Genomic DNA, 57,464 nt, shown 5'->3' on the forward strand with positions numbered 1-57,464 from the left:
GTCGTGCAGTTGAATAAACCGCGTTTCGTGAACTACATCAATGAAGCCGAAAACGGCTTTATTCGTCGCGTACCGCGTATGGAACTGGGCAGTACCAGTCAACTTCAAGACTACTTCGGCACGTTGGCCCAACGTTACAACGACATTGTGACTGCCAAGTTGCCTGCAACCAGCGCACAAGCAGTAGCCCGCGTAAAGGGCTTGCCCGTCGAGCAACAGGTGTCGAGCTTGATGCAGCATATTCATGACCAATACCGCTACTTGGGCGATTGGCGAGCGAGTGATCGTGGGTACGTGCCCTTTACCCTGTCGGAGATCGAAGAGCGTGGTTATGGCGACTGTAAGGACTTGGCGGTACTGCTAACAGCCATGCTCAACGCTAGCGCAATTAAAGCCCAAATTTCCTGGGTGAGTCGCGGCACAACGGCCCTGGACTTGATGCTTGCGGGTACCAACGCACCCAATCATGCCATCGTGCGTGCCGAGGTTAATGGCAAAGTTTGGTGGCTCGATCCCACTAACCCAGTGTTCTTCCCGGGGCGTTCACTGCCTGATATTCAGGATCGCTGGGCGCTGGTGATCGACCCGCAGGGCAAGGTTCATCAAGACCACATCCCGCAAGAACCGCCCACGCTTAGCATGGCGCTCAAGAAATTCGAACATTTCAACGCACAAGGTGAGGCTCAAACCACAGCCAGCATTGAGATGAGCCAAATGACCCTGATGCAGCTCAGTGTGGCAGACACACAGTCAGGCATTTCGGGGACCAATCAGAGCCTGTGCAATAACTTCGGCAAGGAGATTTCAAACTGCAACATCACGCGTGACGAAACTGGCTTCGTGGTGCCTGAGCGCTACAAGGTGCAGGCCGTGCTCACTAACGTGCGCCCACTTGAAAACCTCTCCGGGCAGCACGTGTATCAACCAGCCTTCATGGCCGGGCGCTGGGGTGGCCTAATGAACTACCGTCGCACAGGGCAATTGGCTGACTTGTATCTGGCTGATCCCGAGACAGTTAATTACGAGATCACCCTCTCTGGCGCCAAGGTTGGTAACGACATCAACGCCTGTAAAGTGCGCTCGCCCTGGTTTGATATGAACTTGAGTGCCAAGCAGGTCAAAAACGAGTATCGCTACCAGTACACGCTCACACAAAAGCACGCATGGTTAAGCCACGACGAGATCATGAGCGCACCTTTTGAAGCGATGCTGAATGAAGCGCGGCGCTGTAATGACCAGATGCAGCAAGTGGTGCAACTGAGCACCAAGGCCTGATGCCTTGATGTGCCGTGAATCAGCCTGACCCTGTTGCGGGGTCAGGCTTTGTTACAGCTTTAGGCGATGGCTGCATCTACTAGCACTTGAGCTTCAGCTACCAAACGCTTGAGATGTTCGTCACCAATAAAGCTTTCGGCGTAGATTTTGTAAATATCCTCAGTGCCCGAAGGACGTGCGGCAAACCAACCGTTTTCAGTCATTACCTTCAGCCCGCCAATGGGCTGATTGTTGCCAGGTGCATGGCTAAGAATCTGCGTAATCGCCTCACCTGCCAGCGTCGTCGACTTAACTTGCTGCGGTGACAACTTACCCAGCAACGCTTTTTGCTCAGGGGTCGCCTTGGCGTCCACCCGGGTCGAGAACGGCTGGCCCAAGTCATCCGTCAGCGCTTGGTAAAGCTGCGAAGGATCCCGACCTGTTCGAGCCGTCATTTCTGCTGCTAGCAGTGAAGGAATCAAACCATCCTTATCCGTTGACCACACTGTGCCGTCGCGACGTAAGAACGAAGCGCCTGCGCTCTCTTCGCCACCAAACCCCAGCGAGCCTTCAAACAAGCCATCCGCAAACCACTTGAAGCCCACCGGCACTTCATAGAGGCGGCGATTCAAGCGAGCGCTGACCCGATCAATCAAGCCACTGCTGACCACGGTTTTACCCACAGCAGCATCTGCGCACCATTGCGCACGATTCTGGTACAGATAGTCGATGGAAACAGCCAAGTAATTGTTGGGCGCCAACAACCCCCCGGTTGGCGTAACAATGCCGTGACGGTCATGATCCGGGTCACACGCAAAGGCAACATCAAAACGCTCTTTGAGCCCGATCAACCCCTGCATGGCATAGCTGGAGGACGGGTCCATGCGGATACGACCATCCCAGTCAACACACATAAAGCGGAAGGTTGGATCTACCGAGGTATTAACCACTTCCAGATTCAGGCGGTAGTGCTCAGCAATCGCTGACCAGTAGCGCACACCCGCGCCACCCAACGGATCGACACCCAGACGCAGATTAGCGCCTCGAATGATGTCCATATCAATCACGTTTTTCAGGTCTGCTACGTAGGTGTTCAGGTAATCGTGACGATGAGTGGTATCGGCTTTCAGAGCCTGCTCGTAACTGATGCGTTTAACGCCTGCCAACTTGGCCGCCAACAACTCATTGGCTTTGGCCTCAATCCACTTGGTGACATCGGTATCCGCCGGGCCACCATTGGGTGGGTTGTATTTGAAGCCGCCACTTTCTGGCGGGTTGTGCGAAGGCGTAATCACTACGCCATCCGCCAACCCTGTGGTGCGACCACGGTTGTAACAAATAATGGCGTGAGAAATCGCCGGAGTCGGGGTGTATTCATCCCCCGTAGCAATCATGGCTTCAACACCGTTACCAGCAAACACTTCCAGTGCGCTGGCACCGGCCGGGGTCGACAAAGCGTGTGTGTCGATCCCGACAAACAGCGGGCCATTAATCCCCTTTGTCTGGCGATACAGACAAATGGCCTGACTAATTGCCAGCACATGCCACTCGTTGAAGCTCAACTCAAATGAGCTGCCCCGATGCCCGGAAGTACCGAAAGCAACCCGCTGGGTAGCAATCGCTGCATCGGGCCGACCGGTGTAATAAGCGGTCACCAGTCGCGGAATATCGACCAGCAATTGAGCTGGAGCCGGCTTGCCCGCAAGAGGACTGAGTGTCATGCAAAACCTCTGAAAAGGATGGTACTGAAGAAAAACGCAGTTTACTGGCACTTCGACACTGGCGAGAAGCAATCTATCCCAACAACGCGTTTTTATTCTTCACCCGCCGATTCTTGATCACAATCACCCGAGTAAATTTGCATCGAACACTCACTCATGGCAAAACTGCGGCACTTATTTGCAGTTCCTCGATCCAAGCGCACACTTATTTCGTTCTTAACAAGGAAGCAGCATGAAACCACTCGTCATCGGCGCGGCCTTATTGTTCTCCATGAGCACGCTATGCAGCGTGGCTAACGCCGGCAACAAACTGGAAGATGTAGCGCCCTACCCAAAAGCCGAAAACGGTTTTACCCGCCAAGTCATTCACTTGCCCAAGCAAAAAAACGAAGACGATTACAAGGTGCAAATCCTTGCGGGCAAAACCCTGCAAGTTGACTGCAACAAGCAACGTTTAGGCGGCAAGCTGGAAGAAAAAACCCTACAAGGTTGGGGCTATCCGATGTACCGCCTCAATAAAGTCAGCGGCCCGATGAGCACGCTAATGGCCTGCCCTGGCGGTAAAACCCATCCCGAATTTGTGCCCGTGGTCGGCGATGGTTTCATGCTGCGTTACAACAGCAAGCTGCCCATCGTGATTTACGTCCCTAAGGACATCGAAGTGCGCTATCGCATCTGGTCAGCGTCCAAACAAGTCAAGCAAGCGGTTACTGAGTAACTCAGCGTTGGGCCACGGCCTTGAGGTCGTGGCCCATTTAGATACAGCTGTCCAAAACAAGGAGTGTTCACATTGACGCGTATCGCCCTGCCTCTGCTTGTACTGATCGCCTTTGCGGCTTACACCTTCAGTGTGATGCTCCAGGCCCAAGAGCCGTTGCTCGACTTCGGTATCCGCTTGATGTCACAGCCTGACACGGCTCAGGTCGTGATTGATCTCTACGTGTTGGGCGCACTGGCGTGTATCTGGATGTACAAAGATGCGCGCAGCCGTGGCCAAACACTACTCAGCGTAGTGCCTTATTGGTTGATCACAGCGCTGTTTGTCTCAATGGGCCCTTTGCTGTATTTGGTGGTGCGTGGCGTGCGTGACGCCAAAAACACACCACCACGTTGATTCGAACACGATAGCCAGGCCACCACCTGACCCTCGTTTGATTCACTGATCTATTGCAGCCCAACACGGTATAACCCGGCACTGTCCTCATCGGTCAGCACGTACAGGTACCCATCCGGGCCTTGGCGCACATCGCGGATACGCGAATTCAACTCACCCAACAGGCGTTCTTCGTGTATCACTTTGTCGCCATCGAGTTGCAGTCGAATCACATTTTTATCAACCAGCGACCCGATAAAAACGCTGTGCTGCCACGGCTTGAAACGATCGCTGTTGTAGAACGCCATGCCAGTGATACCAGGCGATTTCTCCCAAACGTGATGCGGCCCCTCAGTGCCTTCAACGTGCTTACCTTTGGCCTCAGGAATGGGTTGTGATGAATAGTCGATGCCATGGGTTGCCAGCGGCCAGCCGTAGTTTTTACCACGCTCAATCACATTGATTTCATCTCCACCCTTGGGCCCGTGCTCGTGAGTCCATAAAGCGCCTGTCCACGGATTCAATGCCGCACCTTGCTGGTTACGATGACCAAACGACCAGATTTCGGGTTTTACCCCTTGCGCACCGACAAATGGGTTGTCGTCTGGAATGCGTCCATCAGGGAAAATCCGCACGACCTTACCTTGCAGTTTGTCCAGATCCTGGGCCGTTGCACGCTGGTTATTTTCGCCAAGGGCAATAAACAGATACCCCTTTTGGTCAAAGACCAGACGCGAACCAAAGTGGTTGCCCGTCGATAGCTTAGGTTGCTGACGGAAGATCACCTCAAAATCGCTCAGCTTGGTTAAATCAGCCGACAAACGCCCTCATCCAACGGCAGTTGCGGCCTTATCCCCCTCTCCATCGCCTTCAGCGTAAGACACATACACAAGCCGATCTTGATAGAAGTCTGGGGACAGCACGACATCAAGCAAGCCGCCCTGCCCTTTATTCCAAACCTGAGGCACACCCGAAAGGGGTGCAGAAAGTTTGCCCTCAGGGCTTACAACGCGAAGATTTCCTGCACGCTCCGTGACCAATATCCCTTGTTTGTTCGGTAGAAATGCTAACGCCCAAGGATGACTGAGGCCTTCCACTACTGAGGTTGCAGTCACAACACCTTGTTCAGACTCTGATGATTGCGCATCGCTTGCGCAGGCAGTCAAAGTCACATTCAACATGGCAGTGGCAGTGGCAGTGGCAGTGGCAGTGGCACACAACGTAGCGAGCAAGGTTTTACGTAACATAAACAGTCCTTATTTCAGCCCCTAGCGTTGAGTTCCCCGCTGCAACGACGGCGCAGTGGGTCTAAGGGTTTGCGGTGTGGAAGAAGGCCGCGGGTAACCGTTACCCACTTCGCCATTTTCGATGGTAGGCATTTTGAACGTTGGCAGGGTTGATGGCCCGCGTACTGGCGGCGTGCTCGATATAGAGCCTTGACGGCTATTTGGGTTTATACGTCGAATCGTGTTGTCGGCAGGAACTGCTCTTTGCATCTGTGTGTTTTGCGCCAATTCCAGAGGCGCTAGTTTGCCCATCGAGATTTGGGCCTGAGCCTGCGAAGCAAATACGCTCATGACAATCAAACAGAATACGCAGCTTTGGGTCTTGATCATGATGCCCTCCGATTCCACATCTTCTAAGCCTTTGAGGGCGCGCCATCTAACAGGTTCGTTTTTCATCAAAAAAAACATCCTTGCATGCTTGGTACAGGCCTGTTGCGGATAAATGCTTAGTAAGCGCCTGATAAATAGCTTGAACAAGCTGATAGATCTAACAGGTTTCACGTCTCGCTGTTTATCGTTATAACCCGTTTATAACCATCCACCCATGAGCACTAAAAACAAAGGGTGTGCAGTGATGGCTCTCTGATCCACTTTCAGGATTTGAACCATGCTAACTATTAATAAAAGCCACGTATTTGCTTTTTCACTTTTAAGCCTTGCACTGCAAAGCGCCCAGGCCGCCTGCACTTTTAGTCCAACGGCTGGCAATGATAATTATGTGTGTGACAGTGGCAGCGCCCCCTCACTGATTGATGTGCTGGGTAACAATAGCCTTACGTTACCGGCCGCCAGTACAGGCAGCATCAATGGCCCCGTCACATTCGGCTCTGGTACGGATAGCATCAATATCAGTGCGGGGCTTATTACCGGCGCCGTCGACCAAGGTACTGGTATCGACGATTTCGTCATGTCCGGCGGGCAAATTCAATCGCTGGCCCAAGGGGATGGTCGCGATACATTCCTGATGACCGGCGGCAAAATTGTTGGGGCTTTTGAGGATGGCGATGTCGCAAAAATGACGGGGGGCAGCATTGGTCGCGTCAACATGAAGCTGGATAACAACATTTTTGATATGTCCGGCGGGGAGATCATTGGCAACTTAGTCACCGCGTTCGGCAAAGACACCATCATCCTTTCCGGTGGCAGTATCGGTGCAAATATCAGCGTCAGCGGTGGCGATGATTCGGTCACCATCACTGGAGGCACAGTCGGGGGGCAAGTGCTGATGAGTGTCGGGAATGACACATTTGTCTGGCGGGATGCAGGCACTGTCAAAGGTGCGGTATTGATGGCCGATGGCAATGACACAGCGCTGCTCGCCAATCTGACAGAAAGCGTGCTCTCGTCTACCCCACAAATCGACGGTGGAACAGGCGTTGACAGCTTGACCTTTGAGGGCAGCAGCCCACAAAACGGTGCGCGCTACATCAACTGGGAAAGTGTCGCACTGACCCAAGGCTCAAGCCTTACCTTAAATGACTCACTGATACTGGGCGACAGTGTCAGCGGCACAGGTAGCTTAAGCATTGACGCCACCAGTGGCCTGAACTCAACCCAAGGCGTGATTTCAGCATTTACGGCGGGGCAAAAAGCGAGCGTCAACAATGCTGGCTTAATTGACCTGACCTCCAGTGGCGCCTCAACCAATGATCGGCTCACTATCGTTGGCGACTATACGGGCAACGGTGCTCGTCTTAACGTACAAAGCGTATTGGCCGGTGATGATGCCCCCTCTGATCGTCTGGTTGTTTCGACTGGGACTCTCTCGGGAACCACGACCCTCAACGTCAGCAACCTGGGCGGCACAGGTGCGATTACCACGCAAAACGGTATTCAGGTCGTCGAGGCCAATCTGGGCGCCAGCAGCAGTGCTACGGCGTTCACTTTAGGTCAGCCACTGTCAGCAGGCGCTTATCAGTACTATCTATTCAAGGGTGGTGTGACAGCAGGCTCTGAAAACAGTTGGTATTTGCGCTCCGCCGTCGTGGCCGCGCCCGCAGCGGTGCCGCCCGTGGTGGTGCCGGTTGAACCAGGCGAGCCACCGGTGACGCCACCTGTTCAGCCTCCAGTCATACCGCCCCCTGTGCCCGCGGTTGGCACGCCGACGTTGCCGGTTGCAGCGCCAGGTCAAAGCATCACGTTGTATCGCCAAGAAGTACCGTTATACGCGGTGGTTCCACCGGCAGCAGCGCTCTTGGCTCAAACAACTCTCGGTACGTTTCATGAGCGCCAAGGAGACCAGAGTTTGTTGAGTGAAAATGGAGCCATTCCCGCCGGATGGGTTCGGGCTTTTGGCAGCCAAACCCGGCAAAGTTGGTCTGGTACGGTTGCGCCAAGTTTTGATGGCTCAATCAATGGCTACCAGATAGGCCACGACCTTTTTGGCTACACCCATGACAATGGCTATCGTCAACGCGTGGGGCTATTCGTCAGCCATGCACGACTGGATGGCGGCGTCAAAGGCTTCAATCTGGGCTTTCAAAACAATAAAGCCGGGGACATTCGGCTCGATGGCGACAGCCTTGGCGCTTATTGGACCTTGATCAGCCCGCAACAGGCCTACATTGATGTCGTGGCAATGGGCACGCGTTATGACGGGCGCAGTCGCTCAGAGCGTGGCGTAAAACTTGATCTGGATGGCCATGCCACCAGCGTGTCAGTCGAAGCGGGCTACCCCATTGCAGTTTCATCCCGCTGGCAAATTGAGCCTCAAGCGCAAATCATCGGCCAGCACGTTTCGATGGACAGTGCCAGCGATGGCATTTCAGCGGTTGGATTTGACACACAAGACTATTTGAAAGGTCGCGTTGGCGCTCGTTTGAATGGGGCATATCAAGTGGGCAAGGTGCCGGTAGCCCCCTACGTGCGCACCAACCTCTGGCGTAGTTTTGGAGGCCGTGACGCAACCACTTACGACGGGGTGCAAGCCACAAAAACAGACCACAGCGCCAGCACTATGGATGTTGGGGTCGGCGTGGTTGCACGCCTCAGTTCCAGCGTCAGCGTTTATGCAAGTACCGATTACAGCGCCAACCTGGACAGTCGAAATCAGGAGGCCATCAGCGGCTCCTTGGGTTTGCGGGTCAGTTGGTAGGCTTTAGTGAACGTCAGGTTCGGGGGCAATTTCGATAACAGTTGCCCGCCGGTCCTCTTCGAGCAACGCCTGCCGACACACTTGATAGCAGTCTTCGATATGACCGTTACCCACCATTTTCATGACACCGAAGCTAATGGTGGCGGCCACGGCCTGCCCAACAATCGGTATAAAACGGGTGACGGACTTGGTCGCAACCTTAGTGCCCATTTTGCGTAACAGCGACATCACCATGGTGCGACTGACAAATTTGCCAATGACTTCGCTGCCAATGCTGGTGACTGCTACCACAATCAAACGCTTAGAGCGTGTGTCCATCTGTTCGATCTGCTGTGGGGTCAAACCAAATTTGCTGTTGATGGCCGGCAGCATTTCAACAAGCAGTGCCACATCAGTCCCGATGTCGAGCCCAGGCAGCGGAATAACTGCCGCTCCAGCAGACACAGCAGAACGCTTTGTGACCATTGACTTGCACTCATCACGAATACGGTCAAGCTCAGCTAATGATTTGATCAACATGGTTGTACCCCGCCACTGATAACTAAAAACGACGCAGCTTACTACGTCCCTCAGGCTTGAGGCATGCGCCTGTTTTTATGTAGAGGGGGGATGGGGCCAGAAATTCAACCCACTGACAAAAAGCAGCCTGTACTCACGGGAAGTACAGGCTTGAGGGGGTTACACGTCTTTCTTGACCTTGGCCCATTCTTCTTTGAGCTTTTGCACGAAGCTGGTTTTTTGATCCTTTTCACACGCAGTGATAATCAGCGGCGTGATTTTTTCAACACCGGCTACATCCAGCACGGCATCCTCAACTTTGCCAGTCTTGTTCACAGCTTCACCCAAGCCGACGGCTGTCGGTCTGAAGCTTTCGTCAACGGCCAGAAAATCTTCGCAAGTCCATTTCGAAACAGGCTGCTTGGTATCTGCCGCTTGCGCCAGTGTTGACAGCGCAGCCAGACCAACCGCACCCACTATCAGAATGTGCTTTTTCATATGAACATTTCCCTATTATCAAAAAGTCAGTTACTTGGCATTGCCGCCAAAGACCCTAGTTGCCGATGGGATTTCTGTCAAAAAAACAGATCTATTACATTTCGAACATCCAATCTTAAACTTCAATAAATCGCCAATAACAGGTTTAAATAAAAACCACACTTAGCCTCGTCAGCACCTAAGCACTAACGTTCATAAAAGCCCACCGCTTAACAGTGCGTTATTGAGTAAGAATAACTTTCATGGCCTTCTCTTCTGCGGCATGGCTGAATACTTCATAAGCCTTGAGAATATCGTTCAACGCAAAGCGGTGAGTAATTAACTTGCCCGCCTCGATCTTCCCGGCTTGCAGCGTTTTCAGCAGCATCGGCGTGGTATTGGTATTAACCAGCCCTGTCGAGATATTAACGTTCTGAATCCACAACTTTTCCAGGTGTAACTCCACGCTCTTACCATGCACTCCCACGTTGGCTATATGCCCGCCTGGGGCAATCACTGATTGACAGGTATCAAACGAAGCCGGAATACCCACCGCCTCAATCGCAACGTCCACGCCGACGCCATCCGTGAGTTCAAAAATTCTGCTCACTGCGTTTTGTGTATTGATATCAATCACATGAGTTGCGCCAAAACGTTGCGCAACTTCAAGGCGATTGGTGTCGCCATCGACCACTATCAACATGGCCGGCGAATAGAACTGGGCCGTCAATAAGGCCGCCATGCCCACGGGCCCAGCGCCGACAATAACCACGCTGTCACCCGGCTTAACGTTGCCGGCAAGCACGCCGATCTCAAAGCCAGTCGGCAAAATATCGCTCAACATGACCAATGCTTCTTCGTCTGCCCCCGCAGGCACCGGGTAGAGGCTGTTATCGGCGTGGGGGATGCGCACGTATTCTGCCTGGGTGCCGTCGATCATGTGCCCGAGTATCCAGCCACCATCAGCGCAATGAGAGTACATCTGACGTCGGCAGTTAGCGCAGCTGCCGCACGATGTGATGCAGGAAATCAACACATGATCGCCCGGCTTGAAATTACGCACTGCCGAACCTACGGCCTCAATGACTCCAACCCCTTCATGGCCTAACACTCGTCCGGGCGTGACCTGCGGAACATCCCCTTTGAGGATGTGCAAGTCTGTGCCGCAGATGGTGGTGTGCACAATGCGAACGATCGCGTCGGTAGGTTTATCTATCTCTGGCGTGGGAATATCACTCCAGGATTTTTTGCCGGGCCCTTGATAGGTGAGCGCTTTCATGATGCCTTTCCTTTAGCAGATGGAAAATCAGCAACGGCTGCCAACCCTGTTCCTTAGCGGGCAGCCCAGAATTCACTCAGGCAGTTAAGCACTCTTTACTCATAACGCACTTGCCACACGTCAAAAGGTGCCCGTTTGTTTGTCAGGCCAGGCAGTGAGCACCTCAAACCCATCATCCGTAACCGCCACCATGTGCTCCCATTGAGCCGACAGTGAGTGGTCTGAAGTCACCACTGTCCATCGGTCGGCCAAGGTTTTCACATGGCGTTTGCCAGCATTAAGCATGGGCTCGATGGTGAAAATCATGCCGGTTTTGAGTTTCAATCCCTGCCCGGGATAGCCGTAATGCAGCACTTGGGGCTCATCATGGTAGACCTTGCCAATGCCGTGGCCGCAATACTCACGCACAACACTGAACCCTTCGGCTTCGGCCACTCGCTGGATAGCATGACCAATATCACCCAAAGTTGCGCCGGGACGAACCACCGCAATGCCCGCACACATGGCGTCATAGGTGGTTTTGATCAAATGACTGGCAGACGGGCTGGGCTCCCCTACGCAGTACATGCGACTGGTATCACCGAACCACCCATCCTTGATGACAGCAATGTCCAGATTCACGATATCGCCATCCTTTAGCACTCTGCCCGAAGGTATGCCGTGGCAAACCACTTCGTTAACAGACGCGCATACGGTTTTCGGGAACCCGTGATAGCCGACATTGGCTGGAATGGCTTTTTGCACATTAACAATGTAGTCGTTACACCGCTGGTCAAGCTCGTCAGTGGTGACGCCCGCTTTGACGTACGGGACAAGCATCGCCAGCACTTCGGCAGCCAACTGAGCCGCTACACGGGACATGGCTATTTGGGCTGGGGTGTTGATTGGAATATGCGCTCTCATGACTTGACTCCTGCTGTTGCCTGACCTGCTGGCGCATCGGCTAGGGCGCACAGTGTCGCCAAATCCATACCGCCCGCCAGTTCTGCACGAATCAGAAAACGGCTGATCTGGCTGTGATCCAGGTTTGGATACAGTTCCGTGAGCATTCCTATGCGCATCCAGTGCTCAGCTTGAGCATTAATAGAGCGATTAAGCGCATCGCTGGCAACACGCAAATTTTCGTGCATGGCTTCTGAAATCTTGACGATACCCACAGCGTTTCTCTATATGAAATATATACGAAACATATACTAGCCGAACTCAAGCGGTTATCGCAACGCTCGATGCCTGATCCCGTTCGCACAGCATTGGCGCCGAATGGAGGGGGCAAAGACATGCGTGATAACCCAAGGTTGAACTACCCACCGAGTAACAGCGCCCATCAGTGTGACCTGCATCACATATCCGCAGATTAATGCTGTTGGTTTTACTGCTTTTAAATTCTTTAAAAACGTTTATTAATTGCTGTCAAAATCGCTAAAACCGTTTAAGCGGTATAACTCAACGTGAAAATATTCCCATGTAAGAAAAAAACTCGTTGAGCCGTAAATGCTCTGATGCCGCAAAAGCATTCCTGAATAGCACCTGTCTAGCCATGACAAAACACAGGTTGTTGATCTAACTTTCATAGGCTTTTCACAAATGTGCGTTTAACGTATGCGCCATCGCTTAAATGAAAAGCCATCAGCGTTTGCAAGAAAATCAGACAGATAACTGAATTTAGTGACTTTACCTTTGTCTGGAATAGGCTTTACTGGTTCCGCACATGGGGCTGGAGCGTGCCTGTGTGTGTGCCAACTTTAGACGTGTCGTCTTGTGCCATTGAACTGACTGGAACGAATACTTTGAAACCCTACCCTATCCAGTGTGTGTCGATCGTCATTCCGGTCTACAACGAACAAGAGAGTTTGCCCGAGTTATTACGCCGCACCGAAGCGGCTTGTGCTCAGCTGACGCAGCCCTATGAAATCGTTTTAGTGGATGACGGCAGCCGTGATGACTCCGCGCAAATCCTGCAAGACGCGGCAGAGCGAGAAGGCAGCGCCGTGGTTGCCGTCATTCTCAATCGCAACTACGGCCAACACGCCGCGATCATGGCGGGCTTTGAGCACTCCAAGGGCGACGTGGTCATCACTCTGGACGCCGACTTGCAAAACCCGCCAGAAGAAATCCCCAGGCTGGTGGCACAAGCCGCGCTGGGCTACGACGTGGTGGGCACCGTACGCAATAACCGTCAGGACTCTGCCTGGCGCCGCTGGCCATCACGCTTGATCAACCTTGCGGTTCAGCGCTCAACCGGCGTGGCCATGAGTGATTACGGCTGCATGCTGCGTGCCTACCGACGCACCATTGTCGACGCCATGCTGGCCTGCCGCGAGCGCAGCACTTTTATCCCTATTTTGGCCAACAGTTTTGCCCGTCACACCACCGAAGTGCTGGTCGAGCATGCCGAACGCGAACACGGTGACTCCAAGTACAGCCCCATGCGCCTGATCAACCTGATGTTTGATCTGGTGACGTGCATGACCACTACACCGCTGCGCTTGCTGAGCATTATTGGTTTCAGCATGGCGTTATTGGGCGGGGTGTTCGCCATCCTGCTGATCGTGTTGCGTCTGATATTCGGTGCTACTTGGGCGGGCGACGGTACGTTTGTGTTGTTCGCAGTGCTGTTTGTATTTACCGGCGGCCAATTCATCGGCATGGGCCTATTGGGCGAATACCTTGGCCGCATGTACAGCGATGTTCGAGCACGGCCACGCTTCTTTATTGAAAAAATCATTCGCGCCGAGCCAGTAAAAACTCCCTCTTTTGCAACTCACACTCCCTCTTCTACTTCGACACAGGTCCAATCATGAGTTTGAAAGCCGTCGTTTTCGCCTATCACGATATTGGCTGCACAGGCATCGAAGCCTTGCTCAATGCAGGTTATGACATTGCTGCTGTGTTCACCCATGCTGACGACCCCAAAGAAAACAACTTTTACGGTTCTGTGGCTCAACTGTGCGCCCGTAAAGGCATCCCTGTTCATGCCCCCGAAGATGCCAACCACCCTTTGTGGATTGAACGCATTCGCAAGCTGAACGCGGACTACCTCTTCTCGTTCTACTACCGTCACCTGCTGGGCGAAGAACTGCTGGCCAGTGTCAGCAAAGGTGCTTACAACCTGCACGGCTCGTTGTTGCCACGCTACCGTGGCCGCGCCCCGGCAAACTGGGTGCTGGTCAACGGCGAAACCGAAACCGGCGTCACCCTGCACCGCATGGTCAAACGCGCCGATGCGGGCGACATCGTGGCTCAACAACGCATCAGCATTGAACGCTCAGACACCGCGTTGAGCCTGCACGCCAAGTTGCGTGAATCGGCTGCCAAATTACTCGCCGAAACCTTGCCGCTGCTGCCTGAAGGCAAGCTCAAGGAAACCCCGCAGGACGAATCCAAAGCCACTTACGTTGGCCGCCGCACCGCAGCAGACGGTTTGCTGCAATGGGCCCGCCCGGCTGAAGAACTGTTTAACTTGGTGCGTGCTGTCACCCAGCCTTACCCTGGCGCCTTCTGTGCTGTTGGCGAACACAAACTCATCGTATGGGCCGCCGAAGTGGTCGCAGGCAATGAAGGCCATGCACCGGGCCATGTCATCAGCTGTGATCCGTTGCGCATCGCGTGTGGGCAAGACTCGCTGGTGATCACTGCCGGCCAGCGCAATGACAACGGTCTGTACCTGAGCGGCCCGCAACTGGCCCGCGAACTGGGGCTGGTTGAAGGCTCGCGGCTGCGGGGCAGTGAGTCCGGGCGTGCAGCACGTCGTACCCGCGTACTGATTTTGGGCGTTAACGGCTTTATTGGTAATCACCTGTCCGAGCGCTTGCTGCAAGACGACCGCTACGAAGTCTATGGGCTGGACATTGGCAGCGACGCCATCGACCGTCTGCGCAGCCACCCCAACTTCCACTTTGTGGAAGGCGACATCAGCATCCACACCGAGTGGATCGAATACCACATCAAAAAATGCGATGTGGTACTGCCGCTGGTGGCCATCGCCACACCAATTGAATACACCCGCAACCCGTTGCGCGTATTTGAGCTGGACTTCGAAGAAAACCTCAAGCTGGTGCGCTACTGCGTCAAGTACAACAAGCGCGTGATTTTCCCGTCGACCTCCGAAGTGTATGGCATGTGCCAGGACAAGAACTTCGACGAAGACACTTCCAATCTGGTGGTTGGCCCGATCAACAAGCAACGCTGGATCTATTCAGTGTCCAAACAACTGCTGGACCGCGTGATCTGGGCCTACGGTCAGAAGGGCTTGAAGTTCACCCTGTTCCGTCCGTTCAACTGGATGGGCCCACGCCTTGACCGTCTGGACTCAGCACGGGTGGGCAGCTCACGAGCCATCACTCAGCTGATTCTGCATTTGGTGGAAGGCACTCCGATTCGCTTGGTTGATGGCGGCGAGCAAAAGCGCTGTTTCACAGATGTGGCCGATGGCATTGAAGCGTTGGCCCGCATCATTGAAAACCGCGGTGGAAAGTGTGATGGCCAGATCATCAACATCGGCAACCCGGACAACGAAGCCAGCATTCGCCAGCTGGGTGAAGAACTGCTGCGTCAATTCGAGGCGCACCCACTGCGTGACAACTTCCCACCGTTTGCGGGCTTTCGCGACGTTGAAAGCCAGTCGTTCTATGGCGCCGGGTATCAAGACGTTAGCCACCGCAAACCAAGCGTTGAGAACGCCCGCCGTCTGATCGACTGGACGCCAACCACTGAGCTGAGTGAAACCATCGGTAAAACACTGGACTTCTTCCTGCGTGAAGCCATGGTTGAAATCGCGGAAAAACGCTGATGCAAGCAGGACTGCGCATTGACGTCGACACCTACCGTGGCACCCGTGAAGGGGTGCCTCGACTGCTCGAAATGCTGGACGAAGCTCAAGTCAAAGCCACGTTCTTTTTCAGCGTGGGGCCAGACAACATGGGCCGCCATTTATGGCGGCTGATCAAGCCTCAGTTTTTCTGGAAGATGATGCGTTCCAAGGCAGCCAGCTTATACGGCTGGGATATTTTGCTGGCGGGTACTGCCTGGCCGGGCAAGCCGATTGGCAAGGACTTGGGGCACTTGATGCGCCAAACCCTTGCCGCAGGCCACGAGGTGGGCTTGCATGCTTGGGATCACCATGGCTGGCAGGCCAACACCGCGCGCTGGAGCCAGGCCCAACTGATCGAGCAGATCCGCAAAGGTGTCGACACGTTAAGCGACATCACCGGACAGGCCGTCGAGTGCTCGGCAGCCGCAGGCTGGCGTGCAGACGAACGTGTGGTTCAAGCCAAAGAAACCTTTGGCTTTCGTTACAACAGTGATTGCCGCGGGCACAGTCTGTTTCGGCCACGGTTGGCGGATGGCAGCTTGGGCGCGCCGCAAATTCCAGTGGACTTGCCCACGTTCGATGAAGTGGTGGGGCCGCAGCTCAACGCTGCGGACTTCAACGCCTACATTCTTGATCGTTTCAGCCCACACAAGCTGAACGTGTACACCCTCCATGCAGAGGTAGAAGGGATTCTAATGGCTAACGATTTCCGACAGCTGCTGGCAAAGGCCCGCAGCCGCAACATCGACTTTCAACCCTTGCGCGACTTACTCCCCGGCGATCTTGGGTCACTGCCTGCCGGGCAACTGAGCCGTGGCGTGTTGCAAGGCCGTGAAGGTTGGCTAGGAGTGCAAAAACCATGACACAGCGCTGGGCAATACCGCTGCTGGTTTTAGCCTTCATCGGGTTTTATCTGTTACCGCTGGGCACCCACGGGCTGTGGATTCCGGACGAAACGCGTTACGCGCAAATCGGTCAGCAAATATTGATCGACGGTAACTGGATTACGCCTCACTTCATGGACCTGCGCTACTTCGAAAAGCCGATTGCCGGCTATTGGATGATCGCAATCGGTCAGGCCATTTTTGGTGAAAACCTGTTTGGCGTACGGATCGCCTCGGCCATTGCCACGGGGCTCAGTGTGTGGCTGGCCTACGCTGTTGCTCGTCGATTGTGGAACGACCCGCGCAAGAGTTTCGCCTGCGCGCTGGTGTACATGACCTTTGGCTTGATCGCTGGTCAAGCGGGGTACTCCAACCTCGACCCGCAATTCACCCTGTGGGTCAACTTGAGCATGGTGGCTTTGTGGTTTGCTGTTGACAGCAGCACGCCTCGCCAGCGACTGATGAGCTGGGCCGCGCTGGGCTTTGCCTGTGGCATGGGCTTTATGACCAAAGGCTTTTTGGCCCTGTTGTTGCCGGTGCTGATCGCCCTGCCCTACATGATTTGGCAAAAACGCTTTGTCGAGCTGGTCAAATACGGGCTGGTCGCCATGCTGGTGGCTGCGATTGTGTCGTTGCCGTGGGTGTTGGCGGTACACGCACAAGAGCCTGACTATTGGCGGTTCTTCTTTTGGCACGAACATATCCGCCGCTTCGCCGGGGATGATGCACAGCACGGTCGGCCTTGGTGGTTCTATCTGCCGCTGATGGTGGTGTCCAGCTTGCCTTGGGCGGCACTGTTGCCGGTGGCTTTCAAAGACGCCTGGAAAAACAAGCACCATGCCCGGGTTGTTTTCGTGCTGCTGTGGTTGCTGCTGCCGCTGGGCTTGTTCAGCCTGAGCAAAGGTAAATTGCCGACTTACATCATGCCGTGCTTGTTGCCGCTGGCCCTGTTGTTGGGGCATGCGCTGATACAGCGTGTGGAGCAAGGCAAAACCGGCGCCTTGCGCCTCAATGGCTGGGTCAATTTGCTGCTGGGTAGTGCTGCGTTAGTGGCCGTGATTTTCTTCCAGTTCAAAAAACCGTTTTATGACAACGAACCGCAGCACTTGGCGCTGCTGGTCGTGGTGCTACTGACGTGGATCATCAGCAGTGTCTTGGTGTTGTCCAAGCCCCTAACAATGTGGGCGGCCCCAGCCTTGGCAATGGGTGTGCTGGTACTGCTGCTGCCCGCCAGCATGCCCAACAGTGTGGTTTACAACAAAATGCCCGACCAATTTGTGCTTGAGCATGCCAAGGAGCTGTCGCAAGCCAAGGCATTACTCAGTAACGATCTGGGGGCCGCGTCTGCGTTAGCCTGGCGCCTGCGCCGTCCAGACGTCACGTTGTACAACACACAAGGCGAAGTGAAATACGGCCTGACTTACGCCGATGCCAAAGGCAAAAGCCTTGGCTTGAATGAAATCGAGCAGTGGATGGCCAATGCGCGTCGACAAGGGCCTGTGGGCGTTGTGATGCGGGTGAAGGACAGCGATGAAGCCCATGAAATGGACTTACTGCCCAAGGACGGTCAACGCTATGAAGAAGGCAACATGGTGATTCTGATTTTCCCGCAGAGCGCCCCATGACCCTCACCTTGTTACTACTGGCGTGCCTGCTGACCTGCGCCGGGCAAATCGCCCAAAAGTACGCCGTCGAAGGCTGGCGCGGCTCAGACTTTGGCATCGCCCACAAGCTGCGTTCACCTTGGTTATGGCTGGCATTGCTGTGCCTTGGCCTGGGTTTGCTGGTGTGGCTATTGGTGCTGCAACGGCTTGAAGTGGGCATTGCTTACCCGATGCTCAGCTTGAACTTTGTGTTGATCACACTGGTGGCGCGCTATCTGTTCAAAGAAGCCATCGACCTGCGCCACTGGTTGGGCGTGGGTTTAGTGATCGGCGGCGTCGTTTTGCTGGGTCAGCAAGCATGAGCCTGCGACGTGGATTTGTGTTTGCTACGGGCAGCGTGTTGCTGGTCAGCGGCGCCCAATTGGGCATGCGCTGGAGCATGACGCGCTTGCCAGAGCCTGCTCAATGGTTGGCCGCGATCAGCCAGGGCGATGTTTCGCTGGCGGCGCTTGGCATGGTGTTGGCCGCGATCATGGCTTACGCGTTGTCAATGCTGTGCTGGTTGCTGGCCTTGCGCGACTTGCCACTGGGCCGGGCTTATTCGCTGCTGAGCATCAGTTACGCCTTGGTGTACCTGCTGGCCGCGAGCCTGCCGATGTTCAATGAAAGCTTCACGCTTTCGAAAACCCTTGGCGTGACCTTGGTCATTCTGGGGGTGCTTACGATCAACTCTCGACGTACCCCAAGTTCCAGGAACTGCGCATGAAAATCAGTGTATTTGGTAGTGGTTATGTAGGCCTGGTGCAGGCGACGGTATTGGCGGAAGTTGGCCACGATGTGATCTGCATGGACATCGACCAAAAGAAGGTTGAGCTGTTGCAACAAGGGCACGTCAGTATTTTTGAGCCGGGGCTTTCAAACCTTGTGCGCGACAACCTCGACAGTAAGCGCCTGCGTTTTACCAGCGACGAAAAGCTCGCAGTTGAACATGGCCAAGTGCTGTTTATTGCCGTAGGCACCCCTCCCAGCGAAGACGGCTCAGCGGATTTGAGCGCCGTGTTTGCGGTAGGTGATGCCGTCGCCCGTCATCGTGAAGAGCCGCTGATTCTGGTCGAAAAATCCACCGTGCCGGTCGGCACCGGGGATGCCTTGACTGCGCATATCAACGCATCACTCAGCAAAAGTGGCCGCTCGTTGCAGTTCGACGTGGTGTCCAACCCTGAGTTTCTGAAAGAAGGCTCGGCCGTCACCGATTGCCGTCGCCCGGACAGAATCATCATTGGCTGCGAGCGTGAGGAAGTGCGCGAGGTAATGCGCGACCTGTACGCGCCGTTTAACCGCAACCATGACCGCATCATCAACATGGATCTGCGCAGCGCCGAACTGACCAAGTACGCAGCCAACTGCATGCTGGCGACCAAAATCAGCTTCATCAACCAGATTGCCGAACTGGCCGAACATTTGGGGGCTGATATCGAAGCCGTGCGCTTGGGCATCGGCGCCGATACCCGCATTGGTTATCACTTCATCTACCCCGGCTGCGGCTATGGCGGTTCGTGCTTCCCCAAAGACATGCGCGCGCTGATCCACAGCGCCCAGCAAGTCAATTGCTCCAGCGATTTGCTGCAAGCGGTAGAGGCCATCAACGAGCGCCAAAAGCACAAACTGTTTGACCGCATCAGTGCCTTTTACAAAGGTGAGCTTAAAGGCAAAACCTTTGCCTTGTGGGGCTTGGCATTCAAACCCAACACCGATGACATGCGTGATGCACCGAGCCGCGTCTTGATGGAGGCCTTGTGGGCCGCTGGCGCTGAAGTACGCGCATTCGACCCCGAAGCCATGCAAGAAACCCAGCGTCTGTACGCGGACGAAACACGCCTGAGCTTGATGGGCACCCCCGAATCGACACTCAACGGCGCCGATGCGTTGATCGTGTGTACCGAATGGCAGCAATTCAAAGCGCCCGATTTTGATTTGATCAAACAGCGTTTGAAGTCGGCCGTGATTTTTGACGGGCGCAACTTGTATGACGGCGAACGCCTGGCCCGGGCAGGCTTGCAGTACTTTCCTATGGGCCGGGGCGAATCGTGCAATTTGCCGGTATCCCAAGGCTCAACCCCGTTAGCCGCGAGCGTTTGATGACCTGACAGCGCCGCCATTGGCAACAATGGCGGCGTTTTTATGTGCGCTGTTTTGGGTCAAGGAACTCAATATGCCAGCCCCCACCTCCCAACGTGCTCTACAGGTACTACGCAGGCAGTCGTTGATATTGGGCGCTCTCGCCTTACTGCTATTTCTTCTGGGCGAACATCAACAAGCCGCCATCGGGTTTGATTCACGCTTTGTACTGTTCGCCAAAGAAATGCTGCGCCACGGCCCCAGCTTTTTCCCCACCACCTATGGCCAGCCGTATGCCGACTACAGTGCAACCTCGACCCTCTTCATATGGCTGCTGTCTTTACCTTTTGGTGAAGTAACCAGCCTGACGGCATGGCTGCCGACCGCCATAGCCAGTGCATTTATCGTGATGCTCATGTACCGGCTGGTGGCGCCGCACTCCATTACGTGGGCACTGCTAAGCGTGGCGTTATTGTTGCTGAGCATGACCTTCATCACCGAGACCCGCGCCGTCTCGTTGGATCAAATGCTCGCTGCCGTCAGTTTGGGCACGTTCTATCTGGCTTATGCGCACGACCACTTTGCAGCACCCCGTCGCCACGGCTGGCTATTGGTGCTTCTGGTCATGGGTTTTGCTATTCGCGGGCCCATCGGGCTGGTGATTCCCACCGGCATGCTGTGCAGCTACTACCTGCTCAGTGGGCAGTGGCGCCGAATGATCGCTGTGGGCTTGCAAGCGCTGGGGCTGCTGGTTGGTTGTATTGGCGTATTGTTGCTGCTGGCCTGGCTCAGCGGTGGCGACGCTTTTGTGCATGACGTGATTCGCATGCAAGTCACCGGGCGCATTGACGGCACCGAAGGTGCAAGCGGCACGTTGTACTACTTCACAAGTTCGCTGGGCAACTACGCATTGGCCTACCCGCTGGCCATTGTGGTGATGTTGGCCCTTTTGTTGTCACGGCGACATCAACAAGGGCCTGCGCTGCAACTGGTCAAATATTGCCTGGCAGCAGGTCTGATCGTAATGGTCGGCTTGTCGATTCCGCAGGCCAAAAAAGCGCGTTACTTGCTGCCTATGTTGCCGATGGCCGCCATTGTTGCGGCTTATCCGTTTCAAGGCACAGACGGGCGGGTTTTTGCCCTGTTGCGCGGTTTCATTCAGGGGATGTTGCTGATAATGCCCGGCCTCTTGATGGTCGGATTAATCGTGGCCAACAATCGCTTTGATCAGCCCGTGCCATTATTGCCTTCTGCCTTTATCACGCTGGCAATCCTGCAAGGTATTGCGCTGAGCCTGTTGTTTAAAACACGCTGGCGAGCCCAAGGGTTGGCCGCCTGCGCCGTGCTTGCGTTATGGGGGAGTTACATGATGGTGTTCGAGCCCCTCGAGCGCAGCCTGTATAACACCCGCAGTTTCACCCGTAATGCCATGCAACTGATTGATCGCGCACCTGCGTCAGTGGTGCTGCACCGCATGGGCAAAGACGCCAAGGCCATCAAGTTTATGGTCAATCTCAATCGCGATCTGTCCCCTGTGTTTACGCAGTCCGCAGATGAGCTGGCAGCGCTGCCTGCACCGGCCTGGGTTGTCATGGATCAAAAGGATTACGCCACCTTAAAGGGCACACCCACGGGTAATACCGTACCGGTGCTGAGTGGGCGATTTGATAACAATGATTACGTGCTGCTGCATGTGCCTTAGTGGCAGGCGATTGCGTGTAGCTGCTGACGTAGGCAGCGGCTACAATCTGCGCCCTTCTCTCTCCCCAAGGAATGCCAATGTCAGGGCTTGAACTGTTTGCTGCCGCGCTCGGCGTCATCGCCGTGTGGTTAACAGTCAAACAAAACCCTTGGTGCTGGCCGATTGGTCTGGTGATGGTGCTGCTGTACAGCTGGGTATTCTTCGAAGTGAAGCTGTATTCAGACATGTTGCTGCAAGTGGTGTATGCCGTTTTGCAACTTTACGGCTGGTGGCAATGGACTCGCTCGGGGGCGCAGCACCAAGGCCGCAAAGTGACTTCATTGAACGCTCGGCAAATCACAGGCGGCCTGGCCGTTGGCGCTATTGGCAGCCTTGCCTTGGGTGCGGCAATGGCCCATTGGACTGACGCCGCCCAGCCTTGGCTGGATGCAGCCCTTACGGGGTTCAGTCTGGTAGCGCAATTGTGGATGGCCCAAAAGCGCTTGCAGTGCTGGGCGCTGTGGTTTGTGGTGGATGTGATCTTTGTTGGTTTGTTCCTCTACAAAGGGCTGTACCTGACTGCTGGGCTCTATGCCTTGTTTACCGTGATTGCGATTCAGGGCTGGCGTGACTGGCGCCTGGATCCGGCGTTGCGCACATGAAGGTGGTGGTGCTGGCAGGGCCCGAATCAAGCGGTAAAAGCTGGTTGGCTGCGCAACTGCAGCAACAGTTTGGTGGCCTGTTGGTGGGTGAATACGTGCGCTATTTCATAGAACAAAACCCACGGGACACTTGCCTGGCTGACATTCCCGATATCGCCCGAGGGCAGCTTGAGTGGGAAGACGCCGCGCGAGCCAAACAACCCGAGCTGCTGATTTTGGACACTCACTTACTGAGCAATATTTTGTGGAGCAACACCCTGTTTGGCAGTTGCCCGGACTGGCTGGAGGCTCAACTGCTCAGTCGCCATTACGACCTGCACTTGCTCTTATCGCCAGACGATGTGGAGTGGACGCCAGATGGGCAGCGGTGTCAGCCCTCTCTGGCTGAGCGTCAGCAGTTTTATGAGCAAAGCAAAACGTGGCTTGAGCGCCACAACCTGCCTTTTTTGGCCATTGGTGGTCAATGGCATGATCGCCAAACCAAAGCCTTGCAAGCCGTTGAGTGCTTGCTAGCGACCTGAACCCCGCAAACCGCTGTTTGTGTCCGTTTGTGAAACACTCATAAGCCAGCAAAGCCTTTGAAACTCCGGCTTTGAGCGCTGTGCTTATTATTTGTAACGCTCTTGTTACACAAGGTGTTTCACCGATAAAACCCTGTCGGGTTGAACCCATTAGAACCCTAACCCATTGCGCGACTGTCTCAAGCTTGAGACAGCCTTGAGTCGCTCTGCCTGTCAAAACATCACAAACTATTGATTTAAAAAACAATTCTAAAAGTGGCATGCCTTCTGCTCTCTACCTTCGCAGCGCTGAACAGGGCCGGCGCATACAGGAAGGAGTGCTGTCATGGGACATTGGGGAAGCCACATCACCCGCCATCTACTGATGGTTTGCAGCCTTGGCGCTGTGCTGGTCAGCACAATCGCTCAAGCCACTGACAACGGTGACATTGTGGTCATTCGCAAAGTTCAGCCCTTTGCAGTGGGCAACCCGGCGCCACGGCCTGACCCTAACCCAACGACGGTTAGCGCCAACCCCAGTGCTCAAATCAACAGCGCGACTCAAAACAGCGAATTGGGCGATGGCGACTTTGCCCGCGTCACCACCGGCGCAGGCGTGAGCCGCGCTATTACCGCCAACACCAACCACTTGCCCGGTGTAAATACCAGCAATGGCATGCCCGGCTTAACCAACGGACGGGCCGGCGGCAGCAGTGGCGGTGTTGCCAACAACATTGGCGGGCAGATCAATCGCAGCATTGAGCAAGGCATGCGCCCACTGACCTCTTTTGGCAAGGGGCAATAGCATGAAGCCTTCGGTGTTGATACTGGCATTACTTGCCTCTGCCAATGCGCTGGCAGACACCAGCCAGGCACAGATCAATAACTCTGGCACGGATTACACCGGCAACCTGACGGTGAACCAAGCCGCGGGCAACCAACAGCAACAAATCAACAGCCGGGCCATCGCCATCGGCACAGCTGTGCAAACCAATGCCGGGATCACCCAGCATCTCAGTGCCCAGGCGGCCCCCGGGGTCAATGCCAAGGCCAGTATCGGCGGTAACTCTTTCAGTCATGGCAATGGCCTGCTGGGTATCAACCAGTCGGCCGGGGCCAACAACCAAATGGTCAACGTTGTGCGCATCGGCATCAGTGCCGTACCGCAGAGCATTGACGATAACGCCTTGTCCAAACAAACCGTGGCGTTATTACCAAACTCGGAAGCAGGAACACCCATCAGTGGCAGCCGCCAGGTCGTTACCGGCGATCAGGCCTTCACAGGAAGTCGCGGGGTGGTCCAGTTAAACCAGAGTGCAGGGGTGGGGAACCGCATGGCTAACACCCTGAATTTACGGGTCGCAGACTGACCCGCGTAGTGCGCAGTGCAATTAGAAAAAATCCAACACTTAATTAACTAATGAAGCACGGAGAAACACCATGAAACCTACAATGGCTCTCAAACCTCTGGTTTTCGCCCTCACTGCACTTTTGGCTGTAGCTGCTCATGCGGGTAAACCCGTCGAGACTCCTCCAGTCATCACCCCACCTGCTTACACCCTTGACCCTACCGCTGCTGCCACCGCCGTCGTAGCAGACGTGCAAGTCAGTGACAGAAACAATGTGACCAATAAAGCCGCACTGAATAAAGCTGGGGTCAACGACTCGATCAAAGGCACCAACGGTAACGTAGGTGTCAACTCCGCAGCGGGTGCAGGCAACCAGCAAGACAATGCCGTTGCCATTGCGACTTCTGATGAAAGCTTTGTGATGGGCACCGCCCTTGCTCTGACCAGCGCCAGCCAAACCAGTAGCGAGAACAAAGTACAAAACTTCGGCACGCAAAATGGTGCAACGATCAATGACTCGATTAAAGGCACCTCGGGCAACATTGGTGTAAACGTTGCGGCTGGGGATCTCAACCAACAGAAAAACAACCTAGCCATTGCTGTATCTAATGGCCGTGTCGCAACAGCCGGTGCCGGTGCTACCCAGACCTCGAAAAACCTGACGGTCACTAACGAGGCAGGTCCGTCATTCCTGAGTACCGTCAGTACCTACTCTCCAATGTTCCAAGGCTCGTCTAACAGCAACAACACCCCTGTTAGCAACAACGCCAGCCTCAATGACTCGATCAAAGGCGTGTCCGGTAACGTTGGTGCAAACGTAGCCGCCGGTGTGGGTAACCAACAAAGCAACTCGCTGTCCATCGCTGCTGGCTGCAAAGTCTGCATGTAACACGATGGGATGAAAGGCCTCTGCAAAGAGGCCTTTTCTTTACCCAAGGTACGCCCCTCATGCTCAGGATCACTCTCGCCCTTTTGTTATGTTTGGCTGGCATTAGCCAAGCTGCGCAAATGCCCATTGCCGCCCTGCCCGGCGGCAATCTGATTTACAAACCGGTGCAGAGCATTCGTGAAAGGCGTTTCAGTGATTTGGTGGAACAAAAAACCGATTTCAGTTGTGGAGCTGCCGCATTGGCCACCGTACTGCGCCAAGCCTATTGGCTAGACGTCAGTGAAGATCAAGTGATTAAAGGCATGTTGGTTAATGCCGATGAAGAATTGGTTCGTACGCAAGGCTTTTCGATGCTCGATATGAAGCGCTATATCGAAAGTATCGGCATGCGCGCACGGGGTTATCGAATCCCTCCAGAAAGCCTCGAAAGCATCAATGTCCCTGTCGTGGTACTGCTCGATATCCGCGGCTACAAACACTTTGTGGTCATGCAACGGGCTCACAACAATTGGGTGTATATCGGCGATCCTGTTTTGGGTCATAAACGCTATACCCACGCAGACTTCATCAAGGGTTGGAACGGCATCATACTCGCGGTCATTGGCCCGGGTTACGACAAGGCCAACGCCTTGCGTGCCCCCCCCGAACCACTCACGGCCAAAAACAAGCTCAATACATTCAGCCCAGTTAGAGATGCCGAGTTGCTGGACTTCGGGTTTATTCAGAGTGATTTCTTTTAGGTGCGCACACTGAACAGGGGGCAGGACGTCCCAGGAGAAGCACATGAACACTTACTTTTGGCTGGCAGTAACTTGCCTGGCAACGTGTTTACCGGCTCACGCAGCCACTGTTTTCAAGCCCGTTGAACTCAAGGATCAGGAGCTGTCTGAACTGCGCGGACGTTTTGTTATGCCGGGGCGAATTATCAGCTTTGGCATCGTCATGAGCAGCACCTGGACAAACGCCCAAGGCGACTCAATTGGCGCCAGCACCTCAATGCAGGTTCAGAGTTCGGTGAAACCCCAATTCTATGTTTCAACCTACGCCTCTAAAAACGACAACAAACAGGGCACGCCCAATGTGGGAACGGGCGCTGTAATCGGTGGGGCCGGGTTAACCACAATTAACGGGGTCACGCAAAGTGTGCGTGCAGCAGGCGATAACAACAACGCCTCAAACCAGGTAGATATTAATGTCTCCGAAGCAGGCCAAGCACCGATCGTTAATCAGCAAGGCACCTTATTGAGTGCTAATAACCCAGTAAAACTATCCAATAACGCAGGTAACGTCAGTGTGTCGGCAAACGGCGGTGGTGTACAACTGGCTATTTCCGCCAACAACAATCAAGGCAACTCTTTGCAGCAAATCGCTCAAGGTGGGGTATTACAGAACACCACGCTGTTAGGTGGCGGAAATGCCGTCAACAACATGACGCAGTTAAACGTGGTATTGCGTAATAACCTGCCAAGTGCGGGTGCGCTCGATTGCAACTTGAGCCAACTAAAAGGTCTACGCACGGCCGGATATTGAACTAGGCTGATCCACTATTCACTGACACTTGCGGACGGCTTAATTCATGCACCGATCGTTTACCTTTCGCGCAGTTGTATGTATGAGCACTCTCTTGCCTTCCGCCCTGCTTCAGGCAGCTTCGGATGTCGATGTAGAGACACTAAAACAAGAACTACTGGAACTGCGTCAACGTTACGATCAACAGCAAAAAGCCCTCGCCGTATTAGAGCAGCGAGTCCGTCAGGTAGAAGAACAGCCAGCAACACCGGCCCCCAAACGTTTGGTCAAATCCCCTGCCGACCTGAGAAAAGGCCAAACAGTGGCCCAATCCAGTGGAGGTGCCGGGGGCAGTTCATATGGGGAATCACTCAAAGACGACTCCAGTCCGGCCCAGAGTGTCACCAACCTCTATGACGAGGCCAGCGGGTTCTTTGGGGGCGGAAAGTTCAGTGTAGAAACCGGCATCACCTATTCGCGCTATGACACGCGCCAGTTGTCTCTCAATGGTTTTCTTGCGCTAGACTCTATCTTTCTGGGCAACCTTAACCTTGACCGTATCAAGGCCGATAACTGGACCCTTGACCTTACTGCGCGTTACAACCTCAACAACCGTTGGCAGTTTGACGTCAACGTTCCTGTGGTCTACCGCGAATCAACGTATCAGTCAGGTGGTGCCAATGGCGGTGATGCCGGTGCAGCGTCTGAAGCCGATGTGTCCCGTGATCCGACCTTGGGCGATGTCAACGTAGGCGTGGCCTACAAGTTTATGGACGAGTCGGCCAACACACCTGATGCGGTTTTCTCCGTGCGCGTCAAAGCGCCCACGGGTAAAGATCCGTTCGGGATCAAACTGGTTCAGGCCACCGATAACAACAACATCAATTACCCCGAAAGTTTGCCGACCGGTAATGGCGTGTGGTCGATCACCCCCGGCGTCTCGCTGGTTAAAACCTTCGACCCCGCGGTGCTATTTGGTTCGCTGTCGTACACCTACAACATGGAGCAGTCATTTGATGACATCAGCTCAACGGTTGGGCAAAAGAATCCCGGCAAGGTCAAGCTTGGCGACAGCTTCCAGCTAGGCTTGGGCGTGGCCTTTGCGCTTAACGAAAAAATGAGTATGTCGTTCTCGGTGTCTGATCTGATCCAGCGCAAAAGCAAGATCAAATATGATGGCGGTGACTGGCAGTCAGCTACCACCAGCGATGCTAACGCAGGGTATTTCAACGTCGGCATGACCATTGCTGCCACCGATCACCTGACAGTCGTGCCCAACCTGTCGATTGGTTTGACGGAAGACGCGCCGGACTTCACCTTTAGCCTGAAATTCCCGTACTACTTCTAGCCGCCACAATGGAAAAGGCCCGCAGCGGGTGAACGCTGCGGGCCTTTTCTTTTTGCGCCGCCCTAGCGGATTTGGTGCTTATGCAGCAAACGATAAAAAGTAGGCCGTGACACGCCCAACACACGCGCTGCCACGCTGAGGTTGTTGCTATGACGCTGTAGCACATCGCATAACGCCTGGCGCTCAGCTCGATCTTTGTAGTCCTCCAGCGTCCCCATGCTCACACTCGCCGGTTGGCGGGTTTCAAGACCCAAGTCACGGGACTCGATCTGGCGGCCTTCTGCAAGCACCAACCCACGTCGCACTCGGTTGGCCAACTCACGCACATTGCCCGGCCAATGATGGTTACCCATAGCAACCAGCGCCTCTTCACTGAAACTACGAGGGCGGCGGCCCGTTTCCAGGCTATAAAAGCGCGAAAAGTGATTGGCAAGCATGGCCAAATCGCCATGACGTTCACGCAATGGCGCAGTGACAACCTGCAGTACGTTAAGCCGGTAATACAAATCTTCGCGAAAACGCCCGTTAATAATCGCCGCTTCAAGATCAACGTGTGTGGCTGCCAGCACGCGAACGTCCACATCAATAGGCTGACTGCCCCCCACGCGCTCTATGTGCTTTTCCTGCAAAAAGCGCAGCAAGTTCGCTTGTAATTCCAGTGGCAGGTCGCCAATTTCGTCCAAAAACAATGTGCCGCCATTGGCCGCTTCGATACGCCCGATCTTGCGTTGATGGGCGCCTGTAAACGCCCCCTTTTCGTGACCAAACAGTTCTGACTGGATCAGATGTTCCGGTATGGCGCCGCAGTTGATCGCGACAAAAGGTTTGTCATGACGCTGAGATTGGCGGTGCAGAGTTCGCGCAACCAACTCTTTGCCTGTACCGCTTTCGCCCCGAATCAACACCGGCGATTCGGTCGGAGCCAATTTGCTCAACAGCTTGCGCAGGTCGCGAATAGTTCGGCTTTCGCCGAGCAGTTCGTGTTCAGACTCATCATGGTGCGCCAGGCCCTGCCCCCGCAGGCGCGCCATACCAAACGCCCTCCCGAGGGTGACTTGTACCCGCGAGACATCAAAGGGCAGCGTATGAAAGTCGAAAAACCATTCACACACAAAATCCCCCACATTCTTTAACTTCAAGACCTCAGGGCTCAAAACGGCAATCCACTCGGTGCCACTGCGGCTGATCATGTCTTTAACCGCTTCCGGGCGCTCCAGATGAAAAGGCTGGAGCCGAAGCAAGCCCACATCGCATGAACGATCAATGACCGCCTCTAGATCACAACTGTCCACGTCCCAGCCAATGGTTCTAAGCCCTGGCAATAGCTGATGACAATCATCACAAGGATCAACCACTAACAAACGTCGGGATAAGGACATTTCGTGCATGACTGTTCCTTGGCGTCAAAATTTTAAAAAAGTATTAGAAACAGTAAGTTGCCGTTGCTGCTTGTAACGGTAGCAACAACTTGACGGTTTCTTGTACCGTTTTTTAATAAGACTAATAACCAATCACGATTAACCTATTCATTCGCAGGGATGGCGTTTTTAAATAAATCTGAAATGCCACTTTTACGCCGCAAAAAAATTGATTCACGTCAGCTTTATAAAAATACTTTTAAAAAAATGACATTTATGTGTGACCCAAGCCGGGGGTGCGGGCATCAGTACAAGTAACCAACCGAACGGTACGCCCAGCCGACGGTTAATCATTTGATGGGCCTATGTGAGAGAACCCCCTATGAACGCCCCGCTCCGTTTCAACGAAGCACTTTTGATTGCCGGCCATGCCTTTGAACCTTTCGAATGCGTTGCTTGGGCTGCACATGATGGCCACGGCGAACTCAGCCTGACCGTTATTGACCGCACCAGCACGCACATTGGTCGCAAACAAATCCCACGCAGCGCCTGCGCTGATGCGGCTCAACTCGAAAGCCTGCTGGCCCAAGCCCGCGCCGAGCTGAGCAACGAAGGTTATGCCCTGCAACCGTGGGTCATGCCGGCTTAATAGCCTGAGCGTTACGCAATCGGACGTAGCCGTCGCCAAACGCTACGTCTGATTGCAGCTTAGCTCTGCTGCAACTGATCAATATGCAGGTAGTCGACCTCAAGCGCTGAGGCTAGTTGCTGAGCCCGGCCAAGGCGAATGGGGCCTCGCTCAATATCGATCAGCACCCCCGGGCATTCAATTCGCGACAACCCAAGCCATTCCTTTACACGCCCGTCGGTGAGCAGCAAAAAGCGTTTTTGCTCCTCTGGCCATTGCTTGTCACGAGCACTGAGCCACTTGGATGCTTCCTGCAGTGCCGCCAGCAAGGGCGTGCCGCCCCCTGCACCCAGCGTCGCCAACCATTGCTCCAGCGCTTTTGACGCTTTGGCACCGCTGACCTGCCACTCAGGCGTGCTACCGCTGGCTGTCATCACCGCCACTCGTGCTCGCTGACGATAGGCATCTTCGAACACCTGAGCCAACAGCCCTTTAGCATCGCTCAACGCCTGATGCCTGCGGGTTGAGGCTGAAGCATCAACCACCACCAGCCATAGGGTTTGAGCCGCACTTTTGCGTGTTCGATACACCACATCCTCGCGCTGGCGCGGGCGGCCGCGAAGCAAGGTTTCAATCCAGTTGATTGCACCGCTACCAGCGCTGCGGCTTGCGCCTTGTTTGCCCGTATTGAGCAAACCCGGCTGGGGCTTGGCATCCGCCCCCGTCATTGAGCGAGGGCGAATGCCTAAGGCTTTTTTGGCCAGTTCGGCACTTCACGTCGAGCGCCTACGGCCTGAGGCTGAGCGGGCAGTTCCCCCCATTGCCCTTGGCCGCTGTTGGGAGCGGCACTGCCCGTAGCAGATGGCGACGACGGCTCTGGAGGTGTAGCCCGTGGCGCTTGCTCGCGACGGCGATGCCTTAAAGCAAAGTCAGCGACGGCCTCAATGTCTTCAAGGTCGATAGCAGTAGCACCACGCCATGCTGCATGGGCTCGTGCAGCGCGCAGCCACACCAAGTCGGCGCGCATGCCGTCCACGCCCGCCGCATAACAACGCTCAGTAATCAGCGCCAACGAATGCTCATCCAGCGCAATACGGCTTAACCATTCACGGGCCTGCTGGCAACGAAGACGCAAAGCCGCTTGCTCTGGCGCCCAGTGCGCACAAAACCCCTGCGGGTCAGCGTCAAAATCCAGTCGGCGACGGATAATTTCTGCGCGTTCAAGGGGCTGCGGCTGGCCGCTCATGGCCACGTTAAGGCCAAAGCGATCGAGCAACTGAGGGCGTAGCTCCCCTTCCTCTGGGTTCATGGTGCCAATCAATACAAAGCGCGCTGCATGGCGATGAGAAATCCCGTCGCGCTCCACCACGTTGGTGCCGCTCGCGGCCACGTCCAGCAGCAAGTCCACTAGATGGTCGGCCAACAAATTCACTTCATCGACATACAGCACGCCGCCATCGGCCTTGGCCAATACCCCCGGCGAAAACTGGGCCTTGCCTTGCCCCAGCGCAGCGTCCAGGTCCAAGGTGCCCACCAGTCGCTCTTCGGTCGCACCCAACGGCAGCGTGACGAACTGGCCGCTGGCGAGCACATCCGCCAGGCCGCGAGCCAGCGTAGATTTGGCCATGCCGCGCGGCCCCTCGATCAGCACTCCGCCAATTTTCGGGTCAATCGCAGTCAAACACAGCGCCAGCTTCAAAGCGTCTGCGCCAACTACCGCCGATAACGGGAAATGCGGGGCGTCATTCATGTGTTGGGTTCCAAAAGTACAAATTTAAAAAATGCAAAGCAGCTGTAGGCTGCGAGCTTACTCACGATTCATACAACGCGGTATGTCGAATCCCCGCGCGAACAAGCCAGCGCCTACTGACATTACGCGTCTTCCTCTATGTCCAGCAGCAGGTTTTCCAATGCTTCACGGTATTGACCCGGTTCACTCCATAACCCGCGTTGTTGCGCTTCAAGCAAACGCTCGGTCATATCGCGTAGCGCATGGGGGTTGTGCTGTTGAACAAATGCTCGGGTCTCTGGGTCCAGTAAATAAGCATCCGCCAACAAGGCGTACTGATGGTCGTCGATCAAATGAGTGGTGGCGTCAAAGGCAAACAGGTTGTCCAGGGTTGCAGCCATTTCAAACGCACCTTTGTAACCATGGCGCTTGACCCCCTCGATCCACTTGGGGTTTGCCGCGCGCGAACGGATAACCCGATTCAGCTCTTCTTTCAGGGTGCGAATTTTCGGTAAGTCTGGCTGGCTATGATCGCCATGATAGCTGGCGGCCTTTTCGCCACTCAGGCTTTCGACGGCCGCAAGCATCCCCCCCTGAAACTGGTAATAGTCGTTGGAGTCGAGCACGTCATGCTCGCGGTTGTCCTGGTTGTGCACCACCGCCTGCACCTGACTCAAGCGCTGAGCGAACTGATCACGGGCGGCGGTGCCTTCATCCGTCGCGCCGTAGGCATAACCGCCCCAGTTCAAATACACCTGAGCCAAGTCATCGCGGCTCTCCCACAAGCGTCCATCAATGGCGCTTTGCACACCCGCGCCATAAGCGCCCGGTTTAGCACCAAAAATACGCCAACCGGCCTGTCTTGCCGCTTGTTCGGCCGCCATGCCTTCCTGCTCTAGCTGTTCGCGCTCGCTTCGAACCTTGGCGGCCAAGGGGTTCATGTCGTCGGGCTCGTCCAGCGCGGCCACGGCCTGTACTGCGGCATCGAACAGGCGAATCAGGTTGGCAAAGGCATCGCGAAAGAACCCTGAAACTCGCAAGGTCACATCAACACGCGGACGGTCGAGCAAACTGATGGGCAGGATTTCAAAGTCATCAACCCGCTGACTGCCAGTCGCCCACACAGGGCGTACCCCCATCAATGCCATTGCCTGAGCAATGTCATCGCCGCCGGTACGCATGGTCGCCGTGCCCCAGACCGATAAGCCCAATTGGCGCAGGTGATCGCCGTGGTCTTGTAAATGGCGTTCCAAAATCAGGGAGGCCGACTGAAACCCGATACGCCAGGCCGTGGTGGTCGGCAGGTTGCGCACGTCCACCGAAAAGAAGTTGCGCCCGGTCGGTAATACATCCAAACGCCCGCGACTGGGTGCGCCACTTGGCCCGGCAGGTACAAACCGCCCGCTCAGCGCATCGAGCAAGCCTTGCATTTCTGCCGGGCCGCAGGCGTCCAGACGCGGCGCGACAAGTTCAACCAAGGCGGTAAAAATAGACCGAACCTCAGCCCACTGCTCACCCTCGGGCAACTGCAGGTTGCCAGCCAACGCCTGCTCAATAAGCTGCGCGGCGTACAGCTCCAAACGCTCGCGCGTATCGCCAGCCGTGCGCCATAAGGCTGTATCCACCGCCTGCAAGGGCGAAGGTTGAGGCCCGACCCAAGGCTCGGCCAAGGCACAATCCAGCGGATCAAAACCCAACTCAAAGGCTTTGGCCAACGCCCTCAGCACACTGGATTGCGCACCGCGCCCGTCACCACGAGGGATGCGCAACAGTGCCAGCAAGGTGTCGATTCGCAAACGCCCAGCGGGCGATTCACCAAAAATGTGCAGCCCATCGCGGATTTGCGACTCTTTGAGGTCACACAAATAGGTGTCCAGCCGTGGCAGCCAAATGGCCGCATCGGCATCGCTGTCGAGTTGTTCGTCGAGTTGCAGTTCGCGGTCAATGTGGGTCTCACGCACCAATTGCAAAATGTCGCGTTGCAACTCGCGGGCCCGACGCGGATCAAGCAACTGTGCTTCGTAATACTCGTCAGCCAGCAGCTCCAGATGACGCAGTGGGCCGTAGGTTTCGGCCCGTGTCAGCGGCGGCATCAAGTGATCGATGATCACTGCTTGAGTCCGGCGTTTAGCCTGAGCGCCCTCACCCGGGTCATTAACGATGAAGGGATAAACGTTAGGCATCGGACCCAAAATTGCGTCAGGCCAGCACTGCTCTGACAGACCCACGCCTTTGCCAGGCAACCATTCCAGATTGCCGTGTTTGCCCACATGCACCAGGGCGTGTGCGCCATAGGTGTGACGCAGCCAAAAGTAAAACGCCAGATACCCGTGGGGTGGCACCAGATCCGGGTCGTGGTAAACCGCACTGGCATCCACTTGATAACCCCGTGCTGGCTGAATGCCCACAAAGGTCAGGCCAAACCGCAGGCCCGCAATCATCATTCGGGCGCTGCGGTACATCGGGTCAGCGTCAGGTAGGCCCCAACGCTCAATCACAGCGTCACGGTTGGCTTGGGGCAATTGATTAAACATCAGCCAATAGTCATCCAGCGCCAGGCTTTGCTGACAGGGGCGTAAATCAAGGCTTTCAAGGTCGTTGGTTACACCACCCAACAGCGCTTGAATCAATCCCGTGCCGCTTTGAGGTAACTCGCCATCGACGGGGTAACCTTGCCCCTGTAAAGCCTGCAAAATATTCAGCGCGGCGGCTGGGGTGTCCAGCCCCACTCCGTTACCAATACGACCATCGCGGGTTGGGTAATTGGCCAAAATCAATGCAATGCGTTTTTGTGGGTTTGGCACACGGGCCAGCTCTACCCAACGCCGCGCCAGCTCGGCCACAAAGTCCATTCGTTCGGGTTGCGGGCGATAACACACCACGTCCGACTGGCTGCGTTCACTGCGCCAGGCCAGATCCTTGAAGCTGATCGGCCGGCTGATGATTCGCCCATCCAGCTCAGGCAAGGCAATGTGCATCGCCAGATCTCGCGGCCCCAAGCCTTGCTCACTCGTACGCCAGCCGGCTTCGTTGTCTTGGGCGCAAATGGCCTGAATGACAGGAATATTGCGTCGAAACGGACGCAAATGTGGTGCTTCTGGGCTGGACTGGGCAAAGCCTGTGGTATTGAGAATGACCCCGGCGTCGACTTCATCCAGCACGTCCTGAACCATCGCCAGGCAACCCGGCTCTTTAAGACTGGCCACCGCAATCGGCAGTGGATTAAGGCCAGCGGCCTGCAAGCGTTGGCAAAACACATCCACAAAAGCAGTATTGGCGGCCTGCAAGTGCGAGCGATAAAACAACAGCGCCGCCACCGGTTGGCCAGCCTGCCAATCGGCTTGCCAGTGCCGCAGTGAAGGGTTTGAGTGCTGAGGGTGATAAATCGCCGTGCGTGGCAATGTCTGCGGTTCAACCCACGGGTAATCGCGCCCCAACCATTGGCTCGCGACACAGCGATACAGTTGCAGTGCATTGTGTCGCCCGCCTTGGCGCAAAAAATGCCAAAGCCGTGCAGCCTGCTCAGCAGGCACTGTGCTCAGCGCGCTGAGTTCCGGGTCGGGGCGATCATCGCCGGGCACCAGAATCAACGTCACGCCGCGCTCTGCCAATTGCACCAAACGCTCAATGCCGTAACGCCAATAGCCAATGCCGCCGTGCAACGACAACAGAATCACTTTGGCGTGCTGCAACACCTGATCGACATACAAATCGACCGAGGCATGGTTTTGCACCTGCATCGGGTTGGCCAGACGCAGGCTTGGATAATCTTCAGGCAACTGCTGCGCTGCTTCAGCCAGCAGTGCCAGGCTTGAATCACCACTGCACAGGATCACCAGCTCAGCGGGGGTTTGGCCTAAGTCGGCTATGTTGTCGTCCGATACAAAGCCACCGGGCTGGGTCCTGAGCAAGTGCATGGTTTAGGCGCTCAACGCGGTGCGCAGAGTGGACTCAAGCAGCGCCGCATCCAGATCCTGACCGATCAGCACCAAACGCGTGGTGCGGGGCTCTTCTGCGCGCCACGCGCGGTCAAAGTGCTTGTCGAAACGCGTGCCCACACCTTGAATCAGCAACCGCATCGGTTTACCCGGGATGGCAGCAAAGCCTTTGACCCGCAGAATGCCGTGCTTGACCACCAGTTGAGTCAACGCGTCCATCAATAGCTGCTCTTGCGCCTCAGGCAGCTCAATGGAAATCGAATCAAACGCATCATGGTCGTGATCGTCGTGGTCATCATCGCCATCGTGGTGATGGTCGTGGTGGCTGTGACGGCTGTCGATGTGTTCTTCAGAACTGGCACCCAGGCCCAGCAATACGTCCAGCGGCAAACGACCGCTGCTGGCCTCGATAACTTTCACCGCAGGCGGCAGCTCTTCGGCCACTTCGGCACGTACCTTGGCCAGATCATCAGGGCTGATCAGATCGGCCTTGTTCAGAATGACCAGGTCAGCGCTGGACAGTTGATCAGCGAACAACTCATGCAGAGGCGACTCATGATCCAGATTTGGGTCAAGTTTGCGCTGGGCATCCACTTGATCCGGGAATGCTGCAAAGGTGCCTGCGGCCACAGCCGGGCTGTCGACCACTGTAATCACTGCGTCTACAGTGCATGCGCTGCGGATTTCTGGCCACTGGAACGCTTGAACCAGCGGCTTTGGCAGGGCCAGACCCGAGGTTTCGATCAGGATGTGGTCGATATCGCCACGGCGCGCAACCAGTTCACGCATCACCGGGAAGAATTCTTCCTGAACGGTGCAGCACAAGCAGCCATTGGCCAGCTCATAGACGCGACCATTGGCTTCTTCTTCGGTGCAGCCGATGGAACACTGTTTGAGAATCTCGCCGTCAATGCCCAGCTCGCCGAACTCGTTGACGATGACCGCAATGCGACGGCCCTGTGCGTTGTCCAGCATGTGGCGCAGCAGGGTGGTTTTGCCCGAACCGAGAAAGCCGGTAACGATAGTGACGGGGATTTTGGCCAGTGTTTTCATCGGATGCCCTTTGGCAAAGCGGCGGGCATACGGGACGACTGTCGCAGGCATTCGCGCGCGAGATCTCGCCACCGGATCACCCCGCCCGGTTGAAGTAAAAATCTGTTACGAGGCAGGTCTCCTGGCTTACGGCCTGGGCGTCAGCTAAAAGCTGAGCCCTGCCCGGCGCCTTCCCGCCGAATGGGCAGTGGCATTGCAGGGCAATTGAACCGTTTACAGTTGCGGGGGCAGCCGCGGCATACCGCGTTCCCTTCTTAGCTTCGCGTTGCGAAGAACCTCGAACGCGCAAGGCTACGCAGTGCGTTGTAGCAGGTCAATGTCAGGCGTGCAGGTGTGTGTGCTTTAATTGCCGCCTTTTTAGTACGTCCCAAGGAACTCCCCATGTCGTCCCCTCGCCCAACCCGCGTTCTGATCATTGGTTACGTGTGGCCCGAGCCACGCTCATCGGCGGCGGGTGGGCACATGATGCAAATCATCGAGAGTTTTTTGCAGCAAGGCTGGCAGATCACCTTCAGCAGCCCTGCTGGCATCGGCGAGCACAAGGCCGACTTGGCCTCACTGGGCATTGATGAAGTCACCATTGAGCTTAATAACAGCAGTTTTGACACCTTTATCAGTGAACTGGCCCCGGACGTGGTGTTATTCGACCGCTTCATGATGGAAGAGCAGTTCGGCTGGCGCGTCGAAAAGCACTGCCCACACGCTCTGCGCATCTTGGAAACTTCTGACTTGCAAAGCCTGCGCGATGCTCGCCAGCAGCAACTTAAAGCCCGGCTCAAACACACCGCTGAACAGGACGACTTCAGCAGCCTGTTCGCCCCGGCCCCACGCGAAACCTTTGAACAGATGGCTGGCACCGATCTGGCGCAGCGGGAAATCGCGGCTATTTATCGCAGTGATTTGAACTTAATGATTTCTGAATACGAAATCGACTTGTTGGTTGAGCAGTTCCACGTACCAAAATCGCTGCTGCACTGGTGCCCCCTGATGGTGGATCGCGTGCCTGACACATTCGTGCCCTACGAGCAGCGCCAGCATTTTTTAAGCATCGGTAACTTTCGCCACGCCCCTAACTGGGACGCGGTGTTGTGGATGAAAACCCATATCTGGCCATTGATTCGTCAACAACTGCCCGGCGCACAACTGCATATCTATGGTGCCTACACCCCGCCAAAAGCCACGGCGTTGCACAACCCGGCACAAGGCTTTCATGTGCTGAACTGGGCTGAAGATGCGCTGGCCGTGATGAGCAATGCTCGGGTCTGCATGGCGCCGTTGCGCTTTGGCGCGGGCATTAAAGGCAAAATTGCCGACGCCATGCTCTGCGGCACACCGAACGTGACCACGCCTGTTGGCGCCGAAGGCATGCACGGCGACCTGCCGTGGGCCGGTGCCATTGAGCAAAGTGCCAGTGCCATTGCGGCGGCCGCTGTTCAGTTGTATCAAAACTCGCAGGCGTGGCATCAAGCTCAGCAGCACGGGCAAGCCCTCCTCACTGCGCGCTACCTGCAAAGCCAACACGGCCCTGCGCTGATAGAGCGAATCGAAGCCTGTCGCGCCGAACTTGAGCACCATCGGCGCAACAACTTCACTGGCGCCATGCTGCGCCATCACCAGCACAAAAGTACGCAGTACATGTCGCAGTGGATCGAAGCGAAAAACCGTAACGTTTAATGTCCAGCATCAACCCTTAAATTTCGGAAGTGGCTGACAGCCGTACCGCTGCCGTTCGATTAAGTTCGTCCTCTGGAATCGTGTGGCCACTTAAGGCCCTGCTCCACAGGACGCATGACATGCTCAAAACCTTACTGGCCTGTACGTGTTTTTTTCTGCTGTTGGTCTGTGACGCATTAGCGGGCGTGCCCATTCGCTTCTGGGACAGCCCGCAGTACGGGGGCAACAGCTTTAATCGACTGCCGCCGACACTGGGCTACTTCAAGGCGTTGAAAGGTTACGGCGCCACATGGGTGCGCTTGTCGTATGACAAATGGCAGCCGCAGCAACGGGACTTTCTGCTGGGCAGTGCTGATCGCTACACGGGACTGATGCCCGCTGATTTAGCCACACTCAACGCCACACTAGACCGAGCGCACGCTGCTGGGCTCAAGGTGGTCATTACACCTCTGTCTCTGCCTGGCATGCGCTGGGCGCAAAACAACAACAATCGGTTTGATGATCGGTTATGGCAAGACAAAGCCTACTGGGAGCAAGCCGCGCAGTTTTGGCAAGATCTGGCCTCAGAGCTTAAAAATCATCCAGCCGTAGCGGCTTACAACCTCATCAATGAGCCCGCCCCCGAGCGCCAAGGCCAATTGGCAGAACACGCCACAGCACAAGCCATGCAGGCCTGGTACGCCCAGCACGCACAAACAGCCCGCGACTTGCCGGCTTTTTATAACCAGTTGATTAAAGCCATTCGTGAAGTCGACCCAAACACACCGATCATGGTGGATGCTGGCTGGTATGGCGCGGCAGATGCGTTTGAGTACTGGCCAAAGCGACTCAATGATTCAAAGGTGCTGTACAGCGTGCATATGTACGAGCCCTATGCCGCGACCAGCGCACCCAACATGAAACGCGCAAAGCCTTATCGCTACCCCGGCATGGTGCCGTTTGCAGGCCAAGAGCGTTTATGGAACAAGGCTCAAGTGGCGTCTTACCTTCAACAGCCCTTGCAATGGGCTAACAGACAACAACTTGCGCGCAATCGCTTAGTGGTGGGTGAGTTCGGCTGCATGCGCAGGTTAGCGGGTTGCCAGCAATACCTTGAAGATGTGCTGAGCACGCTGGATAAGGCACAAGTTCACTGGGCTTTTTACAGTTTTCGAGAAGACAGCTGGGATGGCATGGACTATGAGCTAGGCACGGCCAAAGTTCCTTGGGCCTATTGGCAGGCCATTGAGCGCCAGCAACCCGACCCACTGCCCCGCACAGCCACACCTGCGTTTGAACCCATTCGCGCACGGCTGGCCGCCGATAAAACTCAGCCAAACCAGCCTTAACCCGCAGACGGCACCAAACGTCGACGCAGCAAATACGTGTCCATGATCCAGCCTTTACGTTGACGGGCCGCTTGGCGTGCGAGCTTGATCTGCTCACACACATCAGCCAATTTGCCTGCGATCAAAATCTCGTCCTCAGTGCCGATGTACGCGCCCCAGTAAATATCGAGATCTTCACCAACGAATGCCTGAAACGCACACTGTGCGTCGAGCATCACGACAACATTGTCCAAATCATCTGCCACCAGACGTCGCCCTGTGGTGATGCGAATGGGCTGCCCAATGCCATTGAGTGGTATTCGATGCCTTGCCGCCAGTGCCTGCGCACTGCTGATACCGGGTATTACCTGATAGTCGAAACCTGAACAGCCATTGGCCTGCACCCGATCAAGAATGCGCAAGGTGCTGTCATATAACCCAGGCTCCCCCCACAACAAAAAAGCGCCGCACTCACCGTCGGCCATTTCGTTGTCGATCAGATGGGCAAACAGCTCTGCGCGCTGCTCGTGCCAGTTCTCAACCCCTTGGGTGTAAGACGGTGAAGCGCTATCACGCAGCGGGTCGCAGGCTTGTACCACCCGGTATTTGGGCTCACGGATGTAACGCTTACACATTTCAAGGCGTAACCGCACCAGGTCTTCAGTGGGCTGGCCCTTGTCCAGCACAAAGAACACCGAGGCGCGGTTCATCGCGTTGATCGCCTGCACAGTCAAGTGCTCGGGGTCACCTGCGCCAATGCCGATCAGTAACAGTGTTTTCATCGTGTTTATCCTCAGGGGCTGACAGGGAGTTTAGGCCCTGTCACACGACAAAACGCTGAACTGCGCGTTGGCTTTACCAGATCGACAGGTTGTAACTGACGATCAGACGGGTTTCATCAACATCGCGGGCAAACTTCGAGTAGTTGGTGCGATAGGTGGCATTACGAAAGCGCAGGCTGACGTCCTTGAACGTACCGCTTTGCACGATGTATTTAAGCTCGCTGTCGCGCTCCCACTCTTTGCCTTCTTCTGTGCTGCCCACCACTTTGATGTGATCGCCATTGACGTAGCGGGTCAAGAACGACAGGCCGTTAATGCCAATCGCCTTGAAGTCATAGTCATAACGCAGCTGCCACGAACGCTCTTGAGCGTTGGCGAAGTCGTTTACCTGCACATAGTTGACCAAATACGGGTTACTGCCATCGAGGTACGGCATGGAGGTATCGCCGTTCATGCGCTGCCAGCCTGCACCGAATTTATGCCCGCCCAGCGAGTAAGTCAGCATCCCGCCCAACGCACGGTTGTCGATGTTAGAGGCCTTGGCCGAGCCTGCATCCTCACTTTTGAGCAAGCGCACGTCTGCCGACAGCACGCCCGGGCCTACCGGGTGAGACGCCAGCAGCCCCACAAATTGCTGGCGATAGATGTCTTCGAGTTCTGAGTAGTGGTACTGCGCGGTCAAGTGCTCGTTAACCTTGTAGTCCAAACCGTACATGTTGAAGTGGTCGGACGTGATGTCGCAGGCATAACGCTTGTTTTTGCAGTTGAGGCGCAGATCCTGTGCGTTACTGGAGTCGCGGGCGGTGTAGCGGTTCAGACGCGAGGCCATGAACTTCAGGTCTTTGATTTCTTCTGATACCAACATGGCGCCATTGAACATGTTGGGCAGCAGTCGACCGTCGTTGTACTTGAGCAGCGGCAAATCCGGCAACATTGCGCCGTACTTGAAGACTGTTTCGGAGATACGCATTTTTGCGGTCAGCCCCAATTTTGCGTATTGATCCTTGGAACGTCGCGGGTCGTTGCCGGTCGAAGGCAAAAGGCCGCTGTTGCTGTCTGCCGGGCTGGAATCAAGTTTGAATCCCATCATGCCCAGCGCATCAAGGCCAAAACCAACAGTGCCTTCGGTATAACCCGATTGCAGGTTGAGGATAAAACCTTGCGCCGTTTCATCACGCTTGGAAGCCCCTTGCGGGTTAGAGCTGCTGCCATCACGGAAGTCACGATTGAAGTACACAGTGCGCGCTTCCAGCTTGGCGCTGGCGTCTTCAATAAAACCACCAGCTTGTGCCTGTGCAGTAACTCCGGCACACACTGCAAACGCAGTCAGGCATGCAACCCGGCGCTGCGACAAAAGAGGAAAAGGGACAACCATGAACAAGCTCCAGCAGCGAATCATTCGCGCAACAAAAACAAATGCACAGCCGCCTGCGGCCACAAGCCCAAGCGTGCACATTCAATCCAAAGGGGTGGCGCAATTATACGAAAGGCTATGCTTGCACCTCATTCGACCTTAGTCGCACGTAGTGGCAAAATGCCAATTTCGTAGCAATTACAACGTCTAATCGCATTGAATTCACACTCAGGACCCTTGCATGAGCGCCGTATCCCCCGTCAGTACGCTTGAGGCGCTGGCAGAGCGCATGAACAAGAAACGCAATCCACTGGGCGACTTGGCTAGCTGGCCCCAGAGTTTGCGTACCTGCACGCAGCTGGTACTGGACTCGCCCATGCCCATGTTGCTGTTGTGGGGCAAGCAACTGACGCAGTTGTATAACGACAGCTTTGCGGCATTGGCTGGCGATAAACACCCTGAGGCGCTAGGCCTTCCCGTGCAGGCCAGTTGGCCGCAATACACGGAGTTCAGCCAGCCCATTATCGAAGCGGTGTTAGCTGGAGAAAGCCGCAGCTTTATTGATCAGTATTTTTTGATTCCCGATCGCCTGCACGCTACCGAGCTGTGGCTCGACCTGACGTTCAGCCCCGTTCGCGATGAACAGGGGTGCGTGGCGGGCATATTGATGGTGGCAGTCAAAACCTCAAAACGCAGACGCGCAGCGATCAAACTGCGACAACGCACGCTGGCCAGTCGCAAGGCACAACACGACACCGAAGAGCGCCTGCAACTGGCCCTCACCGCCACTAACGGGGTGGGCACCTGGGACTGGAACATTGATCAGGACTTGTTCGTCACCGACAGTCGCTTTGCTCAAATGCACGGCATCGCGCCGCAAATGAGTGGTCAATTACCCATCAGCGCTTATATCTACGGGGTACACCCGGATGATCGGCTCGCGCTGGCCCAATCGATCAAAGACTGCATCACCCACAACGGTGAATATGCCGAGGAATACCGGCTGCTGGATGCCGACGACAATGTGCGCTGGATTTTCGCCCGTGGGCGCTGCTTCAAGGGTGAGCAAGGCCGGGCGCAACGTTTTATGGGGGCAGCACTGGATATTACCGAGCGCAAGAAAACCGAACAGGCCTTGCGTGACCTTAACGACACCCTTGAAGAGCGTGTCGCGCAACGCACACAAGCGCTCGCCGAAGCCAACCAACAGTTGCAACTTGAAATGCTTGAACGGGGACGTGCCGAAGAGGCCCTGCGCCACGCACAAAAAATGGAAGCCGTTGGCCAACTCACAGGCGGCATCGCACACGACTTTAACAACATGCTGACAGGCATTATCGGCAGCCTGGACTTGATGAAACGCTACATCGCCGCAGGGCGCAGTGCTGAAGTGGGTCGCTTTACCGAGGCTGCTGTTTCATCTGCACAGCGTGCAGCAGCACTGACCCACCGCCTGTTGGCGTTTTCGCGTCGCCAGTCACTGGATCGCAAACCTCTGGACCCCAACAGTCTGGTGACCTCATTGCAAGATCTGTTCAGCCGAACCACCGGCTCGCATATCGACGTGCAGGTCGAGCTAGGGAAAAACATTTGGGCGGTCAACACCGACGCCGGGCAACTCGAAAGCGCCCTGCTCAACCTGATCATCAACGCGCGCGATGCCATGCCTGAGGGCGGAAAGCTGCTGGTTAAAACGGCCAACAGCTACTTGGACGGCACTGACATCAGCACACTGGAGCCAGTCAAGGCCGGTGATTATGTCATGCTCGAAGTCAGTGACAACGGCAGCGGCATGACCCCGCAAATCCTCGCTAAAGCCTTTGACCCTTTCTTCACCACCAAGCCCATTGGCCAAGGCACAGGCCTTGGGTTGTCGATGATTTATGGTTTTGCCCAGCAGTCTGGGGGCCACGTCAGCATTAGCAGCGAAAGCGGCACTGGCACTCGTGTTCGGGTGTACTTGCCGCGTCACTACACCCTTGACTCTCAACCGCGCCAACCGATCAACAGCCCTGATGCGCCGTGCGCGATCGCGGGTGAGTGCGTATTGCTGGTGGAGGACGACCCGGCGGTGCGCATGCTGGTGCTCAACGTGCTCGATGAGCTCGGTTACACCGCGCATCAAGCCCCTGATGCAAAAACTGCGCTGCCACTGCTGGAGTCTTCGTTGCGCATTGATTTGCTGGTGACAGACGTAGGCTTGCCAGGCATGAATGGACGACAACTGGCAGAAATAGCCCGCCAACATCGTCCTGGGTTGAGCGTATTGTTTATGACCGGTTATGCCGAAAGCGCTGCCGAGCGCAAAGGTTTTTTGGACGAAGGAATGGACATGATCGGCAAGCCATTCACCATTGAAACGCTGGCAACCATGATCCGCGACATGATCAACCCGAAAACTCAGGCATAATCCGCGCCCTCGTAAATTGCCCTACAGCTGCAAGGTAACTGCCCCATGAAAGCTCAAGCCCGCCATATTTTGGTGAAAACCGCCGAAGAGGCAGAATCACTCAAGCAACGCATCGCTAAAGGTGAAGCCTTTGATGTGCTGGCTAAAAAATTCTCAACCTGCCCATCGGGCAAGCGTGGCGGGGATTTGGGGGAGGTTCGACCCGGCCAGATGGTTGGCATTATCGATCAGATTATTTTCAAAAAACCATTGCGAGTGGTGCATGGCCCGGTCAAAAGCAAGTTTGGTTACCACTTGGTGCAAGTGTTCTACCGTGACTGATTGTTGCGGCCCTTGCGGCAAAAACCGCAAGGGCTTGAGCCCTAGAAAACAATGTCCACGTTTTCAACAACGTTGAAGTGCTCATCGACCAGACAGCCCGTTCGCCATTTGTCGAAGGTCAAACAAGGGTGCGAAGTGCCAAAGCTGATGATGTCGCCCACTCGCAGTTCGCAACCCGGTGCAACGGCCATAAACGCATGTTGGTCCATCACTTTGGTGACTTTACAAGCGCTGACATCATCACCAACGGCAGGCACGACGCCTTCGCGATAACACTTCAAGGGCATCGGCAAACCCGCATCATAAGCAACATCACGCTTACCCAGCGCCACAACAGCCAGCCCCGGTTCAGGCAACGATTGCACGTGAGCCCACACCTCCAGCGCAGGGCGCAGGCCTTCGTGCAAATCGTCACGGCGCTCAAGTACACAGCATTGCGCATCCTTGTAGATCCCATGATCGTGAACCACATAACTGCCGGGGCGCAAAACACTGAGAAAACGCCCGCTGGCCGCCTCAGCTTCAAAGGCTTCGGCAATCAGGTCATACCAAGCCGAACCCGATGCAGTGATGATCGGTTTATCCAGTGCAAACGCCCCGTTGCGTTGTAACTCAAGGGCCAATCGCACCAGCGACGCAGCAAACTGACGAATCCCCTCAACGGCCTGATCGCCATGAATCACCCCTTCGTAACCTTCAATCCCGGTCAGCGCCAGTGCAGGCTGAGCCGCGATAGCCGCAGCTAACGCCATGACCTCTTGCTCGGTTCGACAGCCACAGCGCCCACCGACAACGCCGTATTCGATCATCACGTTCAAGCGTTGGCCGCGCTCTGCAAAATAGGCGCCCAGTGCTGCCACGTTATCGGGGTGATCGACCATGCAGTAAAACTCAAATGCAGGGTCTGCCAGCAAATCGGCAATCAGGGCCATGTTGGCGCGCCCCACCAATTGGTTGGCCATCAATATCCGCCGAATACCCGCTTCATAGCCCGTACGCACTTGTACTGCGGTGCCCAGCGTAATACCCCAGGCCCCCTGCTCCATCTGACGTTTGAACAATGCCGGGGCCATGCTGGTTTTGCCATGCGGCGCCAACACTGCACCACTGCGAGTCACAAAGTCCTGCATCCAACGGATGTTGTGTTCCAGCGCGGCGCGATGAATGACCAGCGCGGGCAAGCTGACATCACGCAACAGGCTGTCTGCCAGATTGGCGGCGCCTTTTTGCACGCGTGCATTGTTGACTGTGGTCGACACATTGATCTCCTGTCAGGTAGTGGCGTGGGGGGTTAAGCCTTGGCTTTATAGGCAATGCAGTCGATTTCGACCTTGCAGTCCACCATCATCATCGCCTGCACGCAGGCACGGGCCGGCGCGTGTTCGCTTTTGAAGTACGAAGCGAACACCTTGTTAAAACTCCAGAAGTCTCGCGGGTCTTGCAGCCACACACCTGCTCGTACAACGTCCTCAAGGCCATAACCAGCTTCTTCGAGAATCGCGATCAGGTTTTGCATGGTTTTGTGGGTTTGCTCCACAATCCCGCCGTTAATGATCTCGCCGTTTTCCATGGCAACCTGGCCTGACACATGCAGCCATCCGTCTGCCTCCACCGCGCGGGCAAAAGGCAATGGCTGACCACCAGCGCCCACCGCGCCTGTACCGAAACGTTTGATGCTCATAAGTAAACTCCACAACAAAAAACAGGCGACCGATGCGCCAACGTGGAGCGAGTGTGCCACACCGACAATTGCCAAGCAGCCTGTGGCCCTCAAGCAACTGCCTTTTCCATACGCTGTACTTAACGGCTTTCTCGTTGCCAAGCCTGCGTTTAACCGCTGGCAGCATTGGGTTGGTATCACCCGTAATAGGCTGTCGAAACGTTTCTACTCAATACAGTGGTTAGCGAACATCCCACCAGCGCGGCAGCAGATCCCTGACTTTGCGTTCGGCAAAACGGTCATCAATCAAAAAGACCGCACCTTCATCGTGTTGAGTGCGGATAACCCGCCCAGCCGCTTGCACCACTTTTTGCACCCCCGGATACAGATAGGTGTAGTCATATCCCGCGCCAAACAGTGTGGCCATGCGCTGTTTGATGTGTTCGTTAATCGGATTGAATTGCGCCAGCCCTAATGTCGCGACAAATGCGCCGATCAAACGTGCGCCCGGAAGGTCGATACCTTCGCCAAACGCGCCGCCCAACACCGCAAAACCAATGCCTTGGCTTGAGGGCGTGAATTGATCCAGAAAAGCCTGACGTGCCGCTTCGTCCATGCGCCGCGCCTGTAGCCATTGGCTGATGTACGGGTGACTCTGAGCCAATCGTTCAGCCACCTGCTGCAAGTAGTCAAAACTGCTGAAAAACGCCAGATAGTTACCCGGCCGCTGTACAAACTGGCGAGCAATCAGTTCGGCAATCGGTGCAAGCGATGCTTGGCGATGCACAAACCGGGTGGAAATGTGGCTGACTACGCGAACCTCCAGTTGATGCGCTTCAAAAGGTGACTCCACATCAATCCAAACCGTGTCCGCGGGCAAGCCCAGCAAATTGGCGTAATAGTCGCGCGGGCTGAGGGTGGCCGAAAACAGCACATTGCTTTGCGCACAGGCCAGTCTCGGGCCAATCAGTGCAGCAGGCACGACATTGCGCACATTGAGCTGCGAGAAGCGACGCTTACCGTGTTCATGCAGCGTAACGTCGAACAAAAAATGTGCATCAAACAGCTCGGCCACTCGGTTGAATTGCAGCGCATCAAAGTAAAACGTTTGTAAATCACCGCTTAGTTGCTGGGGGTGATCGTTGACGTATTCGCCAATGGCCGTGATGCACGCCGCCAAAGCGTTAAGCCATTTGCCCGGCAGTTGATCATGGACTTGATAGGTTGCGACCTGCTCTTTATGCAGGGCATTCCACTCACGATTTAAACGTTTGAAGGCTTTGTCCAGCGGCACTGGAACAGATTGACGCACACGATTAAAACGCTGTTGATCCAGACTTGCGCTGTACATTTGGCGGGCGCGCTCCACCAGGTTATGCGCCTCATCGATCAAGGTAGCGACCTTCCATTGATTGGCCTGTGCAAGGCCAAAAAGCAAGGCACTGAAGTCGAAGTAATAGTTGTAATCGCCGATCACTGCATCGGCCCAGCGCGCCATTTCCTGACTCAGGTAGTAAGGACACACTTCATGGCGCAACGCGACGGCTCTGAGGGTTTGCTGATCCAACTGCACATGCTCAACAGCCGCCAACCGCGCCGCAGGCAAACGATCATAAAAGCCTTTGGCCAGCGGGCAGGAATCGCCATTGCACGCGTTTTGCGGGTACTCACAAGCCTTATCTCGCGCCACCATCTCCAATACACGCAAAGGCTGGCTCGACGCGCCGTTGTAGAGCACTTGCAACGCATCAAGGGCCAGTTTTCGGCCTGGGGTTTTGGCCGTGAGAAACAACACTTTGTCCAGTTGCTGGCCGGGCATGGCCTTGAGCATCGGGAACAAGGTGCCCATCGTTTTGCCAATACCCGTAGGGGCTTGGGCCATCAAACAACGCCCAGAGTGCGCCGTTTTGTAAACGGCTTCAGCCAGTGTTCTTTGACCCGTGCGAAAGGCTGAATGTGGGAACTTCAGGTTGCGGGCAGCTTCATCCCGGGCTTGACGATGGGTGATTTCCTGTTCAGCCCACGCAAGAAATATGGCGCACTGCTGCTCGAAAAACTGCTGTAAGTCGGTAGCTGTCCACGTTTGCTGAATCCGCGTTTCTTGCTCGTGGGTGATGTCGAAATACACCAACGCCACATTGACGTGCGGCAGTTGCAGTTGATTGCACAACAACCAGCCGTAAATCCGCGCTTGCGCCCAGTGCAATTGCCGGTGATTGGCAGGCATGGCACTTAAGTCGCCCCGGTAGGTTTTCACCTCTTCCAGCACATTATTGACAGGGTCATAGCCATCAGCCCTCCCCCTGACGCTCAGGTTCAAGTAGTGGCCTTCAAGGCTGACTTCAGCCTGATACTGAGCGCTGCGTCGAGACGCCACGGTGCGATGCCCGGCAATGCCTTCTTGCGCGGTAGGTGAAGGGGTAAAGCGTAAATCCAGGTCCCCGGTTTTGGCTGTGAATTCACACAAGGCGCGCACTGCAACGCTATAGCTCAAGCGTCTGACTCCAGCCACTGCACGTAACACACCGTTACAGGCATTTGATGCGCCTCACAAAAGGCCAGCCAGCGCAGTTGGTTGTCTTGCAGGCGATCCCCCGGGCCTTTGACTTCAATCATTCGATAACGCTTTTGCGCCGGCCAAAACTGGATAAGGTCGGGCATGCCTGCGCGATTGGCCTTTATGTCCTGCAACAAACGCCTGAACCAGCGTTTTAAATGCGCAGGCGGCAGGCACACAAGCGCATGCTCTAACAAGGTTTCGCTCAGGTAGCTCCAGGCAATAAAAAGTGATTGAACCCCAAACTTCGCGGCGTAGGTTTGACGAATCGAGAGCAGGTAACGCTCGTCGTCCAGTTGTTCAAAGCACTGTTCAATCAAATCGCTGCGCCGCTGGTAAAAGTCCTCTTCCAACAAGTCGGCCGGGCCGCTCTGGTACGGGTGAAAAAAAGCACCTGGCAGCGGAGCAAAAATCGCTGGCCAACACAGCAGACCAAACAGCGCATTGATCAAGGTGTTCTCAACGTAATAAACCGGCGCCTCATCTGTATGCAGATGCGTTGCAACACTGAACTCCACCGACGTTTCGTTACAACGTGCCAATGCCAGATCAAGGCGATCAGGCGCTTTTATCGTGCTCTTAGTGAGCGCGGGCATCCCTAATTTGCGCCGTAGCCGCACGATGATACGCCCCACCTGCTGATACTCAGCGTCAGTCAATGGCGCCTGTTCAGCAGCCAGCGCCAAGGTCATCGCCTGTTGATTATCACCGAGCTGCTCAAGCACCCGTATCCTGCGGACTCGCGCCTCCGGGTGCTGGCTACTTTGGTAAACCTGCAACGCGGCACTGAACGCTGCGCCACGCTCAAGATGCTGACCAACCTGAAACAACAGCCGCGCACGCCGACGCTGCAACCAACGATTGTCGGTTTGATAGTTGAGCACCTGCTCCAATACATCGTTAACCTCACCTCCTGCTTCAAACTGTTCGCGGCAGGCGTAGAGATGCAAATACCCCTCAATGTCGCCTCGGCATTGCAAGGCACGAGAGTCAGCGCTTAATGCCACTTTTTCGTACGTAAACAACCCCAGATCCGCTAACACCAAATCAGACCAACTCTGGCTCAAATTGCCAAAAAACATCAGCCGCAGCCGATCACACAGTGCACGGTTTTTTAGGGTGTAGAGCGCATCGTCGAGTGTCGGATGCCATTGGGCCAAGTTTTGTATGTGGGGGAAATCCGCGATTAGAGCCTCGTACCAATCGGACTTTTTCGCTTTGGGCTGAGTGATATGCGCCTTAAAACAGGTGTGAAGCTCAGCCTTTTGTAACACCTCAAACACCTCAGTCAGGGTTAAGTGCGCTTGATCATCAACCCACCCTTTAGCCACCAGCGAGGCAACAGCACGCTGCGTATTGCCAATTTCAGGATATTTGAGTTTGCTTGCCCTGAAGTGCGCGCCTTTACGCATGACCAAGCGCACCCACAGTGCTTGGGACGCTTTGGGCAACTGGAAAAAGTCAGCGATAAATTGCTGCTCTTCGACACTCAATAGATCGTCGTAGCGGGTACTGATCCAGCCAAGGACATGCTGAAAGTTTTTCAGGTAATAAAAAACATCTTCAAGAGGATTGGATATCACGAACTAAACGAACCGCCGTCTGTGGATACTGGATATGCGTACAGACTGAAGCCTGCCCGCGACGCTGGCAAATCCTATTGGATGAGCGGTGCCATCATCACGGGCTTCAAAGAGGCGGGTTATAGGCTTTGCGCCTCTCTGCTCGGGTCATGAGCGCGCATCGTAGCAATCAAATTAACGTCGCTTTGGGGCATCTGATAAAGCGTTTGCAGTGCCCCCAGAGACAGCCCGCTGATGGCTTCGAGCCAACACAGGTCAACCTGAGAAGCATGCGCCGGATTTATAAGCACACGGCGGATATCACTCATCTTGTGCAACTTTTCAGGGTAACCCTGCTGCAAAAAGTGCTCCAAACCTTGTGCTTGATTAACGAACGGTGAGCAAATAGAACACCTTAATTGCTCGTCACTGACACCGTGAAGTTCTTCAAGATACTGTTCGGCCAGCACGCGCAACTTTTCGATTTTTTTGGGTGTATTGAGCAGGGCATTGAGTTCTTTGACCAGTTGACCTTTAAAACGAAGGTTATCTTTATTTTCATTGGCCGCTTTGCGCAAATAGGCACTTGCCCCTTGGTCGTAATCAACGCCGTACTTGCAGCTACTGCGTAAACCATGCAAGTGAGCAGCCAGTAAAACTGCTGCTGCTTGAGGCTCTTCGAAATGCAAGAGTTTGGATGCTCTCACGCCTTCGACAAACATCAATACTTGCGAGTTGAGTACATCCACCTCACAAGACAGGCAATCAAACACATTAATGATCGTAATACCCAGAGGGGCGGGTGAGGCTTGCTTGTCCAATGGCAAGCACAAGGCATGTTTGAAGTCGTCATCCAGTTTTGAGCACATTTTTACGGCTGTTTCAAACTCGCCACCTTGCAAATCACTCAGGGAGTAACCATGTTGCGCCGCAACTTTCAGCACCCATTCTGCATATTCATCAAGGTGAGTGGGTGGACGTCGATCTATCAGGGCATCCACTTCCCCTCCCCACGAACAGGCTCGGTGATACAGTTTGGCCCGCGATAAAAAATCCCCATAAAAGAACGTTGCTCGCACATCACCTTGGCTCAAATGCCCAGACATGAGCACCTGTTGTCGAGCCATTGCTGAGGCCACGTCTTCGGTGTCTTGCACGGTATGCAGGTCATGAACACCCTGCTCGTCAACCAGCAACAGCTCTACACGCGAGTCGTCATAAAGAAACAGCTCCGAGCATTGCACATGGATTCGCTTCATCACTTGAGCCGTGATGCGTGGCTGGCGCAGCACCGCCACCCTAAGCGTGAACGTAGCAGGTGATCGGCCCGCGATACTTAATTGGGCGGCTCTTAAAAGGGCCAATGTGTAAGCACATTCTTTGCCGCCTTCATGGATGACCAAAATACGGTAGCTGCCGATACGCTCCAGCCCACCCGCCGCGACCAATAATCGTTGAATCAATAACTGCAAAGCCACCCGCTCCAGGCGATTAAAAAAGCCAAGAAGCCGATGCAGAACCTGTTGATAAACAAAACTCATGGCTTGCTCATGAAAGTTATTCATGGCTTGTTTCCTCCCGCTCGATAACAGTCGCAACATTATCAACAGTCGGATCTGAAGCGCCCACCTATACCTTAAGCCTCTTATCCATAACGGACTCAGCTTACGTGCGCGCAGGAATACACCTACAAAAAAACCATTCAAAAAAATACAACCCAGAACAAAAACGTAATTTTATGAATAGACTTCAGGGTCGATAATTGACTGTTTGTTATTCATCAACACTGACATGCTGCTATTTTTTATACATTGTTTAATAACAAGCCAATAAAAAATGCCTCAACAAACATAATGTTCATTGAGGCGTTTAATATGAGTGGCGCTCTTTAATACAAAAAACGGGTTCAAGCTGTCGTCAGTTCTAACGCCACGCGTCCACGGCACGGACAACTATCCATATAGCGGTGTGCTTCTACAAACTCTTCAAAGGGAAACACGCGCACGATCAAAGGCAAAAGCACTTTATCGGCGGTCAATTGATTAATCATACGCAAGGCGCGTTGCATGGCTTCTTCATCTTGGGCGATCCCTAACTCAGGTTTGCCCGTGAAATTGCCAATGCAGTGAACATAAAATTGAATGTTCTTCTGAAAGGCCGCACACGCAGGGAATGGTGTGTGATTGCCGCCTTGCATGCCGTAGAGCACCAAGCTGCCACGCGGCGCAAGTACATCACCGAGTACCGACATTTGCGGGCCGCCCAGCCCATCCAGCACCACATCTACGCCTCGGCTGTCGGTGAGCTTGTTGATCTGCATCAGCAGGTCTTGCTCTTCGGTAACAATCACGTGGTCGGCGCCCAATGCCAACAAGCAATCACGCTCTTCAGCGTCCTTGGTGGCCGCAATGACTTTGACCCCCAACGCCTTACCCAGTTGCACAAACGAGGGGCCTGCACAGTGGCTGGCATCGGTAATCAGTACGGTTTGACCCGGTTTCACCTTGGCCAGATCAACATACGCAAAATAAGCAATCAACAAGGGGGTGTAATGCACACTGGCTTCAATGGGCGTTAACACATCGGGATAGCGCGTCAACGCCGAGCGCGGCATGACTATCAACTCGCCATAGGTTGGGTAATCGTTAGGGCTTTGGCCGGGGAAGCTGGCCACTTTGTCGCCCACAGACAAATCAGTAACACCCTCTCCCACTTTGGTCACAACACCGGCCATTTCGTGGCCGATACCAGCAGGCAGGCGAGCACGGGACGGGGCCAGGTTTTGACGCCACAGCACGTCATACCAGCTGATACCAATGGCTTGAACACGCACCTGCACTTCGCCGGACGCAGGCGTAGCAGCTTGATGCTCTTCGCACTTGAGCACCTCGGCCGGGCCAAACTTGTGTAAACGGATCGTGCGCGACATCGCAAACCTCGCCAAATTAATCGCTAATACCACGGGACTTTATCCGGGCTTTGCGCGCAAGACTAACAGACAGCATTAATAGTCGACATGCCTGACATTGATTCACCGCCCGGCCAACGCCCATAAAAGTGGCTGAAACGCACGGCATACCCCAAAAAATAGACGCCGACAACATAGGCAAGCAAGACACATTCAGTAAGAAAGCCAGATTACACAGTGTCGATTCATGAGTTTTGCCCGTAAGATCGATTACCTCAATCCTGTTGCCCCGTCTGTGAAGCCAGCTAGATGAACCGTAACGACTTGCGTCGCGTCGATCTTAATTTGTTAATCGTCTTTGAAACCTTGATGCATGAGCGCAGCGTAACCCGAGCCGCTGAAAAGCTTTTTCTCGGGCAGCCTGCTATCAGTGCAGCACTTTCACGCCTGCGCAATTTGTTTGACGACCCGCTGTTCGTTCGCACCGGCCGCAGCATGGAGCCTTCCGCTCGGGCCATTGAGATCTTCGCCTTGCTCTCACCGGCGCTGGATTCAATTTCCACGGCGGTAAGTCGTGCCTCTGAATTTGATCCTGCCACCAGCACGTCGGTGTTTCGCATTGGCTTGTCCGATGACGTCGAATTCGCCCTGTTGCCGATGTTACTCAAACGCTTGCGAGCCGAAGCGCCCGGCATCGTATTGGTGGTACGTCGCGTCAACTACATCCTGATGCCCCCGTTGCTGGCGTCAGGCGAGATTTCGGTGGGTGTCAGTTACACCAGTGATCTGCCAGCCAATGCCAAGCGCAAGCTACTAAGACGCAGCAAACCCAAGCTGTTGCGCGCCGACAGCATGCCGGGAGCCTTGAGTTTGGATGACTTCTGCGCGCGGCCCCACGCATTGGTTTCGTTTGCTGGGGATTTGAGTGGTTTTATCGACACTGAACTGGAAAAGCTCGGGCGCAAACGTCACGTGGTGTTGGCCGTGCCTCAATTTAACGGCCTGAGCACATTGCTGGCGGGCACCGACATACTTGCCACAGTCCCTGACTACACCGCCGAAGCGCTAACCGCCGCGGGCGGCGTACGGGCAGAAGACCCGCCACTCAACGTTCAAAGTTTTGAACTGCACATGGCCTGGCGCGGTGCGCAAGATAACGACCCGGGAGAACGCTGGCTGCGCTCAAGGATTCAGATGTTTTTCGGGGACCCCGATAGTCTGTAATAAAATTCCAAAACGCCGTTTTATAACAACAACTTATTCGCTATTTCAGTCCATTGCCATCTGTCTAAATCCAATGGATTCCACGACTCATGGGGGCAAATTTCGGTGTCTTAAAAAGGATGCCCCCACCGATGCCCCCAAGGAGAAATCAGTTTGGCCTGATGCCCCATGGTGATCAGCTCACGAGGGACAAAATGTGCGCCGGCACAGGCTTCCATTACCACGGTACAGGCCGGCAGGTTACCGAAGAACTGCATTATCTGAGGACGCGAGAGCTTCTTGTGAAACACTTCTCGGCCCGATTTGTCCTGACCGTGCAGGTGGAAACTGTGTTTACCGAGATCAATCCGGATCAGTGCTGAATCGCTCATGATGATGGCCTCCGAAGACAAAACACCCTGCGAAAACGTAGCCCTCGCAGGGTGTGGGGGTGACCATCTCATTAATGCCGGCATCTTGCGATACGGGCATTTTCTTTAACCTGCCAGCAGATTGCTAGGTTTCACACAGCCTGATCAAGTCGGCCTTTTTTGTTTTTCAAACCAACCTTGCGCCGCACTGAACAACTTATGCGGATCTCACTTCTTCGGCACGCTCGCATCGAATTCACTGTCACGCACTTTGCGTTTCGCGGCTCAACCCCTATCTGTTCTGCCAGGCTCTGTACGACTAGGCAACGGGACGCTCGCCAGGTGCAGCGCTGACCGTAACCACTCTTCCTAACGCGTCATAATCCAGCGTGCGCCCCCACTCATCGCACGTCATATTGCCATCGGCGTCGTATTGAAGTGGGATCTGCTGCGGATAGTCAGCATGCGAGTTGGTCACCCTGCTCAGTTGCACCGGGTCTTCGTCCTCGAAGAAGTATCGGGCGTCGTTTCTACCACCCGGGAAATCAGTGAGGACACGGGTCAGGTTATCCAATGTGTCAAACCTGAACGTTTGCTGCTCGATCGCCTTGCCATAGGGATCGACCGGTGGTTGGGTGCCTGCGCAGAGGTACTTCGTCAAACGACCCCGCAGATCATATTCATATTTTTCGTCACGCAGGATCGTAGTGCCTTCGCTCAAACACCGATGCTCCAAGGCATCCACCGCATTGTACTCCTGCAGTAATTCCTGTTGCTGACCTGCACTGTCAAACGTGCGCAGGGTCTCGCGGCCGAAAGCGTCATACTCCATGATAATGCGCAGTCGCAGCGCATTGTCCTGTGTATCAATTAGGCGGGTCTGTCCCAGCTCATCGTAAGTGAATTGCGACAGGGTAGTGCCGAGCTGGGTCGACTTCAGGCGGCCCGCGTCGTCATAGTCATAGCTCTGGGTCTGGCCTAGCACGTCGGTATAGCGCAACAGCCGGCCACGAAAGCTGTAGACGTAGCTCATTTGGTATTGCTGGTCATTCTCGCGGCGTGTTTCGCTTTTCAACTCTCCGTTGCTGAAATACTCCCAAGTCAGCTGTTGCTCCCCCTCCTGGCAAGTGAGCAAGCGAGCATTGTGGTTATCGTAGACATAGCTGGCATCGCTGCCCGGCAAGCGCCGCCGCTTCGGTTCCTCACCCAGTTGCGGTTGATATTCGTAGAGAATTTCCTGGCCCGACGCAGTCGTTACGGAGATGGGCTGGGTCTGGCCAGGTTCGTACACCGAGTGACGAATACGGCCACCGGTATTTGACAGGATCATACGATCGAGCCCATCGAAATGTTGTTCACCCAACATAATGCCATCGACACTGATCTTCGTCGGCAGATCCGCGCTGCTGTGTTCGGCATAGGCTCGTACCACCTGCGCCGTGTCGGGCAGAACGGTCACTGTCATCCTGTTGTCGGCATCGTAGCGATACTCGGTGACGGCATCGTGCGCATCGATCTCTCGTACCGTACGACCCAACCCGTCATAGTCATAGCGGTGCACACTGATCAATTGCTCTGACAGATCGACACGCTCGACGCGTACTGGCTTTTCGAATTTACCCAGCCAGGTCTTCTCCACCCCGGTGCGCAGTGGGTTGTCGCTGGAGCCTTGACGCCAAGCGCGAGTAATCGGGAGAGTTTTGTCACCAATCGGATCGGTCATCTCGTATGCCTTGACCCCGTCCGGGCCCGTCACGCAGAGAGGTTGCCCCCAGTCATCGAACTCGTAGACGCTGACCAGCGGTAGTGATTGCGCTTCCAACCAGTCAAACTCGGTTTCTTCGACCAGGTTGTCAAGTGCATCATGCCGAGCTGCATAGATTTCTCGCCACACCCTACCCGCTGGGTCGCCATCCACGTCCTGGCGATCTTCACGAATCACCCGGTTGAGTCCATCGACCAGGCTTCGGGTCTGCACACCTTTGACATCGGTGAGCTGCTGAATCGCCTGTTGACCGTCCATCGAGGTCAGGACATAGGCGTAATGGCGCGTGGCTTCAAATTCGGTTGTCGGTGCCACGGTTTCACTGGTCACCCGCTGAAGCGCATCGTAGGTGGTGCGGATCGCTACATCGTTGTCGTCTCGGCTGAGCATCGCCTGACCGTGAAGCAAGGAGTGCTGCAAGGTGATGATTTTTTGCGCATGCCGGGCATTTCCCTTTCGGTCCCGCTCACCATGATCGAAGCCTGTCAGGGTTTCCAGCGTCTGCAACACGGACTCATCACCCTGCTCCCCCATGACTTTACTGCAGGAAAACTCCGTGGTCGTGGTGTTGCCATTACGCTGCTCGGATTGTCGCAGGGTTCGACCGTGGGCAAAGGCGTCAGCGGGCCTGTCGATATAATCAAAGCGCCTCTCATGCAGCTCTGTTTCCGCACTGCCCTGAACGTCCAACAGCACTTCACTGTCCACCAGCAACACGCCTGTATCCAAGCTATTGATCAGTGGCGGCAGTTCCACATAACGATACCTAGTGCGCAGCACCGGTGCCTGACCTTCATGGCCCTCGGCCGGGTGCACCGTTTTGCTGCG

Annotated in this window: 47 protein-coding genes, 2 pseudogenes and 1 riboswitch (1 of these 50 only partly in view); of the genes and pseudogenes, 26 read left to right on the forward strand and 23 right to left on the reverse strand. The window is 55.1% G+C overall.

Features of this window, described 5'->3' with window-relative positions:
- Positions 1-1,275 carry the 3' portion of a DUF3857 domain-containing transglutaminase family protein gene (locus ACZRJQ_RS16925; RefSeq protein ID WP_463979470.1) on the forward strand. 597 nt of this gene lie to the left of the window's left edge, so the window shows 1,275 of its 1,872 coding nt (coding positions 598-1,872); the start codon falls outside the window, past its left edge; it ends in the stop codon at positions 1,273-1,275.
- 59 nt (positions 1,276-1,334) lie between these two features.
- Here the strand turns inward: ACZRJQ_RS16925 and pgm are convergent, their stop codons facing one another.
- Positions 1,335-2,975 (reverse strand): phosphoglucomutase (alpha-D-glucose-1,6-bisphosphate-dependent), encoded by a 1,641-nt coding sequence (gene pgm / locus ACZRJQ_RS16930; RefSeq protein ID WP_463979471.1) that lies wholly within the window; start codon positions 2,973-2,975, stop codon positions 1,335-1,337.
- A gap of 232 nt (positions 2,976-3,207) precedes the next feature.
- Here pgm and eco point away from each other — a divergent pair, with 232 nt between their 5' ends.
- Complete coding sequence (eco, locus tag ACZRJQ_RS16935; protein ID WP_463979472.1) at positions 3,208-3,693, forward strand: serine protease inhibitor ecotin; 486 nt, start codon at positions 3,208-3,210, stop codon at positions 3,691-3,693.
- A 72-nt stretch (positions 3,694-3,765) separates the two neighbouring features.
- The gene (locus tag ACZRJQ_RS16940) at positions 3,766-4,089 is read left to right on the forward strand and encodes a DUF2834 domain-containing protein (protein ID WP_463979473.1); all 324 of its coding nucleotides are present in this window, start codon (positions 3,766-3,768) and stop codon (positions 4,087-4,089) included.
- Positions 4,090-4,139: 50 nt separating this feature from the next.
- Here the strand turns inward: ACZRJQ_RS16940 and ACZRJQ_RS16945 are convergent.
- Together ACZRJQ_RS16945 and ACZRJQ_RS16950 are read right to left on the reverse strand one after the other, a co-directional pair.
- Positions 4,140-5,315, reverse strand: a pseudogene (locus ACZRJQ_RS16945) (PQQ-dependent sugar dehydrogenase).
- Between the two features lie 21 nt (positions 5,316-5,336).
- On the reverse strand, positions 5,337-5,684 hold the full coding sequence (locus ACZRJQ_RS16950; RefSeq protein ID WP_463979474.1) for a hypothetical protein: 348 nt from the start codon (positions 5,682-5,684) through the stop codon (positions 5,337-5,339).
- Positions 5,685-5,961: 277 nt separating this feature from the next.
- Between ACZRJQ_RS16950 and ACZRJQ_RS16955 the strand changes: the two genes are divergently transcribed.
- Complete coding sequence (locus ACZRJQ_RS16955) at positions 5,962-8,448, forward strand: autotransporter family protein (protein ID WP_463979475.1); 2,487 nt, start codon at positions 5,962-5,964, stop codon at positions 8,446-8,448.
- Positions 8,449-8,451: 3 nt separating this feature from the next.
- On the opposite strand, the gene ACZRJQ_RS16960 is transcribed toward ACZRJQ_RS16955, so the two are convergent.
- The 5 genes from ACZRJQ_RS16960 to ACZRJQ_RS16980 all read right to left on the reverse strand — a co-directional run bounded on the left by ACZRJQ_RS16960 (position 8,452) and on the right by ACZRJQ_RS16980 (position 11,859).
- Positions 8,452-8,967, reverse strand: a complete 516-nt coding sequence (locus ACZRJQ_RS16960) for a hypothetical protein (RefSeq protein WP_463979476.1) — start codon at positions 8,965-8,967, stop codon at positions 8,452-8,454.
- Between the two features lie 159 nt (positions 8,968-9,126).
- Positions 9,127-9,444: an acid-activated periplasmic chaperone HdeA gene (gene hdeA / locus ACZRJQ_RS16965; protein ID WP_463979477.1), complete on the reverse strand. Its 318-nt coding sequence runs from the start codon at positions 9,442-9,444 to the stop codon at positions 9,127-9,129.
- A gap of 220 nt (positions 9,445-9,664) precedes the next feature.
- Positions 9,665-10,702: a zinc-dependent alcohol dehydrogenase family protein gene (locus ACZRJQ_RS16970; RefSeq protein ID WP_463979478.1), complete on the reverse strand. Its 1,038-nt coding sequence runs from the start codon at positions 10,700-10,702 to the stop codon at positions 9,665-9,667.
- 120 nt (positions 10,703-10,822) lie between these two features.
- Entirely contained in the window at positions 10,823-11,605 is a 783-nt protein-coding gene (gene map / locus ACZRJQ_RS16975) for a type I methionyl aminopeptidase (protein WP_463979479.1), read from the reverse strand.
- Positions 11,602-11,859: a ParD-like family protein gene (locus tag ACZRJQ_RS16980; protein WP_463979480.1), complete on the reverse strand. Its 258-nt coding sequence runs from the start codon at positions 11,857-11,859 to the stop codon at positions 11,602-11,604. Before ACZRJQ_RS16980 ends, map begins: the two co-directional genes overlap by 4 nt.
- A 630-nt stretch (positions 11,860-12,489) precedes the next feature.
- Here ACZRJQ_RS16980 and arnC point away from each other — a divergent pair.
- The 16 genes from arnC to ACZRJQ_RS17060 all read left to right on the forward strand — a co-directional run bounded on the left by arnC (position 12,490) and on the right by ACZRJQ_RS17060 (position 28,056).
- The gene (gene arnC / locus ACZRJQ_RS16985; protein ID WP_463979481.1) at positions 12,490-13,503 is read left to right on the forward strand and encodes an undecaprenyl-phosphate 4-deoxy-4-formamido-L-arabinose transferase; all 1,014 of its coding nucleotides are present in this window, start codon (positions 12,490-12,492) and stop codon (positions 13,501-13,503) included.
- Complete coding sequence (arnA, locus tag ACZRJQ_RS16990; RefSeq protein ID WP_463979482.1) at positions 13,500-15,491, forward strand: bifunctional UDP-4-amino-4-deoxy-L-arabinose formyltransferase/UDP-glucuronic acid oxidase ArnA; 1,992 nt, start codon at positions 13,500-13,502, stop codon at positions 15,489-15,491. Before arnC ends, arnA begins: the two co-directional genes overlap by 4 nt.
- Positions 15,491-16,375 carry a 4-deoxy-4-formamido-L-arabinose-phosphoundecaprenol deformylase gene (arnD, locus tag ACZRJQ_RS16995; RefSeq protein WP_463979483.1) on the forward strand — a complete coding sequence of 295 codons (885 nt, stop codon included), beginning with the start codon at positions 15,491-15,493 and terminating at the stop codon, positions 16,373-16,375. Before arnA ends, arnD begins: the two co-directional genes overlap by 1 nt.
- Positions 16,372-18,021, forward strand: a complete 1,650-nt coding sequence (arnT, locus tag ACZRJQ_RS17000) for a lipid IV(A) 4-amino-4-deoxy-L-arabinosyltransferase (RefSeq protein WP_463979484.1) — start codon at positions 16,372-16,374, stop codon at positions 18,019-18,021. The genes arnD and arnT overlap by 4 nt, the downstream gene beginning before the upstream one ends.
- Entirely contained in the window at positions 18,018-18,362 is a 345-nt protein-coding gene (gene arnE, locus ACZRJQ_RS17005) for a 4-amino-4-deoxy-L-arabinose-phosphoundecaprenol flippase subunit ArnE (protein ID WP_463979485.1), read from the forward strand. Before arnT ends, arnE begins: the two co-directional genes overlap by 4 nt.
- Positions 18,359-18,766, forward strand: a complete 408-nt coding sequence (gene arnF, locus ACZRJQ_RS17010) for a 4-amino-4-deoxy-L-arabinose-phosphoundecaprenol flippase subunit ArnF (protein WP_463979486.1) — start codon at positions 18,359-18,361, stop codon at positions 18,764-18,766. The genes arnE and arnF overlap by 4 nt, the downstream gene beginning before the upstream one ends.
- The gene (locus ACZRJQ_RS17015) at positions 18,763-20,139 is read left to right on the forward strand and encodes a UDP-glucose dehydrogenase family protein (RefSeq protein WP_463979487.1); all 1,377 of its coding nucleotides are present in this window, start codon (positions 18,763-18,765) and stop codon (positions 20,137-20,139) included. The genes arnF and ACZRJQ_RS17015 overlap by 4 nt, the downstream gene beginning before the upstream one ends.
- Positions 20,140-20,212: 73 nt before the next feature.
- Positions 20,213-21,820, forward strand: coding sequence for an ArnT family glycosyltransferase (locus tag ACZRJQ_RS17020; RefSeq protein ID WP_463979488.1), 1,608 nt, complete (start codon positions 20,213-20,215; stop codon positions 21,818-21,820).
- A 77-nt stretch (positions 21,821-21,897) separates the two neighbouring features.
- Positions 21,898-22,461 (forward strand): nicotinamide riboside transporter PnuC, encoded by a 564-nt coding sequence (gene pnuC / locus ACZRJQ_RS17025; protein WP_463979489.1) that lies wholly within the window; start codon positions 21,898-21,900, stop codon positions 22,459-22,461.
- A complete protein-coding gene (locus ACZRJQ_RS17030; protein ID WP_463979490.1) occupies positions 22,458-22,982 on the forward strand; it encodes an AAA family ATPase in 525 nt (174 codons plus the stop codon). The genes pnuC and ACZRJQ_RS17030 overlap by 4 nt, the downstream gene beginning before the upstream one ends.
- A 325-nt stretch (positions 22,983-23,307) precedes the next feature.
- The gene (locus ACZRJQ_RS17035; RefSeq protein ID WP_463979491.1) at positions 23,308-23,766 is read left to right on the forward strand and encodes a hypothetical protein; all 459 of its coding nucleotides are present in this window, start codon (positions 23,308-23,310) and stop codon (positions 23,764-23,766) included.
- A gap of 1 nt (position 23,767) precedes the next feature.
- The gene (locus ACZRJQ_RS17040) at positions 23,768-24,331 is read left to right on the forward strand and encodes an adhesin (RefSeq protein ID WP_463979492.1); all 564 of its coding nucleotides are present in this window, start codon (positions 23,768-23,770) and stop codon (positions 24,329-24,331) included.
- A gap of 70 nt (positions 24,332-24,401) precedes the next feature.
- Positions 24,402-25,199 carry a heme utilization protein gene (locus tag ACZRJQ_RS17045; RefSeq protein ID WP_463979493.1) on the forward strand — a complete coding sequence of 266 codons (798 nt, stop codon included), beginning with the start codon at positions 24,402-24,404 and terminating at the stop codon, positions 25,197-25,199.
- Positions 25,200-25,258: 59 nt separating this feature from the next.
- A complete protein-coding gene (locus ACZRJQ_RS17050; protein ID WP_463979494.1) occupies positions 25,259-25,939 on the forward strand; it encodes a C39 family peptidase in 681 nt (226 codons plus the stop codon).
- A gap of 43 nt (positions 25,940-25,982) precedes the next feature.
- Positions 25,983-26,729, forward strand: coding sequence for a hypothetical protein (locus tag ACZRJQ_RS17055; RefSeq protein WP_463979495.1), 747 nt, complete (start codon positions 25,983-25,985; stop codon positions 26,727-26,729).
- 46 nt (positions 26,730-26,775) lie between these two features.
- Positions 26,776-28,056 carry a hypothetical protein gene (locus ACZRJQ_RS17060; protein WP_463979496.1) on the forward strand — a complete coding sequence of 427 codons (1,281 nt, stop codon included), beginning with the start codon at positions 26,776-26,778 and terminating at the stop codon, positions 28,054-28,056.
- A gap of 62 nt (positions 28,057-28,118) precedes the next feature.
- On the opposite strand, the gene ACZRJQ_RS17065 is transcribed toward ACZRJQ_RS17060, so the two are convergent.
- Complete coding sequence (locus tag ACZRJQ_RS17065) at positions 28,119-29,444, reverse strand: sigma-54 dependent transcriptional regulator (protein WP_463979497.1); 1,326 nt, start codon at positions 29,442-29,444, stop codon at positions 28,119-28,121.
- A 352-nt stretch (positions 29,445-29,796) separates the two neighbouring features.
- On the opposite strand from ACZRJQ_RS17065, the gene ACZRJQ_RS17070 reads away from it, so the two are divergent.
- Positions 29,797-30,063, forward strand: a complete 267-nt coding sequence (locus tag ACZRJQ_RS17070; protein ID WP_463979498.1) for a hypothetical protein — start codon at positions 29,797-29,799, stop codon at positions 30,061-30,063.
- A 59-nt stretch (positions 30,064-30,122) separates the two neighbouring features.
- Here the strand turns inward: ACZRJQ_RS17070 and ACZRJQ_RS17075 are convergent, their stop codons facing one another.
- The 4 genes from ACZRJQ_RS17075 to cobW all read right to left on the reverse strand — a co-directional run bounded on the left by ACZRJQ_RS17075 (position 30,123) and on the right by cobW (position 36,762).
- Complete coding sequence (locus ACZRJQ_RS17075; RefSeq protein WP_463979499.1) at positions 30,123-30,770, reverse strand: vWA domain-containing protein; 648 nt, start codon at positions 30,768-30,770, stop codon at positions 30,123-30,125.
- Positions 30,771-30,787: 17 nt separating this feature from the next.
- Complete coding sequence (locus ACZRJQ_RS17080) at positions 30,788-31,792, reverse strand: ATP-binding protein (RefSeq protein ID WP_463979500.1); 1,005 nt, start codon at positions 31,790-31,792, stop codon at positions 30,788-30,790.
- Positions 31,793-31,914: 122 nt separating this feature from the next.
- Positions 31,915-35,688, reverse strand: a complete 3,774-nt coding sequence (gene cobN / locus ACZRJQ_RS17085; protein ID WP_463979501.1) for a cobaltochelatase subunit CobN — start codon at positions 35,686-35,688, stop codon at positions 31,915-31,917.
- 3 nt (positions 35,689-35,691) lie between these two features.
- Entirely contained in the window at positions 35,692-36,762 is a 1,071-nt protein-coding gene (gene cobW / locus ACZRJQ_RS17090) for a cobalamin biosynthesis protein CobW (RefSeq protein WP_463979519.1), read from the reverse strand.
- 94 nt (positions 36,763-36,856) lie between these two features.
- A riboswitch (cobalamin riboswitch) is annotated at positions 36,857-37,057 on the reverse strand.
- Positions 37,058-37,143: 86 nt separating this feature from the next.
- Here cobW and ACZRJQ_RS17095 point away from each other — a divergent pair.
- Complete coding sequence (locus ACZRJQ_RS17095; RefSeq protein ID WP_463979502.1) at positions 37,144-38,436, forward strand: glycosyltransferase; 1,293 nt, start codon at positions 37,144-37,146, stop codon at positions 38,434-38,436.
- Between the two features lie 191 nt (positions 38,437-38,627).
- The gene (locus ACZRJQ_RS17100; RefSeq protein ID WP_463979520.1) at positions 38,628-39,764 is read left to right on the forward strand and encodes a glycoside hydrolase family 5 protein; all 1,137 of its coding nucleotides are present in this window, start codon (positions 38,628-38,630) and stop codon (positions 39,762-39,764) included.
- Here ACZRJQ_RS17100 and cobF read toward each other — a convergent pair.
- Positions 39,761-40,525: a precorrin-6A synthase (deacetylating) gene (gene cobF, locus ACZRJQ_RS17105; RefSeq protein ID WP_463979503.1), complete on the reverse strand. Its 765-nt coding sequence runs from the start codon at positions 40,523-40,525 to the stop codon at positions 39,761-39,763. The two genes, ACZRJQ_RS17100 and cobF, sit on opposite strands and share 4 nt — an antisense overlap.
- Before the next feature lie 73 nt (positions 40,526-40,598).
- Positions 40,599-41,900: an OprD family porin gene (locus ACZRJQ_RS17110; protein ID WP_463979504.1), complete on the reverse strand. Its 1,302-nt coding sequence runs from the start codon at positions 41,898-41,900 to the stop codon at positions 40,599-40,601.
- Positions 41,901-42,120: 220 nt separating this feature from the next.
- Between ACZRJQ_RS17110 and ACZRJQ_RS17115 the strand changes: the two genes are divergently transcribed.
- Entirely contained in the window at positions 42,121-44,289 is a 2,169-nt protein-coding gene (locus ACZRJQ_RS17115; RefSeq protein WP_463979505.1) for a hybrid sensor histidine kinase/response regulator, read from the forward strand.
- A 45-nt stretch (positions 44,290-44,334) separates the two neighbouring features.
- Positions 44,335-44,610 carry a peptidylprolyl isomerase gene (locus tag ACZRJQ_RS17120; protein WP_083369510.1) on the forward strand — a complete coding sequence of 92 codons (276 nt, stop codon included), beginning with the start codon at positions 44,335-44,337 and terminating at the stop codon, positions 44,608-44,610.
- Between the two features lie 41 nt (positions 44,611-44,651).
- Here the strand turns inward: ACZRJQ_RS17120 and ACZRJQ_RS17125 are convergent, their stop codons facing one another.
- The 6 genes from ACZRJQ_RS17125 to ACZRJQ_RS17150 form a co-directional block, all read right to left on the reverse strand.
- Positions 44,652-45,869, reverse strand: coding sequence for an amino acid deaminase (locus tag ACZRJQ_RS17125; protein WP_463979506.1), 1,218 nt, complete (start codon positions 45,867-45,869; stop codon positions 44,652-44,654).
- Positions 45,870-45,901: 32 nt separating this feature from the next.
- Complete coding sequence (locus ACZRJQ_RS17130) at positions 45,902-46,291, reverse strand: RidA family protein (protein ID WP_019409529.1); 390 nt, start codon at positions 46,289-46,291, stop codon at positions 45,902-45,904.
- Between the two features lie 220 nt (positions 46,292-46,511).
- A complete protein-coding gene (locus ACZRJQ_RS17135; RefSeq protein ID WP_463979507.1) occupies positions 46,512-48,764 on the reverse strand; it encodes an ATP-dependent DNA helicase in 2,253 nt (750 codons plus the stop codon).
- Positions 48,761-50,410 (reverse strand): VRR-NUC domain-containing protein, encoded by a 1,650-nt coding sequence (locus tag ACZRJQ_RS17140; RefSeq protein ID WP_463979508.1) that lies wholly within the window; start codon positions 50,408-50,410, stop codon positions 48,761-48,763. The genes ACZRJQ_RS17135 and ACZRJQ_RS17140 overlap by 4 nt, the downstream gene beginning before the upstream one ends.
- A gap of 119 nt (positions 50,411-50,529) precedes the next feature.
- Positions 50,530-51,954: a hypothetical protein gene (locus tag ACZRJQ_RS17145; RefSeq protein ID WP_463979509.1), complete on the reverse strand. Its 1,425-nt coding sequence runs from the start codon at positions 51,952-51,954 to the stop codon at positions 50,530-50,532.
- Positions 51,955-52,295: 341 nt separating this feature from the next.
- The gene (locus ACZRJQ_RS17150; protein ID WP_463979510.1) at positions 52,296-53,318 is read right to left on the reverse strand and encodes a zinc-dependent alcohol dehydrogenase family protein; all 1,023 of its coding nucleotides are present in this window, start codon (positions 53,316-53,318) and stop codon (positions 52,296-52,298) included.
- Between the two features lie 288 nt (positions 53,319-53,606).
- On the opposite strand from ACZRJQ_RS17150, the gene ACZRJQ_RS17155 reads away from it, so the two are divergent.
- Complete coding sequence (locus ACZRJQ_RS17155; RefSeq protein ID WP_463979511.1) at positions 53,607-54,521, forward strand: LysR family transcriptional regulator; 915 nt, start codon at positions 53,607-53,609, stop codon at positions 54,519-54,521.
- Positions 54,522-54,661: 140 nt separating this feature from the next.
- Here ACZRJQ_RS17155 and ACZRJQ_RS17160 read toward each other — a convergent pair.
- A pseudogene (locus tag ACZRJQ_RS17160) lies at positions 54,662-54,892 on the reverse strand (IS110 family transposase); the annotation flags it as partial.
- 298 nt (positions 54,893-55,190) lie between these two features.
- On the reverse strand, positions 55,191-57,464 hold a 2,274-nt coding region (locus tag ACZRJQ_RS17165; RefSeq protein WP_463979512.1), incomplete at its 5' end, for an RHS repeat domain-containing protein.

The sequence above is a fragment of the Pseudomonas sp. E315 genome (assembly GCF_055406205.1).

What these genes read in the sequence shown, in the direction of transcription:
- ACZRJQ_RS17075 (WP_463979499.1), bottom strand. Translation starts at nt 30,770, where the DNA reads ATGACGGGGGCGGATGCCAAGCCCCAGCCGGGTTTGCTCAATACGGGC.
- ACZRJQ_RS17115 (WP_463979505.1), top strand. Translation starts at nt 42,121, where the DNA reads ATGAGCGCCGTATCCCCCGTCAGTACGCTTGAGGCGCTGGCAGAGCGC.
- arnA (WP_463979482.1), top strand. Translation starts at nt 13,500, where the DNA reads ATGAGTTTGAAAGCCGTCGTTTTCGCCTATCACGATATTGGCTGCACA.
- arnE (WP_463979485.1), top strand. Translation starts at nt 18,018, where the DNA reads ATGACCCTCACCTTGTTACTACTGGCGTGCCTGCTGACCTGCGCCGGG.
- ACZRJQ_RS17060 (WP_463979496.1), top strand. Translation starts at nt 26,776, where the DNA reads ATGCACCGATCGTTTACCTTTCGCGCAGTTGTATGTATGAGCACTCTC.
- ACZRJQ_RS17065 (WP_463979497.1), bottom strand. Translation starts at nt 29,444, where the DNA reads ATGCACGAAATGTCCTTATCCCGACGTTTGTTAGTGGTTGATCCTTGT.
- ACZRJQ_RS17150 (WP_463979510.1), bottom strand. Translation starts at nt 53,318, where the DNA reads ATGTCGCGCACGATCCGTTTACACAAGTTTGGCCCGGCCGAGGTGCTC.
- ACZRJQ_RS17070 (WP_463979498.1), top strand. Translation starts at nt 29,797, where the DNA reads ATGAACGCCCCGCTCCGTTTCAACGAAGCACTTTTGATTGCCGGCCAT.
- cobF (WP_463979503.1), bottom strand. Translation starts at nt 40,525, where the DNA reads ATGAAAACACTGTTACTGATCGGCATTGGCGCAGGTGACCCCGAGCAC.
- ACZRJQ_RS17095 (WP_463979502.1), top strand. Translation starts at nt 37,144, where the DNA reads ATGTCGTCCCCTCGCCCAACCCGCGTTCTGATCATTGGTTACGTGTGG.
- cobW (WP_463979519.1), bottom strand. Translation starts at nt 36,762, where the DNA reads ATGAAAACACTGGCCAAAATCCCCGTCACTATCGTTACCGGCTTTCTC.
- ACZRJQ_RS16970 (WP_463979478.1), bottom strand. Translation starts at nt 10,702, where the DNA reads ATGAAAGCGCTCACCTATCAAGGGCCCGGCAAAAAATCCTGGAGTGAT.
- ACZRJQ_RS17035 (WP_463979491.1), top strand. Translation starts at nt 23,308, where the DNA reads ATGGGACATTGGGGAAGCCACATCACCCGCCATCTACTGATGGTTTGC.
- ACZRJQ_RS17015 (WP_463979487.1), top strand. Translation starts at nt 18,763, where the DNA reads ATGAAAATCAGTGTATTTGGTAGTGGTTATGTAGGCCTGGTGCAGGCG.
- ACZRJQ_RS17080 (WP_463979500.1), bottom strand. Translation starts at nt 31,792, where the DNA reads ATGAATGACGCCCCGCATTTCCCGTTATCGGCGGTAGTTGGCGCAGAC.
- arnF (WP_463979486.1), top strand. Translation starts at nt 18,359, where the DNA reads ATGAGCCTGCGACGTGGATTTGTGTTTGCTACGGGCAGCGTGTTGCTG.
- ACZRJQ_RS17155 (WP_463979511.1), top strand. Translation starts at nt 53,607, where the DNA reads ATGAACCGTAACGACTTGCGTCGCGTCGATCTTAATTTGTTAATCGTC.
- eco (WP_463979472.1), top strand. Translation starts at nt 3,208, where the DNA reads ATGAAACCACTCGTCATCGGCGCGGCCTTATTGTTCTCCATGAGCACG.
- ACZRJQ_RS17055 (WP_463979495.1), top strand. Translation starts at nt 25,983, where the DNA reads ATGAACACTTACTTTTGGCTGGCAGTAACTTGCCTGGCAACGTGTTTA.
- ACZRJQ_RS16960 (WP_463979476.1), bottom strand. Translation starts at nt 8,967, where the DNA reads ATGTTGATCAAATCATTAGCTGAGCTTGACCGTATTCGTGATGAGTGC.
- pnuC (WP_463979489.1), top strand. Translation starts at nt 21,898, where the DNA reads ATGTCAGGGCTTGAACTGTTTGCTGCCGCGCTCGGCGTCATCGCCGTG.
- ACZRJQ_RS17120 (WP_083369510.1), top strand. Translation starts at nt 44,335, where the DNA reads ATGAAAGCTCAAGCCCGCCATATTTTGGTGAAAACCGCCGAAGAGGCA.
- ACZRJQ_RS17145 (WP_463979509.1), bottom strand. Translation starts at nt 51,954, where the DNA reads ATGAATAACTTTCATGAGCAAGCCATGAGTTTTGTTTATCAACAGGTT.
- cobN (WP_463979501.1), bottom strand. Translation starts at nt 35,688, where the DNA reads ATGCACTTGCTCAGGACCCAGCCCGGTGGCTTTGTATCGGACGACAAC.
- ACZRJQ_RS17110 (WP_463979504.1), bottom strand. Translation starts at nt 41,900, where the DNA reads ATGGTTGTCCCTTTTCCTCTTTTGTCGCAGCGCCGGGTTGCATGCCTG.
- ACZRJQ_RS17050 (WP_463979494.1), top strand. Translation starts at nt 25,259, where the DNA reads ATGCTCAGGATCACTCTCGCCCTTTTGTTATGTTTGGCTGGCATTAGC.
- ACZRJQ_RS17130 (WP_019409529.1), bottom strand. Translation starts at nt 46,291, where the DNA reads ATGAGCATCAAACGTTTCGGTACAGGCGCGGTGGGCGCTGGTGGTCAG.
- ACZRJQ_RS17030 (WP_463979490.1), top strand. Translation starts at nt 22,458, where the DNA reads ATGAAGGTGGTGGTGCTGGCAGGGCCCGAATCAAGCGGTAAAAGCTGG.
- arnT (WP_463979484.1), top strand. Translation starts at nt 16,372, where the DNA reads ATGACACAGCGCTGGGCAATACCGCTGCTGGTTTTAGCCTTCATCGGG.
- arnD (WP_463979483.1), top strand. Translation starts at nt 15,491, where the DNA reads ATGCAAGCAGGACTGCGCATTGACGTCGACACCTACCGTGGCACCCGT.
- ACZRJQ_RS16950 (WP_463979474.1), bottom strand. Translation starts at nt 5,684, where the DNA reads ATGATCAAGACCCAAAGCTGCGTATTCTGTTTGATTGTCATGAGCGTA.
- ACZRJQ_RS17045 (WP_463979493.1), top strand. Translation starts at nt 24,402, where the DNA reads ATGAAACCTACAATGGCTCTCAAACCTCTGGTTTTCGCCCTCACTGCA.
- ACZRJQ_RS17040 (WP_463979492.1), top strand. Translation starts at nt 23,768, where the DNA reads ATGAAGCCTTCGGTGTTGATACTGGCATTACTTGCCTCTGCCAATGCG.
- ACZRJQ_RS16955 (WP_463979475.1), top strand. Translation starts at nt 5,962, where the DNA reads ATGCTAACTATTAATAAAAGCCACGTATTTGCTTTTTCACTTTTAAGC.
- hdeA (WP_463979477.1), bottom strand. Translation starts at nt 9,444, where the DNA reads ATGAAAAAGCACATTCTGATAGTGGGTGCGGTTGGTCTGGCTGCGCTG.
- pgm (WP_463979471.1), bottom strand. Translation starts at nt 2,975, where the DNA reads ATGACACTCAGTCCTCTTGCGGGCAAGCCGGCTCCAGCTCAATTGCTG.
- map (WP_463979479.1), bottom strand. Translation starts at nt 11,605, where the DNA reads ATGAGAGCGCATATTCCAATCAACACCCCAGCCCAAATAGCCATGTCC.
- ACZRJQ_RS17020 (WP_463979488.1), top strand. Translation starts at nt 20,213, where the DNA reads ATGCCAGCCCCCACCTCCCAACGTGCTCTACAGGTACTACGCAGGCAG.